Below are 56,733 nucleotides of genomic sequence, written 5' to 3'. Positions count from 1 at the left end.
GAAAGGGGGATGTCCCGCTGGCCCTGATATCGTTTTTGCGCGTTGTACTCCGTCTGGCCGTGACGCAGCAGATAAATGAGCATGATCGTTCTCCTTTTTGGTTTGTTCTGCACCATTATAGCCTATTTTGCAGTTATTTTCCAGCCATGCCCTTGCAATTCTTCCGCATTTCAGATATATTGAGTGGGTATGAAATTTCAGGGGAGAGAAGTGTCAATGGAGATCCGGGACCGGAAAGCAGCGCAGCGCCGGGCGGGCATCATGGCCCGCAGGGATCTGCCGCAGGCAGAGAGAGCGGCGGCCAATGCAGCCATCTGTGCCCGCCTTCTGGCCATGCCCTGCTTCCAAAAGGCAGAGAATCTGCTGCTCTACGCCGCTTTTGGCGGGGAGGTGGATCTTGCTGTGCTGGCAGAGCAGGCGGCCCGGCTGAGCAAAACGGTGGCCTATCCGGTCTGTGGGGAAAACTTTACCCTGACCGCCGCCGTGCCGGGGCCGGACGGCTGGGAGATGGGGGCTTACGGCATCCGTACGCCGGTTCTGGAGCGGGCGGCGCTCATCCGGCCGGAGGCGCTTGATCTGGTGCTGGTGCCCTGCACTGCCTTTGATGCGGTCTGCCGCAGAGTGGGCATGGGCAAGGGCTACTATGACCGCTACCTGCCCAGGTGCCGGAACGCCGTGGCGCTGGGCGTGGCCTTTGAGGCCCAGCGGGTGCCGGAAGCGGCTGCAGATGAACAGGACCGGCAGCTGGATGGATTTGTAACAGAGAGGAAAGTATATCGTGGAACTGATGAATTTGAGCTGTGAAGGTTTTCTGGAGGAGCTGGCCAGCAAGGCGGCGGCTCCGGGCGGCGGCGGCGCTTCGGCGCTGGTGGGCGCGGCCGGTGTGGCGCTGGGCAGCATGGTGGGCAGCCTGACCGTGGGCAAAAAGAAATATGCTGCCGTAGAAGCGGACATCGCTGCCCTGAATGTCCGGGCCGAGGCCCTGCGCAAGCGGTTGGAAGCGCTGGTACAGGCCGACGCGGAGGCCTTTCTGCCCGTGGCGGCGGCCTACAAGCTGCCGAAGGAGACCCCGGAACAGCAGGCCCACAAGGCCGCGGTGCTGGAAAAGGCACTGGACAGGGCCTGCGCCGTGCCGCTGGAGGTGATGACTGCCTGCGGTGAGGGCATCGCACTGGCCGCAGAGTACGCCGAAAAGGGCAGCGTGCTGGCCCGTTCCGATGCCGGATGCGCGGCGCTGTTCTGCAAGGCAGCCATGCAGGCGGCGGGGCTGAACGTGAAGGTCAACACCCGCCTGATGGCAGACAAAGCCCATGCGGATGCGCTGGAGGCCAGAGCGGAACAGCTGCTGGCCGAGTTTGTGCCGCAGGCTGACAGGGTCTATCAGACTGTATCAAATGAGTGAGGGGAGAAGAAAATGGCTCAGATCCTGAAGGGCGCGCCCGTGGTGGCCGCCATGAACGAAGCAAACGCCGCGCGCTGTGCCGCGCTGAAGGAAAAGGGCATCGTGCCCACGCTGGCTGTGGTGCGGGTCGGCGCGCGGGAGGATGACATTTCTTATGAAAAGGGGATCGTCACCCGGTGCGGTAAGGTTGGCGTGGAGGTGCGGCAGTTCCATCTGGCGGAAGATGTTACGCAGGAGGAACTGCTGGATGTGATCCGGCAGATCAATGGGGATGCATCGGTTCACGGGTGCCTGATCTTCCGGCCCCTGCCAAAGCGGTTCGATGACCGCAGGGTCCAGGAGGCGCTTGCCCCGGAAAAGGACGTGGACGGCATCACGGACGGCTCGATGGCTGGTGTGTTCACCAATATGCCCATCGGTTATCCGCCCTGCACGGCGCAGGCCTGCCTTGAGATCCTGAAATACTACAACGTGCCGCTTTCCGGCAAACGGGCCGTGGTCGTGGGCCGCAGCCTGGTGGTGGGCAAGCCCGCCGCCATGATGCTGGACCGGGAAAACGCCACCGTGACCATCTGCAATTCCCGCACCCGGGACCTGCCCGCCCTCTGCCGGGAGGCCGATGTGCTGGTGGTCGCCATGGGCAGGCGGGGAGCCATCGGGGCCGATTGCCTGCGGGAAGGCCAGGTCGTGGTGGATGTGGGCATCCACGTCAATGAAGAGGGCAAGCTCTGCGGCGATGTCCGCTTTGATGAGGCAGAACCCATCGTGGAGGCTGTCACCCCGGTGCCCGGCGGTGTGGGCACAGTGACCACCTCTGTGCTGGTGGGCCATGTGGTGGATGCCGCATCCGCACAGTAAAACAGAAAACAACAGACGGTGCCGGAGATTTTCGGCACCGCCTGTTGTTCTTATCATACGGTTGCAAGCACGGCAAGGATGCTCTGCCAGCGGGGGTTCTGCACCTGCTGCGCGGCACGGCGGGGCGCGGAAGGCGAAACCGTGCGGGCAGGACGCTGGACGCAGTCAGCCGGCTGCGCAAAGGGGGAGGCGAGTTCGGCCTGCCAACGGGCAGCCAGTGCCATGGCCTCAGGGCTGGATTGCAGGGTGCGCCGCTCCGTTCCGGCCAGAAAATCGCCCAGCCAGCAGAGAATGGCCGCAATGGGCAGGCAGTCGGCGGCACGGGTGGACCAGTAGTTCCACTCGCCGCCCCGGCCCACAAAGCTCTCCACGGTGATCATGGCACCTTCCCGGGCAGATTGAGGCAGGCAGGAGCGGGAGGTGCCTGCCGCGCGGCGCAGCTCCCGCAGAATGATCTCAGTACGGCCCGCGTCCAGGGTGTCATCCCGGATGCAGGCGGAAAAGTCCGCGCTGTCCAGCAGGTTTTCGGCCCGGGTGGGGAATTGCCCTGTCATCTCGCCGGATGCGTTGTGGCAGAGCTGCCAGCCCTTGCGGAACAGCTGGAAGTTCAGGTTGCGGCGGCCCATGGTGGAGTAAAACACCCGGGCGCGGCCGTTGGGAGACTGCCGCAGCTCCAGATAGGCATCAGCGCCGCCCAGGTCCTGTACCTTGACGGTCAGGAGCAGGGAAGAATTGTTTTTTTGTGCGGACATGGCACGGTGCATCTCTTCAAAATAGCGGCTGGCATCCATAGCGGGTCTCCTCTCTGGTTTTGGATGATGTGTCGGAAACCATCCATCGGTTGTTCTCTGCCTGCATTATAACATATACGACAACAAAATACAACTATAAGTTTGACAAAAACCAAAATATTTTGGAAATTCGTGGATGCGGACAAACGGATTGGTTGTAAATGGAAAAGGCTTCTCCCGTCGGAGAAGCCTTTTGTGGTGGCAGGATTCAATCGCCCAGCTCCCGGATCTCATTCTGGATGAGCCGCCCGGCGGCGCGTGCCAGCTGATCCATGCCCCGGATGCGGGCGAGATTTTTGCCGTAGATGCGTTCTGCATCGTGGCTGGAGCTGTCCTCGCCCATGAACACGGCAGAAACACGCAGACCCCTGCGCTGCAGGTCGCGTACCTCAGCAGCGGCATCGTCCACGCCGTAGGAGCCGCCGTAATCACAACCCAGCGGTTGTTCCGGGCTGGGCGGTACGCGGCGGCTGTCGTTGGGGGAAGCATCCGTCAGCAGGATGAGCAGATGCCGGGGTGCGGGGCCGGGGTCAAAGCTGACCAGATCACCTGCCGCCCGCAGGGCAAGGCCGTCGCGGTTCCAGCCCGATGCAAAATACTGGCCGATCCCCTGCAGGCTTTTGTCCGCGAAGCCCTTGAGCACCCGCAGAACCGTATAGCCCCGCAGGCTGCAGAAGCTGCTGACCCGCACCGGGATGCCGCAGGCGGCAAGGCTTTGGGCCAGGATCGTGCCCTGCGCCGCAATGACCTCCTGACAGTGGAGCCGGGAAGCCGAAGCGTCCAGCAGCAGGTCCACGGTGAAGGAGGGCTGATTCTCCTCCTCGGCACAGCGGAACACCCGGCTGTCGTTCAGAAGGGGAGCGCGCCAGACCCGCTCCGGGTCCAGAGCGCCGCTGCGGGCGATCCGGGCATTGGGCTGCTGGTGGACCAGAATGCAGTTGCGGATCTGCTCGGTGAGCCGGAGCACCACGCTGCGGTGAAGCGCCCGGTTTTTGGCGTAGTAGGCGCGGTTGCGGTCGGCCTGCAGCTGAGCCTGCTCGGCCAGGTGCTTTGCCTCCGGTGTGGGGGCCTGTTCCGGGCTGGGCACGCCGGAGGCAAACCAGAGGCGGCACCCGAGGTGCGCCCCGGTGCAGAGTGCCTGCTCGGCCTTGCGCAGGCGCTCGGGCGGATAGAGGGAACGGCCAAAGCAGCTTTCAATGTAGGCGCGGTCCTCGGCGGCATTCTGCCGCAGGGTGATGTGGGCCAGCCGCTTGTCTGCCGTGGGGCCGGAGCCGCCCGCTTCCACGGAACCGGAGTGCTCCACGGTCAGCCGGTCGGTCTTGATCATCTGGGTGGGCAGCGTTTTGGTGGCAAGAGAGGCCAGCAGCCCCTCCAGATGCAGATGAAGCCCCACTTTGTGCCGGATCCTGCCGTCAAACAGGGCAAACCTTGCAAACAGGCCCAGCAGCTCACCCTTGAGCTGGCCGGGCTGGGGCGGTTGGGAGGGAGAAAGTGCCTCTGCCAGCCGGCTCTCGTAGGGGGTCATCACAGGCGGATGCCTGCCCTGTACGGTGCGCCAGCGGTCAGCCTGCATGGTGTAGACCAGCTGATTTTTTGCCATCCACTCCTGCCGCGAAAGCTTGTACTGGATGCCGAAGAAATAGTCCGCGTGGGCCCGGCGCAGCTCGGAAAGGACCGGGCGGCGGGGCAGCTCCAGCAGATAGACCGCGCTTTCGAGGTAGAGCCATGTCAGATCGTCCAGCTGGCTCTCCCGGAGATCGCCGTCCCATGTGGCAAAAAGGTCGCGGAGCAGGTCGTCGCCATAGTATTTGTGCACCAGCCCCACGACACAGTTCATATAAAAATCGATCGTGCCGTCGGTGTTGCGCGCCAGGAAAAGCGGCTCAAAGCCGTAGGCTCCCGCCGCCGCCCACACCTGATTGGCGGCCCGCCGCTCCTCGGCGGTATAACTCCGGGCATCCATCAGCGGAACAGCTTTTCAGCCGTCAGGCTGGCCGGGATGCGGGCGGCGATCACGTCCCGGATCAGCCCCTGCTCGTAGGAATCAAAGGCCTTGTTGGTGATGCCCATGTCCAGCGCAGGCCCCGCAGCCACGCCCCGGCGCATCAGGCGCAGAGCGTCCAGCATTCCGCGCAGATCCAGCGCTTTGGTGGAAATTTCGGCGCTGTCACATTTCTTTTGCAGGTCGAGGAAGAGCAGAGCAAACTGGTGCACATATTTGTCCGTCAGGTCGGCAAACTGGGCCCGCAGCAGCTTTTCAAGGTTTTCCTCCGTGATGGTGGGCATCTGGATGACTGCAAAGCGGGAAGTCAGGGCCTCGTTCAGCTCACGGGTGCCCGCATAGCCATAGTTCATGGTGGCGATGAAGCGGGTCTCTTCGGCCAGCGGGATGCGCTCGTAGCCGGGCACATCAATGGCGCGGCGGAAGTCCAGCACGGCGTGGAGGACGGCCAGGGCCTCGTTTTTGGCCATGTTGATCTCGTCCAGCACGCCGAAGCCGCCGCACTGGGCACAGCGGTAGACCGGCCCGGGCCGGAAGGTGACCGCCCCATCCACAAAGGTGTCCATGCCGATGAGGGAGGCTGCATCCATGTTCACATGGAACGAGATGTCCCATGCGGGGCGGCCAAAAGCGGCGGCCAGATTCTCGGCCAGCACATTTTTGCCGGTGGCCTTGCCGCCGGCCAGCAGCAGGTTCTCGCCGCAGAGCAGGGCCGCCAGTGCCTGCTCCCAGACCTCACGGCCATAATAGGTAAAGCCGGAAACGGGGATACGGGGGCGCAGGGCCTCGGGCAGAGCGTGGGCGGCGCGGTATTCTTCCACAGCGTGCAGCAGGTCGGGGCTGATGCCCTCCTGCCGTAATGTTTCCATCAGATCAGACATCCAAGACATCTCCTTGCGGTTGGCTTTGCCAAACCGATTTTTCAGCCTTATCATAGCACAACCGCTCCGGTTTGTGTAGGGGGCGCGGGGGCATTTTTTGCCGGATTTTTGCCCGGGAAATGCCGCAGGGTGGAACGGATCTGTGTGCTGCCGTGCGGACGAAGGAGTTTTTCGTGCCCGGGGATCGTGCGGTAGCGGATATTTTGTGGAAAGCTGTCGAAATGGCAGGTGTTCCGCGTTGTGTGTATCCACTTTTGGCTCAGAATGGTAAAAATTCCGGAAATTCGATTGACAAATCCGAATATTTATCGTATAACCTATATATGGGAACAATTCCGGAGGGAATGCGGAACTCGTGCCCCTGCCCGTTCCTGTCGGAGGAACCACGGTCTGGTTCTGGTGCCGGTGTACTTGGTTTGGTGCAGACGGTAAGTATAGATTGATTTGAAAGAGAGGAATCCCCGTTATGATGAACAATGAGATCAAAATGCCCGCTAACTTTGCTGCGATCGATGAGAACGAAATGGTGTACCTGCAGGGTGGCGCAACCACCGAGGCTACCGCTTGGGACGTGTTCCTGAACGTTGGCAAGCTGTTCAACTACATCGCCCGCGTGTTCTCCGCAGGCAGCTCCATCGTCAACAACATCAATGTTATCGTGACCACCTTCCAGACCCTGAGCACCTTCAGCCTGACCGCTAAGAACTAAGGTTTGGGCCAAAACCGAATCAGCATTTACAGGGCATCCGCTCCGGTAGGCGCGGGTGCTCTTTTTTGCTGCACAGGGCGGGAAGGCATTCGCCCCCAAATGCAGGAAAGCAGCCGTTTTTCTGCAAAGCGGGCGGATTGTCCATTGACAAGGCTCAAGAGGGTGTCGTATACTAACGGTGCCTTGCAAGAAACCCCGCATCCGCGGAATAAAAGAGGAGAGAGAATATGAAAAATAACAACAGCAGCATCAAGCCCGTTGTCGCTGTCGGTATCGGCGCGGCATTGTTCTTTGTTCTGGGACGTTTTGTGGCCATTCCCAGCCCGGTGCCCAACACCAACATCAGCCTGCAGTACGCCGTTCTGGCCCTGCTGGCTGCCATGTACGGCCCCGTGGTCGGCGGCCTGATCGGCTTTATCGGCCACACCCTCATCGACCTGTCCTGGGGCGGCAGCCCCTGGTGGAGCTGGGTCATCGCCTCCGCCTTTGTGGGCGTTGTGGTGGGCCTGTTCTCCAAGAAGCTGAACCTGCAGGAAGGCGAGTTCAGCAAGAAGCAGGTGGCTTTCTTTGCGCTGGCCAATATCGTGGCCCATCTGCTGGCCTGGATCCTGGTGGCCCCCGTGCTGGATATTGCCATCTACGCCGAGCCCGTCAAGAAGGTGTTTGCACAGGGTGCATTTGCCGCCGTGTCCAACAGTATCACCGCTGTGGTGGTGGGCGGCCTGCTGGTGCTGGCTTACACCAGAACCATCGCCAAGAAGGGCTCTCTGGATCAGGAGTGATCCCCGCATGAAACCCGGCCTTTCCATCTGCGCCGTCCGGCCCGTTGGAAAGGCTTTTTTGATGAACAGCTGAGGTACCATACCCATGGCAGAACGTAAACCCATCATCTCATTCCGCAACTTTTCCTTCCAGTACCGCGCCCAGAAGCGCCCCACCCTGACCGATATCAATCTGGAGATCTACCCGGGTGAGCGGGTGCTCATTGCGGGCCCCTCCGGCAGCGGCAAGAGCACGCTGGCGGGGTGCATCAACGGGCTGAACCCGTTTTCCAACCCCGGCGAGTGCACCGGCACCCTGACCGTAGACGGTGTGGATGCGCCCCACAGCAGCCTCTTTGAGCTTTCGGCCCATGTGGGCACGGTGCTGCAGGACCCGGATGGCCAGTTCATCGGGCTGACCGTGGGCGAGGACATTGCCTTTGCACTGGAAAACAGCTGCACCCCGCAGGATGAGATGCATGCCATCACCCGCCATGCCGCTGAGCTGGTGGGCATCGAGAACCATCTCGGCTATGCACCGCACGAGCTTTCGGGCGGGCAGAAGCAGCGGGTGAGCCTGGCAGGCGTGATGGTGGATCAGGTCAAGATCCTGCTCTTCGATGAGCCGCTGGCCAACCTCGACCCCGCCACCGGCAAGCAGGCCATTGAGCTGATCGACGAGATCCAGAAAAAGACGGATACCACGGTGCTCATCATCGAGCACCGGCTGGAGGATGTGCTCTGGCGGAACGTGGACCGCATCGTGCTGGTGAACGGCGGCACCATTCTGGCAGACCTGCGCCCGGACGAGCTGCTCTCGGGCAGCCTGCTGGCGGAAAACGGCATCCGGGAGCCGCTGTATGTCACGGCTCTGCGCTATGCCGGGGTGGATATCACTCCGGACAAGCACCCCGCCCATGTGGACAGCCTTGTGCTGGACGATACCGACACCCAAAAGCTCCGGGACTGGTTCACGGCCCGGCCCCGGCCCGCCGCGCAGCCGGAACGGGAGCCGCTGCTGGAGGTAAAGGGCCTGAGCTTTGGTTATCAGAAGGGCCAGCGGACCCTGCGGGATGTCAGCTTCTCGATCGGCAAGGGGGAGATGGTGAGCATCGTGGGCCGGAACGGCGCAGGCAAATCCACCCTCTCCAAGCTCATCTGCGGCTTCGAGACCCCGGATGCGGGCGAGATCTCCCTGAACGGCAAGCCGCTGGCTGAGGAGAACATCCGCCGCCGCGCCCAGCACATCGGCTATGTGATGCAGAACCCCAACCAGATGATCTCCAAGACCATGATCTACGAGGAGGTGGCTCTGGGTCTGCAGCGCTCCGGCCTGACCGAGGAACAGATCCGGGAAAAGGTGGAAGCGACCCTCAGGGTCTGCGGCCTGTATCCTTTCCGGAACTGGCCCATCTCGGCACTGAGCTTCGGCCAGAAAAAGCGGGTGACCATTGCCAGCGTGCTGGTGCTCGACCCGGAGCTCATCCTTCTGGATGAGCCCACCGCCGGGCAGGATTTCCGGCACTATACCGATATCATGGAGTTCCTGCGGGGCCTGAACGCCCGGGGTGTGACGGTGGTGATGATCACCCATGACATGCACCTGATGCTGGAATACACCCGCCGCGCACTGGTGTTCTGCGACGGACGGCTCATTGCCGACCGCACCGCGGCCGCCGTTCTGTGTGACCCTGCGCTGGTGGAACAGGCGGCCCTGAAGGAGACCAGCCTGTACACGCTGGCCAACCGCTGCGGCATTGCGCCCGCACAGGAATTTGTAGAGAGATTTATTGAGCAGGACCGGGAGGTGAGAGAGGGTGGCCGCTAAGACTGTTTTGAATTATCTCCCCCGGGAGAGCGTCGTCCACAAGATGACCGGAACCACCAAGCTGGCGTTCTTCCTGCTGTTTACCTTTGCCAGCATGATCACCTACAACACCTGGGTGCTGCTAGGCCTGTTGGTGGTCAGCCTGCTGGCCTTCAGGCTGAGCCGGATCAGGTTCCGGGAAGTCCGGTTTATGATGACCTTCATGCTGGTGTTCCTGCTGCTGAACAACCTGTTCATCTTCCTGTTCGATCCCAATCAGGGGACCACCCTGTACGGCACCCGCACGGTGCTCTGCCACCTGTTCTGGCGGTATGACCTGACAGCGGAACAGCTGTTCTACATGGTCAACATCAGCCTGAAATATTTTGTGGCCCTGCCGGTGGCCATCCTCTTCATCTCTGCCACCGACCCCAGCGAGTTTGCTGCCAGCCTGAACAGCATCGGCATCTCGTATAAGGTCGGCTATTCGGTGGCCATTGCCCTGCGCTACATCCCCGATATCCAGCGCGACTACCACAGCATCAGCCAGGCCCAGCAGGCCCGCGGCGTGGAGCTGGGCAAAAAGGAGCCCTTCTTCAAGCGGATGAAGAACTCTGTCAATATCCTGCTGCCGCTCATCCTGACCAGTCTGAACCGCATCGACACCATCTCCAACGCGATGGAGCTGCGCGGCTTCGGCAAGAACAGCAAGCGCACCTGGTATACCCAGCGCCCCTTTGCCCGGCGGGACTTCATTGCCCTGGGCGTGGGCGCGGTTCTGCTGCTCATCAGCCTGACCGTGACCATCCGCTTTGGAAGGTTCTATAACCCATTCCTCTGAACAAAAAGGCATCCCCGCACGGCCTGTCGAAACAGGAAGTGCGGGGATGTTTTACTTTTACAGACCGTTGGATCAATGATGCCGCAAGAAAGAGGGGGCTGTGTCACGCCGCGTCCACGAACTCCTCCGGGTCTTCCACGGCATCGGTGATGGTCTCCTCCGCGTCATCGGAGAAGTCGGCAGGCTGCTCCGGGTGGAGCAGAGCGTTGAGCAGGTCACGGAAGTCGATCAGGCTGTCGTCCACCTGCTGATTCCGGGCCAGCAGGTCCTGCACCATGTCGGGCTTGTCGGTGATGAGGTCATCCACGCCCAGCTCCAGCATGTGGGTAGCGACCTTTTCGCGGTCGATGGTCCAGGCAGACACAGTCTTGCCCCGCAGATGGACGGCGTTGACCATGCCGGAGGTGATAAAGGTGGTCTCCACGCTGAAAAAGTCGGCATCAGGCAGGTCGTAGTAGTTGCCTACGCCCAGAGCCAGAATGTAGCCGGTGGGGTACTCAGGGGCCAGCGCCTTGACCTTGTGCAGGGTCTCGTAGCTCTGGGAGGTGATGACGCAGTTGGAGCTGTCGAAGCCGTATTCCCGCAGCAGGCGTACGGTCTCAGCCTCCAGAGCAGGGGTGGCGGCGCTGGGCTTGATCTCCACGTTCAGGCCGATGCGGCCCCGGCAGAGCTGCAGCACCTGTTCCAGGGTGGGGATCCGGGTGTCGGCAAAGCGGCTGCTGAACCAGCAGCCTGCGTCCAGCTGTGCCACCTCGGCATAGGTCAGATCATAGACTTTTGCGTTTTTGCCGGTGCAGCGTTTCAGGTTTGAATCGTGGGTCACCACGACCACGCCGTCGCTGGTCATCTGCACATCCAGCTCGATGCGGTCGCCGCCCTTGAGGATGGCCGACCGGAAGGCGGGAAGGGTGTTTTCGGGAGCCACGGTGCAGTCGCCCCGGTGGAAGGTGACCAGCGGGGTCACGCCGCCCACGGCGGTGAGCAGGGCATCGTCCTGGGGCAGGGCATAGAGGTAGACTGCCATCAGCCCGGTGGCCAGCGTGACACCGGCCACCGCAGCGGTGAGCAGGGGCCAGCCGCCAAAGCGGTGCGGTTTGCCCTCCGGCAGCGCTTCCGGCGGGCAGTCACAGCAGCAATCGTAGAGGAATGCGATGATGGTGCACTGGGCCGTGGTGACCTTGCAGTCCAGCAAAAAGCCGAAGAAGGGGATCTCCAACAGATACAGCGCACGGGCGAGCAGCAGCATGGCGCGGGTGCTCCGTAGGCCGATCAGCGCCGCCACACTGTAAACCAGCAGGGAAGCTCCGAAAAAGACCAGAACAGACCGGATCAGCGCACTGAGGTTCCACCGCAGCAGCACACCGGCCAGCCGGGGCAGCTGTGTTTTGACATGGGCTGCGCTCTCCTGAACGGCTTCCCACAGGCTTTTGCGTTCCAGCGTAAAGAAGGGGAGCACCAGAACCCAGAACAGGGTGAACAGGAACGCCGCACCCAGAATGAGAAGAAAAAGCACCAGATAGAGCGGCTTTGCCCGGACAAGCCCAAGGATGTACTCCGGCACAGCCAGCTGAGAGATATAGTTGTAAGTCACGAATACATCTGTAAAGGGGATGAGCAGGGCGCAGTAAAGCAGGATGGGCCAGTTCTTGGGGAGCAGGACGTGGCGGATATCCCCCAGCGACCGGACGAACAGGGAAACAGGACGCAGTGTTTCACCCCGGCGGGCCAGCGCAAACCCATGCAGGAGGATGGAAAAGCCGTACAGGTTCCAGAACGCCGCCAGAAGGACGATGAGCACGATCCCGCCTAAAATGGTCGGTGAAGTAAAGATCTGATGCGCGTTGTTGTTGGTCAGGTAGTTCACCGGCGAACAGCGCAGTGTCAGCGACCAGATGCCATTCATGGCGGGCAGAAACAAAAGATAGGTCAGGGCTTTGTACACCAGCACGGCTGTCAGAACGGCAGCGGAGGCCCGGTGCAGCAGGGTCAGGGCATGGTTCCGGGTGTCCTTGTAGGCCCGGTGTGCCCGTGTGAGGGAGCGGAAGAGATGCTTCAATTTGGATTCCACCTCGGTACTGGGATATGGTTCTGTCATTTTACAGTAGTATATCACAAAGCCGGGAAAAATGGAAACGACACGGATCGACAGTTTGTTCCAGAGGGCACAGGCGCTTTTCAGCGGAGCAAAAGCGTGTTACAATAGGGGCAGAGTAAAACAGACAGGGGAGGAACACCCAATGCAGATCATGGATCAATTCGGTGCAGCGCCGGGGGCAGAGAGCGTCCGGATGCCCGATGGCACCGAGCGGACACTGGCGGCAGAGCACGCCGCGGCCATTCTGGTCAACGAACAGCCAGCCTTCCGGGTGGTCTGCACGCCGGAGCTGCTGCCGCAGCTGGCGCTGGGCCGCCTGCTGACCGAGGGCTGGATCAACTCTGCTGACGAGGTGGAGCGGGTGGCCGTCTGCGCACAGGGCCTCAAGATAAGCGTTCAGCTGCGCCACCCGCTGGCGGCAGCGGAACAGGCCGGGCAGGAGGTGCCCAGCTGCTGCACCGATAACCTGACGCTGGCCAGCCCGGTGCGGCTGCCGCCGCTGGCCCCGGTGTCCCAGCGGGAGATCCCCGCCGCATGGGTGGATGCGCTGGCCGATGCCATGGGGCAGGGCCTGCCGCTCTACCGTGCCACCCATGCCGTGCACAGCTGCCTGCTGCTGCGCGAGGGCAGGATCTTGTACCGGTGCGAGGATCTGGGCCGCCACAACGCGCTGGATAAGGCCGTGGGCTGCGCCCTGACAGAGGGTGTGCCGCTGGCGGAGTGTGTGCTCTTTACCAGCGGCCGGGTGCCGGTGGATATGGTGCGCAAAACCATCCGGGCCGGTGTGCCCGCGCTGGTGAGCAAGAGTATGCCCACGGTACAGTCGCTGGAGCTGGCAGAGGAATATGGATTGAAACTGTTCATCCGGCAAAAGAAATGATTTCACCGAGAGGCAAGAACTTTTGAGAGAAATTGTAGGGCTTTGTTTGTGCGTATACGTTGACTAACCGGTGGAAAAGATGTTATTCTTATAACGAAGAAACCGTTCCGCACTGTTGCAGCAGGTGGAACGGCTGTTTTCGTGCCCGGGAGTTCCGGGCACAGCTGAATCAAACAGGCAGGTGATACAATTGAAGCAGGCAAATCATGCGCCGCAGTCCTTGTGGCGCAGGCGGCTGCCCGGCTATGCGGCCATGGGTGCGGCAACGCTTGCCATGGCGCTTGGCCTTGGCGGGCTGATGCACAGCCGCACCACGGTGGCCGGAACGGCCCTGCCGCTGGCAGATGCCGATGCTGCCACCTATGGTGTGAGCGCGGTGTACCAGCTGGATGACACCACGTATTATGTGGTGGGCAGCAAGCAGGGCTTCCAGAGCGAGGTGCAGGCCGGTGTGACGCTGGACCGCGACGGCAATGTGCTGGATGTGAAGATCCTGGCACAGGCCGAGACCGACAGCCTGGGTGCCCAGTGTGAGAACCCGGAGTTCACGGCCCAGTACCAGGGCGCAGCTCCCTTCACGCTGGCAGGCAAGCGCTACACTGTGACCGACCCGGCCACCGGCACGGCCTTTGCCGCCGCAGGCAGCGCCGAGACCGATGCTGCTCCCGCTGAGGACTTCGACCCCGCCGCATGGCGTGCGGGTGATACCTCCCCGGAGGCCGAGGCTACCCGGAAGATGTATGAAGCCGGGCTGACCCTCTCGGCACTGAACGGCCAGCCGATGGACGACGCGCTCATCCCCCCGATGGACAACAGTGCTGAGGCTGTGGCACGGCGCAAGCTGTACGCGGCGTGCCTGAGCAAGAGCGCGCAGGACGGCGAGGAACAGGCAGTGCCTTATGCAGACTGGTCCGCTGAAAAGCAGGCCGAGTACAAGCTGCAGGCCGCTGATCTGACCACCCAGGGCAGTGCGGCCGACACGGTCAGCGCTGACATGACCCAGGTGGATGCGCTTTCCGGTGCAACCATTACGTCCACGGCGGTCACGGACATCGTCAACAATTCTTATTTCTATGTAACCGAGGTGCTCTGCGCAGAGTGACCTCACGGAGGAATGGAAACCTATGGCAAAAACTGATTTTCTGACGGCTGACATGACCCGCCGTCAATTTATGAAGATCTCGGGCAAGAGCCTTGCAGGACTCACCCTTTCCGCATCTATGCTGTCCCTCTTCGGCTGCTCTCAGAAGCAGGTGGACGCCGGTGCTGTGGCGACCTGGGCACTGCCCCAGGGTCTGCTGGTGGTCAATGCTGACCTGTGCACCGGCTGCCAGCGGTGCGAGATCAACTGCACCCTGACCAACGACGGCGTGTGCTCTTCCTACATCAGCCGCGTCAAGATCCAGCGCCGCCTGAATCTGGACGGCGACGGCAACGGTCTGCTGTCCGGCACCGACAACTGCTTTGTCTACTTCCCGGATACCTGCCGCCAGTGTGAGGATCCCGCCTGCGGCAACGCATGCCCCCAGAAGGCCATTATCACCAATGAGCAGGGCATCCGCGTGGTCGATACCGACAAGTGCATCGGCTGCGGTGCCTGCGTGGAGGCCTGCCCCTGGCACATGCCCACCGTCAACCCCGAGACCGGCAAGTCCTCCAAGTGCATCGCCTGCGGTGCCTGCGTGGCGGGCTGCCCGTCCGGCGCTCTGTCCATTGTGGACTGGGATGCCGTTACCAGCGCAGCACAGGCTGCTTACAAGGACCTGTAAGGAGGAACAACAATGGCTGAAACCTATGGCTGGGCAGGCAAGATCCTGCGCGTCAACCTGACCACCGGTGAGATCACCACCCAGGACGACGCAAAATACCATAAATATATCGGCGGTATGGGCATGGCCTACCGCATCATGTACGAGGAAGCTCCCATGGAGCTGGACCCTTATGACGAGAAGGCACTGGTCATCTTTGGTGTCGGCCCCCTGACCGGTGCCGGCGTGCCCTGCTCCGGCCGTATGAACGTGACCTTCCGTTCTACCTGGTCCAAGGGCCACTCCATCATCGATGCACACATGGGCGGCCACATCGGCTCTATGCTGAAGTATGCCGGTTATGACGGCATCGTTGTCAGCGGCATCTCCGAAAAGCCCGTTTACCTGCGCATCGAGGACGGCGAAGTCTCTCTGGAGGACGCAAGCGAGATCTGGGGCAAGGGTACCTTTGCTGCCAACAAGTGGATGGTGGAGCAGAACGGCCGTGAGTTCGAGACTGCTTCCATCGGCCCTGCCGGTGAGAACCTGGTGGATTACTCCACCCTGAACACCAGCTTCGGCAACTCCGGCGGTGCCGGTCTGGGCGCTGCCATGGGCAACAAGAAGCTGAAGGGCCTGGCCATCCGCGGCACCGGCAGCGTCAAGGTGGCTGACCCCAAGAAGGTGCTGGAGCTCTCCAACTACATGATGGGCAACCTGATCGGCGGCAACAACAACCACAACGTGCCTGCACAGCCCCAGAGCTGGGCAGAGTACAGCGCCACCTCCGGCAAGAACCGCTGGTCCGGCGCTCCCGGCCGTATGTGGAAGAAGGCTCCCGGCGGCCCCGTGGATACCGGCGAGCAGCCCTACAACGATATCAACAAGGTGGCTCTGCGCTGCTTCAAGGGTTACTTCGACTTCGGCGCTCCGGCTGCGGAGTACACCGTGAAGAACGGCGGCTGCTCCTCCTGCCCCATCCGCTGCTACACTGAGTACGATGTGGATCCGCTGGCCGATTACGACCTGCCCACCCACAACTCCAACACCTGTATGCCCGTGCTGTACGGCACCCGCGTCTATCCGGACGGCGTGCACGATTTCAAGTACGAGGGCGACGGCACCATGGTCATCAACCTGGCATGGTCTCATGCTGTGGATGATATGGGCCTGTGGGACAACTACGGCAACCTGAACCGCGACCTGCTGTGGATCCTGCGGATGCCCCGCGAAGAGGCCACCAAGTACATCAGCGAGGCTGAGTACGACTCCCTGCCCTGGGAGTGGGAGAAGGCCGGCGATCCCCGCTGGGAGGTTGAGCTGATCCGCCGCATGGCTTACGGTGAGGGCGACCTGTCCGTGATCGCCAAGGGCACCCTGGCCATGATGGAGAAGTTCGGCCTGCCCAAGAGCTGGCTGGACCGCGACGATGGTGCCACCAACTCCAACCTGATCTACAACGGCTTCCCCAACCACCACGGCCCTGCTGAGGCATGGCAGGTGGGCATGCTGTACAACCTCGTCTACAACCGCGACTGCATGATCCACGAGATCGTCTGCGAGACCGGCTCCGGTGCTCCCTATGAGGTGACCAAGAAGGTCATGGAAGACTTCTTCGGCGAGGGCTGCTACGATAAGGCCAAGGCCTACACTCCCATCAACGAGAACAAGGCAAAGCTGGCTGCATACTGCGTCAACGACAAGAACTTCCACGACTCCGCCACCCTGTGCAACTGGATGTGGCCCATGACCCAGTCTCCCTCCAAGGAGCGCGAGTACCACGGCGACCTGGATCTGCAGGCAGACTTTATGACGGCTGTTACCGGCGAGACCTATACCCAGGCCGATCTGCAGGAGGACGGTGCCCGCATTACCCAGATGCTGCGCGCGATGACCGCCATCAGCTTCCAGCAGAACTGCGGCAGCGCAAACCTGCGTCAGGAGCACGATGCCATCTGCGATTGGGTGTTCGATAAGGACCCCGACTTCAAGGCATTTGAGGAAGGCACCACCAAGCTGGACCGTGCCGACATGGAAAAGGCAAAGGATCTGTTCTACGACATCTTCGGCTGGGACCGCACCACCGGTGTGCCCACCCGCGAGACGCTGGAGAAGTATGATCTGGCTGACATGGCTGATGATCTGGAAAAGCGCGGCATCTACGCCCAGAACACCGCAGCAGCTGAATAAATCCCATAGAAAGAGGAACGATCGTCATGTTGTTTGGCAGACGTAAACCCGGCTACACCACCACTGTGGACAGCAGCGTGGACCCGGAGCAGGCCGTTCTGGACCTGCAGAAGGCAGAGCTGGCCGCCAAGAAAAAGCCCAAGGCAGAGGTGTTCGACATCAATGCCGCCAGCGAGACGGCCCGCCGCTTGAAGGAAACGGGCAGCAGCTTTGACGGCAGCGCCGCTAAGACCGGCGAGGATGTGATCGCCGCCGTGGAGCGGGAGACCGCAGAGCTTGCAGCAATGCAGGCTGCCGGGGCCGCACCCGAAGCCGCCGAAACTGTGCAGGACGAGGCCGCAAAGCCTCAGCTGCTGGATTTTCTGGCCGGCGAGCCAGAGGCTGAAAACGATCCCTTTGCGGATCAGCCCACCAAGACCGCGCCGGAGCTGCCGGAGCTGACCCCCGCGCAGGAGCTGGCCGGTTACATCCGTTCCCGCAGTGCCGCCGCGCTTATCACGCCCCACGCACTGCTGGTCAGTGAGGTGGAGAACGCCGATGAGCTGCTGGCTCAGATGCCGCAGGATCCCCAGTGTGAGGATATCGTTGTCCGTGCAGGCGCAAAGGATACCTACTATTACTCCAACGCCAACATGAGCGATAACTACGCCATGATCGCCCAGCTCATTGAGGACAAAGACCTCTGTGTCATGTTTGCTGAGATGGTGCGCTTCAATGCACGGGTCTACCCCAGTGCCACCCCGCTGAAGTACTTCCAGCGCTCCCCCTACGGCCTTGCGCCGGAGGAGATCGAGCAGACCTGGAAGACCATGCAGGGCAGGCCGGAGTTTGCCGACATCGAAGAGCTGACCAACAATCAGAACGAGCGGTTCCTCTTCTCCACCCAGCATCTCACCCGCCGCTATGCAAAAGCCATCAGCGACGTGGATGATTTCTGCGACTAAAAGATCATACACAATTGAATAGGGTACAAGAGCTTCTTTGAGCAAGGCTGTCTAAACCCCGCAGGGGGCAGGACACCGCGCCGCAATGCTAAGGGCCAACGCCGGCATTCAAGGGTGGCAGGGGAAACCCGGCCGCCTTCCCGCAGAAGAAACGCTGCAATTTGAAAAAAAGAACTCCTCCCATCCACCGTTCCGGAGCGTTGCCTCCTTCCCGTTGCTGCAACAGCGGAAAAGGAAGCGGCTCCCTCGGCGTGGCGGCCTGCAGGCTGCCGCTCCGGGCCATGTTCGGTTTTTTGCGGGGGCGTTTTGATTTTCGGTCAGAACGTCTCCGCTTTTTTTCACCTGCCGATCGAAAAGAGATCTCCCCGGGAGTTTGTCCGGGCCATAGCGGGCAAACTGTGCCCCGGGGAGCGATGGAGGATTTTTGCAATGAAACAGCCTTTTTGCACGCCAGCCCAGGCCCTGCGCCGGGTGCTGGATGCTGCTGCGGCTCTCCCGGTGCCTGCCACGGAGCGGGTGCCGCTGGATGATGCCTGTGGGCGGATCGCAGCCCGGGATCTGTGTGCCCGGATGGATCAGCCCCCTTTTGACCGGAGCCCTCTGGATGGCTATGCCCTTCACAGTGCCGACACGGCCGGGGCGGGGGAAAAGACCCCTGTCACCCTGCCGGTGGTGATGAAGCTCTACGCCGGGGATGCCCCCGCCGCTGTCCTGCCTGCCGGGTGTGCCGCCCGCATTATGACCGGTGCACCCCTGCCCCCGGGCGCGGACTGCGTTCTGATGCAGGAGCTGACCGACAGCGGGGAGGAGCAGGTGCGCATTTACGCCCAGCTCCAGCCCAACGCCAATGTGGTGTTCCGGGGTGAGGACATCGCCGCCGGTGCCCCCATTGCCGCTGCCGGAACTGTGCTGACCCCGGCGCACATCGGTGTGCTGGCCGGGCAGGGCATCCCGGATGCCGAGGTCTTCCGCCCCCTGACCGTGGGCGTGCTTGCTACCGGCAGTGAACTGCTGGAAGCGGGTGAGGCCTGGGCTCCCGGCAAGATCTACGATGCCAACGGGATCCAGAATGCCGCCCGCCTGCGGCAGCTGGGCTTTGCCGTGGAGCGCACCCACTGCTCGGATGACCCGGAGGAGATCGTCGCCCGGATGCAGGATCTGCTCACCCGGTGTGATGCGGTGATCACCAGCGGCGGTGTTTCGGTGGGGCAGAAGGATTACCTGCCCACAGTGCTGGAAATGCTGCACGCGGAGCCTGTTTTTGCCGGGGTGGCCCAGAAGCCCGGCAGCCCCATGATCGCTGCACAGGTGGGAGAAAAGCTGGTGTTCTGCCTGTCCGGCAATCCCTTTGCCGCGGCGGCCACGCTGGAGCAGTATGCCGTTCCGGCCCTGCTGCGGGCTGCAGGGCGGCGGGAAGAGGACTGTATCCCGGTGCACACCCGGGGCAGGCTGACCACCGGCTTTTCCAAGCCCAGCAAGGGAACCCGCTTCTTGCGGGCCAGAGCGCTGGGCGGCCTGGTGGAGATCCCCGGCGAGGGCAACGCGGAGGCGCATTCCTCGGGCAGTCTGTCGGCCATGATGGGCTGCAACTGCCTGGTGGAGCTGCCTGCGGGCAGCGGCCCGGTGGCTCCGGGCGAAGAAGTGGAGGTACTGAACTTTGTACAGTGAAAAGAAACAGGCGCTTGCTGCCGAGCTGAGCCTGAAGCGCCCGGCTGTGCTGGCCGTGAGCGGTGCGCACAACAGCGGCAAAACGACTTTGTTGGAAAAACTCATCCCCCTGCTGCGGGCACGGGGCCTGAAGGTGGGGGTCATCAAGCATGACGGCCACGATTTTACCCCCGACGTGCCGGGCACCGACAGCTTCCGCCTGCGGGAGGCCGGGGCCGAGGGCGTGGCGGTCTTTTCAGGCAGCCGTTACCTGCTGACGGAGGAACTCCGCCTGAACGAGCAGGATCTGCTGGCCCTGTTTGAGCGCCACGGCTATGATCTGGTGCTGATGGAGGGCTTCAAGGAGAGCGGCTGGCCCAAGATCGAGGTGGTGCGCAAGGCTGTCTCGGAGGAGCCTGTCTCCTTTGAGCCGCTGGCCATCGTGGGGGATGTTCCGGGCGCGGATTTTGCACTGGACGAGCCCGCAGCGCTGGCCGACTGGATCGCTGCACAGATGCCTGCATTGTAACAGGGGGAGGAAGAAACCATGAAACTGATCCGTACCGAAGACGCGGCAGGGCAGGTGCTCTGCCACGATATTACCCAGATCATCCCGGGCGAGTTCAAGGGGGCCCGCTTCAAAAAGGGCCACATCATTCAGCCCGAGGATATTCCGGTGCTGCTGAGCATCGGCAAGGAAAACCTCTATGTCTGGGAGAAAAAGCCCGGCATCCTCCACGAGGACGAAGCTGCCGCCCTGCTTTACAAGGCCGCTGCCGGTCAGAATATCCACGGCACCGAGCCCCGGGAGGGCAAGATCGAACTGATCGCCGACTGCGACGGTCTGCTCAAGATCGACCGCAGGGCCCTGCTGGCAGTGAACAGCACCCCCCAGATGATGATCGCCACGATCCACGGCGATCTGCCTGTGAAAAAGGGAGCCAAGCTGGCTGGTACCCGCATCATCCCGCTGGTCATTGAGCAGGAGAAGATGGAGGCCATGCAGGCTGCTGCCGGGCCGAAGCCCATCCTGAACGTGCTGCCCTTCCACCAGAAGAAGTTTGCCGTTATCACCACCGGCAGCGAGGTGTTCAAGGGCCGTATTGAGGACAAGTTTACTCCCATCCTCGAGCAAAAGCTGGCGGTGTATGGCTGTGAGATGGCCTTCCACAAGGTCTGCGACGATGACCCGGCGGGCATCACGGCCGCCATTCTGGAAGCAAAGGCCGCAGGCTGTGAGCTGATCTTTACCACCGGCGGCATGAGCGTGGACCCGGACGACCGCACCCCGCTGGCCATCAGGAACACCGGAGCCGAGATCGTTACCTACGGTGCGCCGGTGCTGCCCGGTGCCATGTTCCTGGTCAGTTATCTGGACGGTGTGCCGGTCTGCGGTCTGCCCGGCTGTGTGATGTACGCCAAGCGCACCATTTTTGACCTGCTGCTGCCCCGCCTGCTGGCCGATGACCCCATCACCGCCGAGGATATCGCCCGTCTGGGCGAGGGCGGCCTCTGCCTGGGCTGCGCCGAGTGCCACTGGCCCAACTGCGGCTTCGGACACTGCTGAACCCCTCTCAGTCAAAGCCTTTCGGCTTTGCCAGCTCCCCCGAAGGGGGAGCTTAACTAAGGTGAAAAAATATGAGTGAAAATAATCTGACACATTTTGATGCCGCCGGAAACGCCGTGATGGTGGACGTGAGCGAAAAGCCCGTCACGGCCCGGGAGGCCACGGCCCACGGCATCATTACCATGAATGCGGATGCCTTTGCCGCTGTGGAAAGCGGTACCGTGAAAAAAGGCGATGTGCTGGGCGTGGCCCGGGTGGCCGGCATCATGGCCACCAAGCGCACCAGCGAGCTGATCCCTCTGTGCCACCCGCTGCCGCTGACCAAGGCGCAGATCGAGTTTGACCTGCTGCCCGAGCGCCGGGCTGTGGAAGCGCGCTGCACGGTCAAGACCAGCGGCGTGACCGGCGTGGAGATGGAGGCCCTGACCGGCGTTTCCACCGCCCTGCTCACCATCTATGACATGTGCAAGGCCGTGGATAAGGGTATGGAGCTGGGCGAGATCCATCTGGTGGAAAAGACCGGCGGCAAGAGCGGACATTATATCCGGGCGGAGGGCGGCTATGTTTGATTCCAAGGGCCGCAATATCCATTATCTCCGCCTTTCCGTGACCGACCTGTGCAACCTGCGCTGCCGCTACTGTATGCCGGACGGTGTGGACAAGCTGGAACGGGAGGATATCCTGACCTACGAAGAATTCCTGCGCCTTGCCGCCCTGTTTGCCCAGTGCGGGGTGGATACCGTGCGGGTCACCGGCGGCGAACCGCTGGTGCGCAAGGGCGTGGAGCAGCTGGTCAAGGGGTTGAAAGCCATCCCCGGCATCCGGAAGGTCACCATGACCACCAATGCCGTCCTGTTGGAACAGCAGCTGCCCGCTCTGCTGGAGGCCGGGCTGGACAGCGTGAACATCAGTCTGGATACGCTGGACCCCGCTCTGTTTGCAAAGATCACGGCCCGGGATGAATTTGCCGCCGTGCAGGCGGGCATCCATGCCGCGCTGGAAAGCGGCATTCCGGTCAAGCTGAACTGCGTGCCCCAGGTGGGCGTGAACGAGGGCGAGCTGGAAGCGCTGGCCGCTCTGGCACAGGACAAGCCCCTGCAGGTGCGGTTCATCGAGATGATGCCCATCGGCTACGGGGCGGCCATGCCCTGTATCTCCGGCCCGGAGCTGCTGGCCCGCTTCCGCAGGCGCTGGCCGGAGCTGGCCCCGCTGCCCGGGGCCGCGTGTGCCGCGCTGGGCGACGGCCCGGCGGTCTATTACACCGTGCCGGGCTGGAAAGGGGATATCGGCTTCATTGCCGCTGTCCACGGCAAGTTCTGCGCCTCCTGCAACCGGGTGCGGCTGACCAGTCAGGGCTTTCTGCGCCCCTGCCTTGCCAGTGAGGCCGGATGTGACCTGAAAGCCCTGCTGCGCAGTGGCGCGTCTGACGAAGAGCTGCTGACTGCCATCCGTACCACCATCTGGGAAAAGCCCCAGGAACATCATTTTGAATTGAAACAGTACATCCCCGCGACCCGGGGTATGTACCGAATTGGAGGATAAATCTATGGGAAAACTTCTGGCGATCTGCACCAGCCCCCAGCGGGGCACGGTCAAGACCGAAGTGGAAGGTGCACGCCTGACCCCGGAATGGGGCATTGAGACCGATGCCCACGGCGGGAACTGGCACCGTCAGGTCAGCCTGCTGAGTGCCGAAAAGATCGAGAACTTCCGCAAGAAGATCTGGGTGGACTATGGTGCCTTTGGCGAGAATCTGGTGGTGGAGGGCTACGATTTCCGCAATCTGCCCGTGACAAGCCGCTTCGCCATCGGGGACGTGGTGCTGGAAATGACCCAGATCGGCAAAGAGTGCCACAACGACTGCGTCATCAAGCAGAAGACCGGCGAGTGCATCATGCCCCGGGAGGGTGTGTTTGCCCGGGTGCTGCAGGGCGGCGAGATCCACGTGGGGGACGAGGTGACCCTGCTGCCCCCGCCGGAAAACCCGCCCCTGCGCGCTGCTGTCATCACCCTTTCCGACAAGGGCAGCCGGGGCGAGCGGGAGGACAAGAGCGGCCCCCTGATCGTGGAGATGCTCACCGCTGCAGGCTATCAGGTGGAGGAGACCATGATCCTGCCCGATGAGGCAAAGGCCCTGAAAGCACAGCTCATCCGACTGGCCGATGGCCGTCAGGTCAACCTGATCCTGACCACCGGCGGCACCGGCTTTGCCCCCCGGGATATCACCCCGGAAGCCACCTATGCCGTAGCGGACCGCAACGCCCCCGGCATTGCTGAGGCCATGCGTTACCACAGCCTGAGCATCACCCCGCGCGGGATGCTCAGCCGTGCCGCCAGCGTGCTGCGGGGCAAGACCCTCATCGTCAACCTGCCCGGCAGCCCCAAGGCCGTGAAGGAGAATCTGGAGTACATCCTGCCCAGCCTGGAGCACGGGGTACGCATTGCCGCCGGGCTGGACGGCGAGTGCGCCCGCAAATAAGTCTGTTTCACCGCCGCGGCATTGCTTTTGGTGCCGGGCGTAAAAATAAAAGTACAACAAAAGCATACCCACTGTAAGGAGCAAGACTATGAAAACTATGATCTCCCGCCGCAGCTTCCTGTGCGCTGCCGGCATCGCATCCGCATCTGCTGTTCTGACCGCCTGCGGCGGCTCCTCCAGCAGCACTGCATCTTCCACCGCATCCTCCGCTGCCGCCTCCTCTGAGACTGCCTCCGGCGAGAGCGTGGAGCTGATCGTTTTTGCTGCCGCCTCCCTGACCGAGACCCTGAACGCCATTGCCGAGACCTACTCTGCAGAGAACCCCGGCGTGACCTTCAGCTTCAACTTTGACTCTTCCGGAACCCTCAAGACCCAGATCCAGGAGGGTGCGGACTGCGACCTGTTCATCTCCGCCGGTCAGAAGCAGATGAACCAGCTGGACAGCACCGCTTCCGCTGAGGTGAACACCGAGGGCCTGGACTTTGTGGATGCCGAAAGCCGTGTGGATCTGCTGGAGAACAAGGTCGTGCTCTGTGTACCCGAGGGCAGCGACAAGGGGATTGACAGCTTCGACAGCCTGGCTGAGCACCTGAAGGCAGAGGATATCCTGTTCTGCATGGGCAACAGTGATGTGCCTGTGGGTCAGTACACCCAGAAGATCCTGGCCTACTATGATCTGGATGAGGCAGCTCTGGCTGCTGCCGGTGTCATCACCTACGGTTCCAACGTCAAGGAAGTCACCACCCAGGTCAGCGAGGCCAGCGTGGATGCCGGTGTCGTTTACTGCACCGATGCGTACAGCGCCGGTCTGACCCCCGTGGACGAGGCCACCAAGGAAATGTGCGGCCAGGTCATCTACCCCGCCGCTGTGATGAAGAACGCCCTCCATGCCGAGGCTGCCAAGGAGTTCCTGGCTTACCTGCGCACCGACAAGGCTGCGACCGTGTTCGAGAGCGTCGGCTTCACCGCACTGTAAGCATCCGCTGGGGAGATGGTATGGACTGGTATCCCTTATGGAACAGCCTGCGCATTGCGCTGATCAGCTGCGCGGCGGTGTTCTTTTTAGGCATCTTTGCGGCCTACTACATTGCAAAGCTCCCGCGCGTGCTCAAGGGCGTGCTGGATGTGGTGCTCACCCTGCCCATGGTGCTGCCGCCCACAGTCGTGGGATATTTCCTGCTGCTGCTGTTCGGCGCAAAAAGGCCGCTGGGCATCTTTTTCATGGAACATTTCGGTGTGAAGCTGGTGATGAACTGGTACAGCGCCATCTTTGCTTCCATCGTGGTGGCGTTTCCGCTGATGTACCGTACGGCCCGCGGTGCCTTTGAGAGTTTTGACGAAACGCTGGCCTGGTCGGCACAGACGCTGGGACTTTCCAACACCTGGATCTTCTGGCGGGTGCGGATGCCCTGCTGCCGTCAGGGCATTCTGGCCGGTGCGGTGCTGGCCTTTGCCCGTGCGCTGGGCGAATATGGTGCCACCAGCATGATCGCAGGCTACACGCCGGGCAAGACGGCCACCATTGCAACCACGGTCTACCAGCTCTGGCGCACCAACGATGAAGCCGGGGCCATGCAGTGGGTGCTGGTGGATATCGTTATTTCGGCGGTGGTGCTGCTGGCAGTGAACCTGCTGGAACGCAGGCAGAAGCAGGGAGGAAAGCACACATGAGCCTGGAAGTAAATGTGACCAAGCGGTTTGATGGCTTTACCCTCCACGCTGCGTTCACGGCGGGGGATACTGCCACCGCCCTTCTGGGTGCGTCCGGCTGCGGCAAAAGCATGACCCTGCGCTGCATTGCAGGCATCGTCCGGCCGGACGAGGGACGCATCGTGCTGGATGGCCGGGTGCTGTTCGACAGCGCTCAGGGCATCGACCTGCCGCCCCAGCAGCGCAATGTGGGTCTGCTGTTCCAGAACTACGCCCTGTTCCCCAACATGACCGTGGAGCAGAATATCCTCTGTGCCCTGAAAAAGGAAAAGGACCCTGCCGCCCGCAGGGCCGCCTGTGCCGAGGCATTGCGGGCCATGCGGCTGGAGGAACTGGCCAAGCGCCTGCCCGGCGCGCTTTCGGGCGGGCAGCAGCAGCGTGCCGCCCTGGCCCGCATCCTGTCGGCCAAACCCCGCATCCTGATGCTGGACGAGCCGTTCAGTGCGCTGGACAGCTACCTGCGCGAGGAGGTGGAGGGGGAAGTGGGCAGCCTGCTGGCCGGGTTTGCGGGCACGGCCCTGCTGGTGACTCACAACCGGGACGAGGCCTACCGCCTGTGCAGGGAGATGATCGTGATGGACAGCGGCGAGGTGCTCCGGGCAGGCACGACCAAGGAGGTCTTTGCCGACCCCCGCACCCGTGCCGCCGCCCGCCTGACCGGCTGCAAGAACATTCTGCCCTGCACCCGGGTGGGGGAGCATACCGTTCATCTGGCGGGCTGGGAACAGCCGCTGACCGTGGCTCTGCCGGTGCCCGAGGGCTGCCGTGCCGTGGGCATCCGCGCCCATGACTTTGCGCCCTGCGCTCCCGGCACCCCCAACAGCCTGCCGGTGCAGGCTGTCTCCACCAGTGAGAATCCCTTTGACTGGAATATGATCTTCACCCTGCCCGACGGTGAGGCCCGCCTGTGGTGGAAGGTGTCCAAGGAGACGCTGGCGGCCCCGCCGCCAAAAGCACCCGCCTGCCTTGCTGCCGCCCCGGAAAATATCATGCCGCTGGTCTGAGGCAAAAAATCGTTTTCTCCCTGCTCCAGAAACAGAAATACGGAGCAGGGAGAAATTTTTTGAAAAAAGTACTTGACTTTATCAAGTAATGTGATTATACTAGACCTTGTCAAGTAAAGGAGATGCAAAGAGTGATCCAATCGACCATATCCTTCTACGTGATGGAGTTTTACAAGCAGTTCGCAGCCTACACCACCCAGCAGCTGCAGGAGTTTGGCCTGAGCTTTGGTATGATGTATTTTGTGATCTACGTGGGCAAACATCCCGGCTGCACCCCGGCTGAGATGACCAAAAACCTGCACCTGGACTGGGGCCACTGCCAGCGCAGCGTGATCAAGCTGGTGGAAGATGGCTTTATGACCCGGGAAAAGCAGGGCCGCAGTTATCATTTGGGGCTGACCCCGGCGGGTGAGAGAGCATTCCGGACCTGCCACCAGGTATTTTTCGATTGGGATGCACAAAATTTGAGCGGGCTGACCGAAGAGGAACAGCACCAGCTCCTGAGCCTGCTGCAAAAGGCAGCACGGACGAGGAAAGAGAGTGTGTAACATGTACGACACCATCCTGAGCCCCATTGATTACGGTGGATTGCAGCTGAAGAACCGCATCATCTTTGCCCCCACCACCTTCGGCCTTTCGGACGAGGAATATCTGGCAGAGATGGAGCGGCTGGCCAAGGGCGGCTGCGCCATGATCATCATCGGCGACGTGCCGGTGGCCAAGAGCCGGTTTGAGAAGTCCCTGTTTGACAAAAAGGGCTTTGCCTTCTATCAGCAGATCTGCGAGACTGCCCACAAATATGGCTGCAAGGTCTGCGCCCAGCTCCACCAGACCGATACCGACATGATGTCCATCATCAAGTGCATCCCGGGGATGCTGATGAAAAAGATCACCCCCGACCAGCTGCGGGAGCGGATGAACGATGCCGTGGGTCCCTACATCACCAAGATGTCCCAGAAAAAGATCCATCAGATCATCGCGGGCTTTGGCAAGGCCGCTGTGCTGGCAAAGCAGGCTGGCTTTGACATGGTGCAGGTGCACGGCGACCGGATGTGCGGCAGCTTCTCTTCCGCCATCTTCAACCACCGCACCGATGAATACGGCGGCAGTGCCGAGCGCCGCGCCCGCTTTGCCGTGGAGGCTGTCAAGGCAGTGCACGCCGCTGTGCCCGGCATGGCCATTGACTACAAGCTGGCTGTCCGGCAGGAGAACCCCCATTACGGCAACGCCGGTGTGGTGGAGGAGGAACTGGCCGTGTTCGTGCCCCTGCTGGTGCAGGCAGGCGTGACCAGCTTCCATGTGACACTGGCCAACCACTCTGCGCTGGAAAACACCATCCCGCCGGCCAACCACCCCGAGTTCAAGGAGACCGGCTGCTTCCTCAAGTTCTGCGATGAGGTGCGCCGGTATACCAGCGTGCCGCTCTGCGGTGTGGGCGGCCTGAACGACCCCGATTTTGTGGAGCAGCAGCTTGCCAGCGGCCGCATCCAGTGCGCGGCAATGTGCCGCCAGCTGCTGGCCGACCCCAACTGGGTCAACAAACTGCAGAGCGGCAATGCGGCAAAGATCCACCGCTGTGTCCGCTGCAACAAAAAGTGCCTGGGCGGCCTGATCGCCCATCAGGGCACCCGCTGTGTCTATGATGCCCTGAACGCAAAAGAACAGGGCAGCATCTGATATCAAAGAGAATAAAGGAGAATGACCATGAGCTACGCCATCGTTTTCAGCAGCAAGACCGGCAACACCCGCCTGCTGGCCGACACCCTTCGCGCAAGCTTGCCCCAGAATGAGTGCACCTACTTCGGAGCACCGGCTCCGGAAGCACTGGAGGCTGAGACCCTTTACATCGGCTTCTGGACGGACAAGGGCCATGCCGATGACACCCTCACCGCCTTTTTGCAGACCCTGAAGGGGAAGCGGGTCTTTTTGTTCGGTACCGCAGGCTTTGGCGGCAGTGCGGAATATTTCGAGCAGATCCTGGCAGCGGTGCAGAAATCGCTGGATGAGAGCAACACGGTCATTGGAACCTATATGTGCCAGGGCAAGATGCCCATGACTGTGCGCCAGCAGTACGAAAAGATGCTGCAGCAGCCCAACCATGCGCCCAATCTCGAAATGCTGATCGAGAATTTTGACAAGGCGCTGGCTCACCCGGATGCCGCAGACCTCGACCAGCTGCGCAAAAAGGCAGCAGAGGTGCAGGCATAACGGAAGAACTCTTCAAAAAGCAGATTTTTTGAGAAAGCTGCTCCAAAACAATTGACAGGTTCTGTCCGATGTGGTAGGATAGTGTCGAGGAAATGGAAACGGCTCCTCAAGGTGAATTGAATATTCTCGGCAAAACAGTCGAAAGGCTGTGACGCAAAGCTACAGGGCCTGTAAAATGGCAGCCAGCTGCTTCTCAAAGAAATCTTTCTTTGGGCGACCTGCTTAGAATTTCTAGGTGTTGTTTTGCTGAGTGTATTGCAGAACAACACCTTTTTTCGTTCTCAAATTTCTTCCCAAAAGAAGAAAGGCACGCAAAACTGAATATCCTCGGCAAAGCAGTCGAAAGGCTGTGACGCAAAGCTATAGGGCCTGTAAAATGGCAGCCAGTTGCTTCTCATCACCTGAGGGTCTCCACAGCGGAGATTGGGTGTTGAGTGACCTTCATCTGAAGCATCAGGTGTCGATTGCCGAGTATACCAGCAATCGACACCTTTTTTCATGGGGTAACACAAAAGAGGTTCAACACCATGCGTAACGCTTCGATGAAAGTCCTGAAGAATCTGGTCTGCTGCGCCGCATTCATCTGCCTGATGTTTGTTCTGGCAATGCCCGCACACGCAGCTTCCAAGGCCGATGAGCTGCTGCAGCTCGTCAACGCAGAGCGTGCACAGGCTGGTGTGGCTCCTCTGAGCATGGGCAGCAGCGCACTGAATGCTGCCGCACAGGCCCGTGCAAAAGAACTTACCGTCAATTACTCCTACAACCGCCCCAATGGCAGCCGCGAGTTCACCATCCTGCCGGAGTACGGTGTGGACGATGTTTCTGTGGGTGAGAACTACTGGGCAGCTGCTGAGAATGCTTCGGATGTGGTCGCCGCCTGGAATCGCTACGATTTCTTCAAGGAGCGGATGCTGGACAAGGATGCCACCTCCGTTGGCATTGGCTACTACGAGGGCGGCGAGTACGGCAATTACTGGGTGATGATCTTCACCTACGCCCGCGGCACCAGTGAGAACGGTTTCGCACAGGAAGTGCTGGCGCTGGTCAACGCTGAGCGTGCAAAGGAAAATCTGGCACCTCTGGCCATGGGCGATGCCAAGCTGCAGGCCGCCGCCGATGAGCGCGCAAAGGAAGTGGCAAAGGTCGCTTCCCACACCCGCCCCGATGGCACCAACTGCTTCACCGTGCTGAAGGAGTACGGTGTGTCTGATACCGCCACCGGCGAGAATGCCGCCTGGGGCGAGACTACGCCCGAAAAGGTCGTTGCAGACTGGATGGCTTCGGAAGGCCACCGTGTCAATATCATGGACCCCGCCGCCAAGTATATGTGCCTTGGCTACAACTACGATGCCAATTCTCAGTGGGGCCACAACTGGATCCAGATCTTCGCAAAGTAAGCGGATGACTTCCATTGAGCGTTGTACGATGAAATAAAACAGAGCAAAAAGAGATGCACCCCGCTCCCTGAACCTGAATCAGGAAGGCGGGGTGCATCTCTTTTGTTTTTTTATTCTGCTGCCATCTCAGCCACATCCTCGGGGCTGAAATCGCCCAAGGGCAGGATGAGTCGGCCCAGCGTCTCCTGCGGCAGGGCGGCAAGCCGGGCACTCTCGTCCGCAATTTCGGCAGGGCAGAGGACGTGCACGCCGTCCGCACCGGTCTCTACCCGGGCGCGGTGGCCAGTGGCAATGTACTGGATGCCCAGCCGGTCAGCCGCCGCCAGCAGGGCGGGGAAGCGCAGATCGGCCGGGGCAGCGGTCTCCTCGGCCAGCTGGCTGGCCAGTTCGCTGGCATTCAGGGTGATGCACTCGATGCCCAGAGCCTTGGCGGCTTCCTTGGCGGCATCCACAACGGGGTCATCGGTGCACAGACGCACCACAGCGCCCATCACCGCAAAGCCCTGCTGCTGTAAAATGCGGACAGCTGCTTTGCAGCCCGTGCCGCCGCACAGGCCCACCAGCACCTTGTCCTGCTGTTCATAGGTATCGAACCCGCTGCCGGGCAGAAATGTATCGCTCATCGTCCCTGTCTCCCTCCGTGTGCCTGACTTTGTGCCACGGCCAACTGGTCGCAGCGCTCATTTTCCGGGTGGCCTGCATGGCCCTTGACCCAGACATAGGTGATCTTGTGCCGGGCTTCCTGCTCCAATGCCTGTTCCCACAGGTCGGGGTTCAGGGCAGGGGAGCCGTCGGACTTTTTCCAGCCCCGGCGCTTCCAGCCCCTGGCCCAGCCCTTTTCCAGCCCGTTGATGACGTACTGGCTGTCAGAGCACAGCCGCACCTCACAGGGCTCCTTGAGCTGGCGCAGGGCCTCGATAAATGCGGTCAGCTCCATCCGGTTGTTGGTGGTGGAAGCATCGCCGCCGCTGAGCTCCTTTTCATAGACCTTGCCGTTGAAGCGGTAGCGCAGCACTGCACCCCAGCCGCCCGGGCCGGGGTTGCCGCTGCATGCGCCATCGGTGTAAACTTCGACTTGTTTCATCTGTTTCTCCCGGAACTTGAATTTTTGGATACCTCTATTTAGAGCTATTTTTCCGGTTCTGTCAAGAGGAAAACGTATCATCCCCGGCTTTTCCGGCAAAGCTTTGAATTGACAAAGTGGACAAGAAATACTATACTGTTTGTAACAAAATGCGTATAGGGGCGCACCGGTGCGGTGTGTCCGGCTGGAACGGGGCAGTGCCGCGGTCGCATCGAACAGATGGACTGATAGGGCAGAAATTACTCCGTTCCGGCCATCCCAGTGCCGAAAACGGGCATGGAAGCGAAAAATTCTATACGATGGTTTCGATGGGAGCGGCGGTGTGTTTGCTGCTCCTTCACAGCAGACAGGCCGCTCGCAAAGGGGTGTGCCTGCGTTTTGTAATTGATTTTGGAGGTACCGCATGGCACAGGTCAAAGAACAGAACCCGGCTCAGGCTCAGAACAATCCGAACAGAAACAGTGAATCCGGCGGGGAAAAGCGTACCCGCACCCGCCGCCCTTATTATAACCGGCGGCCCCGCCGTACTCAGCAGTCCAAGGAGGCCGCTGTGCCCATCCACATCTACCCGCTGGGCGGTCTGGGTGAAGTGGGCAAGAACATGACCGTGTATGAGTGCAACGGGGATATGATCATTGTGGACTGCGGCCTTGTATTCCCGGACAGTGAGATGTACGGCGTGGACATGGTCATCCCTGACTTTACCTTTGTGGTGCAGAATAGGGACAAGATCAAGGGCCTGCTCATCACCCACGGCCACGAAGACCACATCGGCAGCATTCCCTACCTGCTGCAGAAGTTTGATCTGCCCATCTACGGCACCCGGCTGACCTGCGGCCTCATCCGGAACAAGCTGGAGGAGTTTGGTCTGGCGGGCAAGACCAAGTTCGTGGAGATCACCCCCAAACAGAAGATCAAGCTGGGCTGCTTTACCGTGGAGCCCATCCATGTCAACCACTCCATCCCCGACTCCGTGGCCTTTGCCATTGACAGCCCTGCCGGAACGATCATCCAGACCGGCGACTTCAAGATCGATTACACCCCGCTGGCCTGCGGCGTGACCGACCTGACCACCCTTTCAGAGTATGGTCAGAAGGGTGTGCTGGCTCTGCTGAGCGATTCCACCAACGCCGAGCGCCCGGGCTTTACCGCCACGGAGCAGAAGGTGGCCGCCGGTGTCCGCAACCTGTTTGCCCGTGCCCGGAACAAGCGCATCATCATTGCGACCTTTGCGTCCAATATCTACCGCGTCCAGCAGATCATCGACCTAGCCGTGGAGGATGGCCGCAAGGTGGCGTTCAGCGGCCGCAGCATGGTCAATAACACTGCCATGGCGCAGGAGCTGGGTTATATGCACATCCCCGAGGGCACCCTCATCAGTGTGGATGAGCTGAACCAGTACCCGCCGGAGCAGGTGGTGCTGATCACCACCGGCAGCCAGGGTGAGCCCCTGAGCGCCCTTTCCCGCATGGCCTCCTGCAGCCACCGCCAGGTGCGGGTGGGCCCCGGCGACTTCATCATCATCTCCGCCAACCCCATTCCCGGCAACGAGAAGAGCGTGACCAAGATCGTCAACGGTCTGCTCCTGCTGGGCGCGGAGGTCATTTACGAGAGCATGTATGATGTCCATGTTTCCGGCCACGCCTGCCAGGAAGAGCAGAAGCTGATGCTCACCCTGACCAGACCCAAGTATTTCCTGCCCGTGCACGGCGAGTACAAGCAGCTGAAAAAGCATGCCCTGACCGCCGCGTCTCTGGGCATTCCCACCAGCAACATCCTCATTGCCGAGAACGGCTCCAACGTGATCCTGAGCCGGGACGAGATCAAACTGGGCGAGCCTGTCACCGCCGGTGCTGTGATGGTGGACGGCCTGGGCGTGGGCGATGTGGGCAATGTGGTCCTGCGTGACCGCAAGCATCTCTCTGAGGACGGTCTGGTCATCATTGTGGCTACCGTGGACAGCAAGACCGGCAAGGTGCTGGCGGGGCCTGACCTTGTGAGCCGCGGCTTTGTCTATGTGCGCGAGAACGAGAGCCTGATGGACGGGGCACAGAGCATTGTGGAAAACGCGCTGGATCGCTGCGTGGAAGAGCATGTGCGCGACTGGAACAGCGTCAAGACCCGGGTGCGTGAGGCGCTGAGCAGCTATATCTACCGCCGCACCAAGCGCAGCCCGATGATCCTCCCCATTCTGATGGAGGTATAAGCCGGAAGCCGCCCCGCCGGGGCAGGCAGACCAGGAGGCAGAAGATCCCATGAAACAAAAACCGAGATGGACGTTGGAAATGCTGATCGCCGCGCTGGCAGTGCTGTGTGCACTGCTGACACTGGCGCTTCTGGTGCAGCGGCCCGCGGGCTGGCCTGCGCTGGCAGTGCTGGTGGTGCTGTGGGGCATCGGCATCTGCGTTTTCCGGTATCAGCTGCGGCGCTGGACCGCCAAGTGGGTGGCTGGCGGCAGCTTTGAAAATTCCAGGACCCAATACAGCCTGGAATCCCTCTCTCAGCCGGCGGCTCTGCTTTCTGGCGAGACGGTGCTGTGGTACAACAGCCGCTTCCGCACGGCGCTGCTGGGCGGCGAGGACCGGCTTGCAGGCAGGGCACAGAAGCTGCTGCCCGGCCTGGACACCGCACAGGCCCGCACCCCGGAGGGGCAGCAGCTCAATCTGGCCGATGGTGTGTGGAATGTGCACAGCAGTACCGTGCCGGGCGGCAGCGAGAGTATGACGCTGCTTGTGTTCAATGAGGAGACCGCCCTGCGCAGGATCGAAACGGAGTACAAGGCCAGCCGCCCGGGTTACATGGTGTTCCTGGTGGACGGCTACGACGATGTGTTCAGCGATATGCTGGACAGTGAGCGCGCCCGCCTGCTGGAGGGCATCAACCGGGTGCTGGAGGATATGATCGGCCGGGGCACGGGCTTTTTGCGCCGCGTTGCCAGCGGCCGCTATATCGCCGTGGTGGAAGAGCGCCATCTGGAGCAGTACGCCCAGCGCGGCTACGATGTGCTGGATAAGATCCGTGCGCTGGACCCCAGCGTGAACCTGTCCATCTCCATTGGCATCGGGCGCGGAGCCAAGACCCTGCGGGAAGCCCAGGATATGGCCGTGCAGGCGCTGGATATGGCGCAGGGCCGCGGCGGCGATCAGGCCGCTGAGATGACCCCGGACGGCTTTACCTTTTACGGCGGCGTGAGCCACGGCGTGGAAAAGCGCAGCAAGGTGCGCAGCCGCATCGTGGCCGACCAGCTGGTCAGGCTCGTCAAGGAGGCGGACCATGTGGTCATCATGGGCCACCGGATGAGCGATCTGGATGCCATCGGCGCTGCCGAGGGCGTGCTGCGCATCTGCAAGATCTGCGATGTCCCGGCGGTGATCGCCGTCAGGCGGGATGCCACGCTGGCGGGCAGCCTGATCGATGCCCTGTGCCGGGCCGGGCAGGCGGATGATTTCATCGACCCCAAGGCGGCGCTGCCCATTATCTCCAAGAAAACGCTCTGCGTGGTGGTGGATACATACCAGCTGGGCCTTGTGGAAAGTAAGGAGATCCTGGAAAGGTGCGGCAAGGTGGCCGTTATCGACCACCACCGCAAGGGCGTGGGCTTCATCGAGCACGCAGACCTTGTCTGCCACGAGCCCTACTCCTCCTCGGCCAGTGAGCTGGTCACGGAGCTTTTGCAGTATGTGGGCGACCGGGACGACAAGCCCAGCCGGGTAGAGGCAGAGGGCCTGCTCTCGGGCATTATGCTGGATACCCGGGACTTCACCCTGCACACCGGTGTGCGCACGTTTGAAGCCGCCGCCGCTCTGCGCCGCTACGGCGCGGAGACGGAGCGGGTGCGCCAGCTCTTTGATGTGACCATGGTGGAGTACAACGCCAAGGCAGACCTTGTGGAGGCTGCCCAGATGTACCGCAGCTGTGCCATCTCGGTGAGCGGCGAGGTACCCCCCGAGGCCCGTGTTGCCATTGCGCAGGCTGCCAACGACCTGCTGACCATCCAGAATGTGGAGGCCAGCTTTGTGGCTGTGCAGGTGGGGAACGGCGTGAATATTTCCGCCCGCAGTCTGGGAGCGGTCAATGTTCAGGTCATCATGGAAAGTCTGGGCGGCGGCGGCCACCAGACCATGGCGGCGGCTCAGCTCAAGCATATTACCCCCGAGGCAGCCCGAGCACGCATCCAGACCGCCATCGACCAGTACCGTGAGAGCCAGAAGAAGCCGCTCTCCAAAAATGAACCTGAATCCAGAAAAAAGGAGAAGCAGGGATGAACCATTACGATTATCTCATCGTAGGCGCAGGCCTTTACGGTGCGGTGTTTGCCCAGCAAGCAAAAAAGGCGGGCAAAACGTGCCTTGTGATTGATAAGCGCAGCCACATTGCCGGGAATATCTACACCGAGGAAGTGGAGGGCATACAGGTCCACCGCTATGGGGCCCACATCTTCCACACCAGCAGCAAGGCAGTGTGGCAGTATGTGAACCAGTTTGCGGAGTTCAACCGCTACACCAACAGCCCCGTTGCCAACTATCACGGCGAGGTCTACAATCTGCCCTTCAATATGAACACCTTCAATAAGATGTGGGGGGTGGTGACCCCCGCCGAGGCCAAGGCAAAGATCGAGGAGCAGAAGCGGGAAGCGGGCATCACCGACCCGAAAAATCTTGAGGAGCAGGCCATCAGTCTGGTGGGCACGGACATTTACGAAAAGCTCATCAAAGGCTACACCGGCAAGCAGTGGGGCCGCCCCTGCACCGAACTGCCGGCTTTCATCATCAAACGCCTGCCGGTCCGCTTTACCTACGACAACAACTATTTCAACGCGCTGTATCAGGGCATCCCCGATGGCGGCTATACCGCTATGGTGGAAAAGATGCTGGAGGGCATCGAGGTGCGGCTGAATGTGGATTATCTGGCCGACCGGGAGAACCTGAACGCACTGGCCGACAAGGTGGTTTACACCGGCCCGGTGGATGCCTACTTTGGCTACCGGCTGGGGGCCCTGCAGTACCGCAGCGTCCGCTTTGAGACTGAGGTGCTGGATACCGACAACTATCAGGGCAACGCGGTGGTGAACTATACCGATGCGGAAACGCCCTATACCCGGATCATTGAGCACAAGCATTTTGCGTTCGGCACCCAGCCCAAAACGGTGATCAGCCGGGAGTACAGCACCGAGTGGAAGCCGGGTGACGAGCCCTATTACCCCGTCAACGACGAGAAGAACGGTGCCCTGTACGCCCGCTACAAGCAGTTGGCCGATGTCGAGCCGAACGTCATTTTCGGCGGCCGGTTGGGCGAGTACAAGTATTATGATATGGATAAGGTGATTGAAGCTGCGCTGGACGTGGCAGGGAAAGAGTTGGCGTGAACTGCTGATCGCCGCACGAGGGGAGTTTCTCCGGCAAGTGTCCGCTGGGGTGGGACCCTGTTGCCGCGCAGCGGCAATAGGGCGGGCGATGGAATGGCCCGTTTCACTTGCGGGAGAAAGCTCCCGGAGATGCGGCAGCCCCCGACCGTTGACGGAAACGCGCAATTGCTGTATACTAGCCATAGAAATCCACCGGTTCCCCGGTGAGAAGTGAGGGATAACACCATGAAAGTGATTCTGAAGCAGGACGTAAAGGGTATTGGCAAGAAGGATGAGATCCATGAGGTCTCCGACGGCTACGCCCGCAACTTTCTGTTCCCGCGCAAGCTGGCCGCTGTGGCCGATGCTTCTGCGGTGAATATCGCACGCGGCAAGGAGGCCGCTGCGGATTTCCACGAGGCTGAAACTGTGGCCGCCGCACAGGCTGTGGCTGCAAAGATCGAGGGCAAGACCGTGACCATCAAGGCCAAGGGCGGCGCATCCGGCCGCCTGCACGGCAAGGTCACCGGCAAGGAAGTTGCCGAGGCTCTGGCCCAGCTGGCCGGTTCTCCCATTGATAAAAAGAAGATCGAGCTGGAGACCAAGGACATCAAGGATGCCGGTGTGTTCAACGCAAAGGTGCGCCTGTATGTCGGTGTCGTGGCTTCCTTCAAGATCATGGTGGAAGTAGAACAGGCCTGATTGAAACGCCATCTGCGCCCCCTGCCTTCAGGGGGCGTTTTTGGCGTTTTGGGAAGCTGGCCCAGTATGGAGGGGGATGAACCATGCCCAACGAACAACGACATTATTCCAATGAACTGAATCTGGAGAGTGTGGGCATCAATCTGCCCTACAATATGCAGGCCGAGCAGAGCGTGCTGGGCGCGGTGCTGCTCAAGCCTGAGACATTGACCGATCTGGTGGAGATCATCCGGCCGGAAATGTTCTACACCCGGCAGAACGCCCAGATCTACTCCGAGATGCTGCGCCTGTTTACGGCGGACCAGACCATCGACTTTGTCACCCTGCTGGATGCCGTCATCTCCGATGGCGTGTTCCCCAGTGCGGACGAGGCAAAAGTCTATCTGACCGGTCTGGCCGAGACGGTGCCCAGCATCTCCAATGTGAAGGCTTATGCCCAGATCGTGCAGGAAAAGTATCTGGTGCGCCAGCTGATGGGCGTTGCCAAGGACATTCTGCAGGACGCGGGCGATGAGCCGGACGCTGACCTGCTGCTGGAAAACGCCGAGCAGCGCATCTACGAGATCCGCTCCGGGCGGGATTCCAGCGTGTTGACCCCGCTTTCCTCCAGTATGGTGGAGACGCTGACCAACCTGCAGAAGATCAGCGGCCCGGATGCCGACAAGTACAAGGGCATCCCCACCGGCTTCCGTCTGCTGGATACCGTCCTGACCGGCCTGGGCCGCGGCGACCTCATCATTCTGGCCGCCCGCCCCGGTATGGGCAAGACCAGTTTTGCGCTGAACATTGCCACCCGCGTTGCCATGCAGCAAAAGGTGCCGGTGGCCATTTTCAGCCTGGAAATGACCAAGGAGCAGCTGACCAACCGCATCCTTTCGGCGGAAGCAGGCATCGACAGCCAGGCTTTCCGTACCGGCGCTCTTCGCAGTGAGGACTGGGAGTATCTGGCACTGGCAACGGAAAAGCTCCACGATGCCCCCATCTATATGGACGACACCTCAGGCATCACCATCACCGAGATGAAGGCGAAGATCCGCCGGGTCAATCAGGACCCCACCCGCCCCAATGTGGGCCTGATCGTTATCGACTATCTGCAGCTGATGACCACCGGCCAGCGCAGCGAGAACCGTGTGCAGGAGATCAGCTCCATCACCCGAAACCTGAAGATCATGGCTAAGGAAATGAATGTGCCCATCATCGCACTTTCTCAGCTGTCCCGCGCGGTGGAGAAGCAGGGCAACAACTCTTCTCACCGGCCCCAGCTGTCTGACCTGCGTGACTCCGGTTCCATCGAGCAGGATGCCGACTGCGTCCTCTTCCTTTACCGTGATTCCTACTACGCCAGCCAGAACCCCGATGGGGCAGAGGTGGATGCGGATACCGCGGAGTGCATCGTGGCAAAGAACCGCCACGGCGAGACCAGCACGGTGCCGCTGGGCTGGGATGGCGCACACACCCGCTTTATGGATGTGGACTTCAAACGCTGATGAACGATGAAACATCAAAATTGATTGCAAAAGTAGAACGCTTTGCCCGACAGGAGCAGCTGTTTGCGCCTGCGGAGCCGGGCCGGGCTCTGCACCTGTGCGCCGCCGTTTCGGGTGGAGCCGACAGCATGGCGCTGCTGCAGGTGCTGCTGGAGCTGCGGGAAGCTTTTGAGTATACCCTTTCTGCCTGCCACGTCAACCACGGCCTGCGGGGCGAGACTGCGGACCGGGACGAAGCTTTTGTCCGGGCCGAGTGTGCCCGGCTGGGGGTGTCGCTGACAGTTTTCCGCCCGGCAGATGTGGGAATGGCTGTACCGCCCCATGCCGGGGAGGACTGGGCCCGCAGACTCCGCTATGCCTGCTTTGCCCAACTGCTGGCAGGCGGGATAGACTGCATTGCAACGGCCCATACTGCTACTGACCAGGCCGAGACCCTGCTGTTCCGGCTGGCCCGGGGCACCGGGCTGCACGGGGCAGGGGGCATCCGGCCCAGGCGGCCCGGCTACTGCCGCCCGCTGTTGGGCCTGACCCGGGCCGAGACCGAAGCGCTCTGCGCCGCCTTTGAGCAGGGCTGGGTGACGGACGAGACGAACGAGTCCGATGCTTACGCCCGCAACCGCCTGCGCCATGGGGCCGTTCCGGCCTTGCGCAGCGTCAACGATGCGGCAGAGGAAAATCTGGCCCGCTTCTGTGAAAAGGCGGCCCGCGCGGATGCCTACTTTGCCAGGCAGGCAGAACAGCTGCTTTCCATCGCACGTCTGGATGCAGCCCAGACTGCCCGCAAGGCCCCGGAAACCAAGGCAGTGTGGCGGCTGGAGCCGCTGCAGGGCGCTGACCCACTCATTTTGGAAGCAGCGCTCCACAGCCTTGTTGCCCCGGTGCGGGATGCCGAGGAAAAATACATCCGTCTGCTGGCAGAGCTGGTGGAGCAGGGGAGCGGGGCGGTGCAATTGACCGATACGGTCCGCTTTTGCGCAGGCAGCGGGATGCTCTGGCAGGAAAAGGGCCGCCCGGAAGCTGCTGCGGCCCTTGCGTTTTCGCTGCCGTTTGCCCCTGCCGATGGGGCGGAATTTGCTCTGCCCGGGGGGCAAACCCTGAAAACACGGCTTTTTGTAAGCGGTTTTCGAGAAAAAACACAGGGTGTTCATAAAAAAGACTTAAAAAATCGGGCGGATTATGCTAGAATAACCTTGTTATATTCTGCCCTTACACTGCGCACCCGTCAACCGGGAGACCGGTTCCGGCCTGCGGGGCGGGGGCTGAGCAAGCCCCTGCGCAAATGGATGAATGAGGCAGGCATTCCTGCCGGAATACGAGAGGGCCTGCCGCTGCTGGCGGCGGGCAGCGAGATCCTGTGGGTCTGTGGGGAGGGCTTTGCCGAGGGGCTGGCCCCGGACGAGGAGACCGAACAGGTCTTGCAGTTGGAATTGGAAAATGGAGGAACAACCCATGAGCATGAATGACGATATCAAGAACATCCTGGTCAGTGAGGAAGCATTGAAAGCCAAGGTTGCCGAGCTGGGTGCACAGATCAGCAGGGATTACGAGGGCAGAAACCTTGTCCTTGTCTCCATCCTCAAGGGTTCGGTGGTTTTCATGGCCGACCTGATGCGGGCCGTGACCATCCCCTGCAGCATTGATTTTATGGTCGTGTCCAGCTACGGCGGCAGCAATACCACCACCAGCGGTCTGGTCAAGATCATCAAGGATCTGGACGGCGACCTGTCCGGCAAGGACGTGCTGATCGTGGAGGACATTCTGGATACCGGTGTCACCCTTTCCAAGCTGGTGCCCATGCTCAAGATGCGCAACCCGAATTCCGTGAAGATCTGCACCATTCTGGACAAGCCCAGCCGCCGCAAGGCCGACATCCAGCCCGATTACGAGGGCTTCCAGGTGCCGGACGAGTTTGTGGTGGGCTATGGTCTGGACTACGATGAGAAATACCGCAACCTGCCCTATGTGGGTGTGCTGAAACCGGAAATCTACGCATAATAAAAACGAATTAGAACTGGAGTTGATCCCTTTTGCAACCGAAACGACCTCGCTTTAATCCCCTGATCCTGGCGCTGGCACTGGCCGGTGTTCTGATGATCTGGTCGGTGCTGGGCACCAGCGACAGCAGTACCGGTGGCTCCACCATGAGCTACTCGACTGTGGTGCACTACTTTGAGAACAATCAGGTCACAGCCTTTACGCTGGACCGCAACACCAGCATCATCACCCTGACGCTGAAGGAGGGCAAGCAGGAGCTGCCCGAAACCACAGGTGCCACCGCTGCCACACAGGCCTCCGGCGGTCTGCTGAGCAATATGTTCTCCTCCTCCACCTCTTCCGTGGGGGCGACCAGAAACGATGACGGCACGGTGACGGTGCGCTACAAGCTGCCCTACGCCTATGTGTTCATCGAGAATGTCCAGCAGTATATCGATTCCTACGACGCAGCCAACCCGACCGCGCCCATGGAGTACGATTACACCACCCTGAAGGAGTCCATCCCCTGGATGGAGATCCTGTTCTACCTGGGAATGCTGGGCTGCACCGGCTTCCTGCTCTTCTCCATGATGCGCGGCGGCGCTGGCGGCGGCGGTATTATGAACGTGGGCAAGGCCAAGGTGAAGGACGAGCATGAGAACAAAAAGACCGCGACCTTTGCCGACGTTGCCGGTGAGGACGAGGAAAAGGAAGAGCTGAAGGAGGTCGTGGAGTTCCTCAAGAGCCCCGACAAGTTCAACACGCTGGGTGCCCGCATCCCCCACGGCGTTCTGCTGGTGGGCCCTCCGGGTACCGGTAAGACCCTGCTGGCCCGTGCCTGCGCCGGTGAGGCGGGGGTGCCCTTCTACTCCATTTCCGGTTCCGACTTCGTGGAAATGTATGTCGGTGTCGGCGCGTCCCGTGTGCGTGACCTGTTTGATAAGGCCAAAAAGACCATGCCCTGCATCATCTTCATCGATGAGATCGATGCCGTGGGCCGTCAGCGCGGCGCAGGTCTGGGCGGCGGCCACGACGAGCGGGAGCAGACCCTGAACCAGCTGCTGGTTGAGATGGACGGCTTTGAGGCCAACGATGGTGTCATCGTGATGGCAGCCACCAACCGTGCCGACATTCTGGATAAGGCACTGCTCCGTCCGGGCCGCTTTGACCGTCAGGTCTATGTGGGCCTGCCCGATGTCAAGGGCCGCGAGGAGATCCTCAAGGTCCACACCAAGAATAAGCCTCTGGCTCCCGATGTCTCCCTCAGAGTCATCGCACAGCGCACCGCAGGTTTTGCGGGTGCTGACCTGGAGAACCTGGTCAATGAGGCCGCTCTGCTGGCTGCCCGCCGCAGCCGCAAGGCTATCACCATGGAGGACATCGAGGAAGCTTCCATGAAGGTCATGGCAGGCCCTGAGAAGAAGAGCCGTGTTGTGACTGCCGAGGAAAAGAAGCTGACCGCCTACCATGAGGCGGGCCACGCCGTGGCAGGCTTCTATTGCAAGCACCATCCCCGCGTGCACGAGATCACCATCATTCCCCGCGGCCAGGCTGGCGGCTACACCATGTATCTGCCTGAAAAGGATCGCAGCTACGTGACAAAGGGTGAGATGTTCGAGGATATCGTTTCCAGCCTGGGCGGCCGTGTGGCCGAGCAGCTGATCCTGGAGGATATCTCCACCGGTGCCTCCAACGACCTGCAGCAGGCAACCAACATTGCCCGCCAGATGATCACCAAGTACGGCTTTTCCGAGCGCCTGGGCCCTGTGGTCTACGGCACCTCGCAGGAGGAGACCTTCCTGGGCCGTGATTTCACCCAGGGCAAGGGCTACAGCGAGAGCACCGCTGCCGAGATCGACGGCGAGATGCGGGATATCATCGATGAGGCTTACGAGACCTGCCGCCGCACCCTGACGGAGCACATCGACCAGCTCCATGCGCTGGCACAGGCTCTGATGGAACGCGAAAAGCTCAACGAGAAGGAGTTCAACACCGTGATGGCCGGCGGAAAGCTGCCCCCGCGTGACGGTGACGAGCCTGCACAGGAACCCGCCGCACCGGCGGCCCATGTGGAGACCGCAGAACCTGCCGAGAGCGCAGAGCCCGCTGAACAGGCGGAGCAGGCCGTGCTGGGCGAGGAAATGCCCGACCCGGCGCAGGATGCCCCGCAGGAAAACGAATGATCGAAGGGAGCGAGTGTCGTGGAGGAAAATTTTAACCCGGTCGCACGCACCCGGGCCAACTATTATACCCCGGGCAGCCCGGTGCAGTTCGTCTGTGTGGAACTGCTCAAGGGCGAACTCAGCGGCGAGAACGCAGTCTGCCTGACCTTCAAGAACATCTCCAAGGTCACCCTGACTGCGCTGGAGATCCACTTCAAGTGTAAGGGTGTGGACGGTATCATCCTGTGTGAGGATGCCTTTGAATACCGCGAGATCGAGGTCAAGCCCGGTGAGAGCTTTGGCATGGACGATGCCGTGTTCGTGACCCAGAAGGCCATCACCAGCGTGGATGTGGTCCTGAAGAACGTATACAGCGGCAAAAAGGTCGTGCATCTGGATGCCATCAAGCGCGTCCGCCTGCCTGCCCCGCGCCGCCTGAGTCCGGAGCTGGAAAAGGCACTGGAAAGCCGGATGAACCGCACCGGCCTCAAGTATATGCCGCAGGTGTTCGAGAACGGCTGGTACTGTGCCTGCGGTTCCTTCCACCCGAAGGAAGAGGACACGGTCTACTGCACCGAGTGCGGCTGTGACCGCATCCTGCTGCAGAACGCCCTGAACACCCTGCTGCAGCCCGGCCAGAAGGCCGCTCCTGCAGAGCAGGCCCCGGCGGCGGAGGCCACCCGCGTGGTGAGCGCCGCTCCGCAGGAAGAGCCGACCCGCATCGTGGCCAGCGCGCCGGTGCAGGCAGAGCCCACCCGGGTCATCCCGACGGCCCGCCCGGCAGAGCCTGTCAGCGCTCCGACCAGCTTTGCACCGCCGGTGGAACACACCCCTGCTCCGGAAGCAGAGCCTACCCGGGTGCTGGATGCCGCCACCCGCGCGGCGTTCCCCGGCAGCGGTGCAGCGGCTGTGGATGACGAGGGCACCCGTGTGATGCCTGCTGCTGTCCGCCGTGCCGCCCCGGCCCGCCAGCCGGAACCCGAGGTGGAGCAGTACGATGAGGAGGACGATGCGGAAGAGAGCCGTGACGGCATTGCCGAGACCCTCGTCCGCTGGGTCCCGCCCATCACCGCCATCGTCTGCGCAGGCATTGCGCTGTGGGGCTTCGTTTATTATCAGTTTATGATGTAAATGAATGACGGAGGAGGCTGCGCTTCCTCCGTTTTTTTGGTTGTACGAAGGAGAAACGTTATGCCCGACGAAGCACTGCAAACCGCTTTTGAGATCAAAACTACCTGCGATGAGATCAGCCGCAAGCTGCTGCGCTGGCACTGGGAGAACAAGCCCGGGGAGCACAGCCTGGGAGCCCTGCTGGATCACATCCGTACCCGCCAGCAGGAGAGCCCCGAATATTATGACCGTCTGCCCGATCTGGCGGGCCGAAACAGCTGGCAGCAGCTGGATACCACCCTGTGCATGCGGGTGCTGCTGGACCTTGAAAAGGATGCTGCCCGCCCGCTGGATCTGCTGGGCAATACGGAGCACCCTGCTGCTGCCCGCCGGGCCTGCAACGCGGTGCGCACCGCCCGCAATGAAGCGGCCCATGCTTCTGACCGCACGGCGGCTGCGCAGGCGGCGATCCTCTTCAACGAGGCCGTGGAAGCACTGGAAGAGGGCTATGCAGGCGCGCCCCTGCGCACCAGTGAGCTGGGCCAGTATTACCGGCTGGCTGAGGATTATCTGAGCCGCTGCGGGGCCAAAAAGCCCATTGCGTCGGCGGCCCCGGAAGAGAAAGCCCCTCGCGCGGCAAAGTCCGGCCAGAGCACTGCGGGCAGGAAGAAAGAGGGGGCTTCCGGTAACGCATCACGCCGCAGCAGCACAAAGCAGAACACGAGCGGCCGTAGCTCCGGCGGCAGATCCCAGAACCGGAAGCAGGGCGGCAGCCGGAACAGCCGTGCCCGGGCCAGGCAGAAGCAGAAACAGGCCAACCGCACCGTTCTGCTGGTACTGCTGGCGATCCTGGCCGTGGGTCTGCTGATTCGCGGCTTTACCATGAACTGGCAGTGAAAGAGTGAGGAAACTATGAAGCAAAAACTGATTTTTCTGGATATTGACGGTACTTTGCTGCCGCCTGGTGAGATGACCGTTCCGGCCAGTGCCGTGGAGGCCATCCGGCAGGCCCGGGCCAACGGCCACAAGGTGTTTCTGTGCACCGGGCGCAACCTGCGCATGACGAAACCGCTGCTTGCCTACGGTTTCGATGGCTTTGTCTGCTCTGCAGGCGGCTATGTAGGCTGTGATGGGAAAATTCTCGTGGATCTTCCCATGGAGCCTGCGCAGGTCGAGGGCCTGCGGGAGGTGCTGGAGCGTGCCGGTGCCGAGTGCACACTGGAAGCCCGGGACGATACTTACGGCGGCATCAAGATGATCGAGCGGTTCGCCCATTTGTTCCCCCGCAAGCCGGGGCAGCTGAACAGTGAGGCCGAGCGCTGGCGCAAAACAATGGAGTATGGCATGACCATCCGGCCCATTGAGGAATACCACGGAGAGCCGGTTTACAAGGTGGTGTTCATCGCCCCCAACGAGGCCTGCCTTGCCGAGGCAAAGCAACTGTACGAGGATCAGTTCATCTTCTGCGAGTCCCGGCTGGGGGATACCCCGTCAGCCATCGTCAACGGGGAGCTCATCAACCGCAAGTTCAACAAGGGCACCGGCATCAAGGCCATCTGTGATGAGCTGGGGTGTTCGCTGGCCGATACCATCGGCTTTGGCGACAGCGACAATGACCTGCAGATGACCGATGTGGTAGGCATCAGCGTCTGCATGGCCAATGGCTCTGACAACCTGAAAAAGCTCTGCGACCGCATCTGCCCGGCTGTGACGGAGGACGGCGTGGCAAGGGAGCTCAAAACCCTGGGCCTGATCTGAGAGCAGCCCTCCACAAAAGAAGAGATGATAACAAAAAATTCCCGCTCCATCGAGCGGGAATTTTTGTTAGAGAGGGTTATTTCTGATGGACTGCCTTGTGATATACCGCGTAGGCGATCACGGCAGAGAGGGCCTCTGTGATCCAGAAGGCGTGCCAGACACCGGTAGGGCCTATGCGGCCGCACAGCACCCACGCAATGGGCATGATGAAGATGATATAGCGGCAGAGGGAGATGACCAGCGAGGGCACGCCCTTGCCCAGACCCTCCAGCGCGCCGGAGGAAGTGGTAGACACTGCCGAAACGATGAACCCCAGGCAGATGACCCGCAGGGCGGTCTGGCCGATGGCGATGGTCTCGGGGTTAGAGGTGAACAGACCCATCAGCGGGCCTGCAATGGTCAGGCAGAGCAGGGTGCCAATGGCCATGATCCCGGCGCTCAGGCCCAGTGTCAGGTTGTAGAGCCTGGACACACGGCCATGCTCCCGGGCACCGTAGTTGTAGCCCACCAGCGGGCGCATCCCCTGCACGATGCCGTTGGCCGGCAGGTAAAGGAAGGTCTGGAGTTTGTAGTAGATGCCCAGCACCGTCACATAGCTCTGGGAGTAGACCGCCAGCAGGCCGTTCAGGAAGGTGACCAGCAGGCTGGGCAGGGCCAGATTCAGGATGGCCGGTACACCGATGGCATAGAGCTTGCCGTCAAGGGCGGCATCGAACCGCAGGCAGCGGCGGGAGAAGCGGACGGCGACTTCGGTGGTGCAGTAGACATAGAGGTAGACCACAAGGGAAACGGCCTGCCCGATGCCGGTGGCAAGGGCCGCACCGGCAATGCCCAGGGCGGGCACCGGCCCAAGGCCGAAGATGAGGACCGGGTCGAGGGCGATGTTGGTCACACAGCCGGTGATCAGCGCCACCATGGCAACATTCATCCGGCCCACGGACTGGAAGATCTTCTCAAAGGCGAGGTCTGCCATGTTGACCAGCGAGAAGAGGAACACGGTGCTGGAGTAGGTCACGCCCATGTCCACCAGAGTTGGATCGGTAGTGAAGCGGCGCAGGAAGCCGGGCATGATGGCAATGCAGAGGACCATGCCCAGCACGCCGTGCAGCAGGGAGAACATCATGCCATGGGTGGCGGCCCGGTTGGCGTTCTCGTGGTCGCCTGCGCCGAGGTAGAGCGCGATCTGGGCGTTGATGCCGATGCCAAAGCCGATGGCCACTGCATTGACAAAGTTCTGGATGGGAAACACCAGCGAAAGCGCCGTCATGGCCTGCTCGCTGATCTGGGCCACAAAGAGGCTGTCCACGATGTTGTACAGGCTGTTCACCAGCATCGAGATGACGTTGGGCAGGGCCATGGAGAGCAGCAGCGGGAACACCGGTCTGGTTTTCATAAAAGTATCGTTCATTTTCATTGCTCCTGAGGGTCAGATTTGGATTTGAAGGCAAAGCAAAAGCCACACAATGGCTTTTGTACCATTGTGTGGCGAAAAGTTGCAGAATGCTGTAAAAATCCACACGATATTTTATTGACTCAAAGATACCACATTACAGGGATACTTGTCAAGGACTTTTTAAAATAAAAGTATGACTTTTTACAGCGGGCCCTTGCCCTTGACAAGGGGCGCGGCGGCGGTAAAATAAGAACAGAACGCACAAAAGGAGGATCTGCCATGAAATGGATGATCGCGTCAGACCTGCACGGGTCGGCTTACTACTGCCGCAAAATGCTGGAGGCCTTTGAGTGGGAGGGAGCCGACCGGCTGTTCCTGCTGGGCGACCTGCTCTACCACGGCCCCCGCAACGACCTGCCCCGGGAGTACGCCCCCAAGGAGGTCATCCCCCTGCTGAACGGGAAAAAGGAGAAGCTGCTCTGCGTGCGGGGCAACTGTGATGCCGAGGTGGACCAGATGGTGCTGGAATTCCCCGTGCTGGCCGATTATGCGGTGCTTCCGGTGGGGCGGCGGCTCATTTATGCGACCCACGGGCATATCTATCATGTGAACAATCTGCCGCCGCTGGCCCCGGGAGATGTGCTGCTGCATGGGCACACCCATGTTCCGGCCTGGACAGAGTTCGGGCAGGGAAATCTTTACCTGAATCCGGGTTCTGTGAGCATCCCCAAGGAGAACAGCCCCCACAGCTACATGACCCTGGAAGGAAACACGATGCAATGGAAAGAGCTGGAAAGCAGCGCTGTTTTCCATGAACTGACCCTTTGATAAAGTCCCCCGGCCGGTTTTGCGGGCAGCTTGAAATTTGCCCACCGGTATGGTATGATAAAACTGAAAACAGATCGGCAAAGTTCCGCAGAGCAGTGCTGTGCGGGGCAGAAGCCTTTTTGTTTCTGCAATGAGTTAGCTAAAACTAACAAAATGACGAAAACAGCGGGCTGGACTTGTGCAGTTTGACAGGGGTGCCCGCAGATACAGTATGGAGGGGACAACAATGGTAGAAACGATCCTGAGGGTCGATGGTATGATGTGCGGTATGTGCGAGAGCCACATCAATGATGTGGTGCGCAAGACCGCCCGGGTGAACAAGGTGACTTCTTCCCACACCAAGGGCGAGACGGTCATCGTCTCGGAGCAGCCGGTGGATGTGGAGGCGCTGAAGGCTGCCATTGCCGAAACGGGCTACACCGTGACAGGCGTGCAGACCCGACCCTATGAGAAAAAGGGATTCTTCTCGTTCCTGAAAAAGTAACAGCCCGGTGTTTCTGGCCGGGCTGATCATGCAAAACAGGAGGTATCTCGTTATGAGGATCTTGGTGTACGGCGCAGGCGTTCAGGGCTGTCAGCTGGCCCACAGTCTGGCACAGAACAAGAAAAATGTGGTCACCCTGCTGGCCCGGGGCGAGTGGAAGGAGGTCATTGACCAGAAGGGCCTGACCATCCGCCACATGCTCCAGCGGAAAACAACGGTGGATCGGATGCAGACGACAGATGTGCTGGCCCCCGAGGATGTGTATGACCTTGTGTTTGTCACGGTGCAGGCCGGGCAGCTGGCCGATGTGCTGCCCATCCTCAAGGCAAACCGGAGCCAGTACTTCATCTTTGTGGGCAATGATCCCTATGCGCAGGAGATGCTGCAGGCCATGCAGCGCCCGGTGGATAAAATCGCCTTTGGCTTCCAGAACAATGCGGGCCGCCGGGAGCATGACCGGCTGGTCAGTGTGCACATGGGGATGGGAATGACCGTTGGCGGCGCAACCGCACCCTTGTCCGGCGCGTTCCGCCTGCGGCTGCAGGCTGCCTTTGAGGGCACCCACTACAAGCTGACCTATTACAGCGATATGGACGAGTGGCTCAAGAGCCACATCGCCTTTATCCTGCCCTGCGCCTATGCCTGCTATGCGGTGGATGGGGAACTTTCCCGCACCACAGTGGAACAGCGCAGGATGATCGTGGATGCCGCCTGGGAGTGCTGTGAGATGCTGAAAGCGGCAGGTGTACCCGTGAACGATGCGGAGAACACCGACCGCTACCGCGAGGGCACCAAACAGCGGAAAAAGACCGAGCGGATGGTCTACTGGATGGCGCAGACAGTCGTTGGGAAGTGGTGCATTTCGGATCACGCCATGCGTGCGGTGAGCGAGATGCAGTATTTGGATGAAGCGTTTGCCGCCCTGCGCGCCACCACATTGGTGGAGATGACTGCTTGGGATGAACTGCGCAGATCCCTGCCCAGAAAGAAGTAAGAGCCGGAAAATGTCCGGAGCATGAGAAAAAGCCTGTCGGTTTTTGCGCTGACAGGCTTTTTTTATTGGTTCCGTGCCCAGAAGACGGCAAGCTGCTGCTCCAGCTCTGTGGTGCTGCGCAGGTATTGGAGCTGGTGCCAGTGGCGGGGGAACAGGCGGGTGTATTCGGCGCGGGCAAAGCGGTCATCCAGTAGAAGCACCACGCCCCTGTCCTCCTGTGTGCGGATGACCCGGCCCGCCGCCTGCAGCACCTTGTTCATGCCTGGGAAGCGGTAGGCGTAGTCGAAACCGGTGCCGCCCGCCTCGTCATAGTAGCGGCGCAGAATCTCCTGCCGGGGGTTTACCTGAGGCAGGCCCACCCCCACGATGGCACACCCGATGAGCCGGTCGCCCACCAGATCCACGCCCTCGCCAAAGATGCCGCCCATGACCCCGAAGCCCAGCAGCGTTTTTGCGGGGCTTGGACCGAACTGTTCCAGAAAGGCTGCCCGGGCCGCGTCGTCCAGACCACTCTCCTGGGCCAGCGTCCCGATGTTCGGGTAACGGGCGGTGAAGTCCTCGTGCACCTGCCGCAGATAGGCGTAGCTGGGAAAAAAGGCCAGATAGTTGCCCACCTTGGCCCGGGCCAGTGCGGCCAGCGCATCCGAGACGGCCTGAACGCTGGCCTCCCGGTCCCGGTAGCGGGTGGAGATGCCGGGCAGGCAGTAGAGCCCCAGATGTTCGGGCGGAAACGGGCTTTCCAGAGCCACGGCCCGGGCATCGGGACAGCCCAGCACGGAGCGGTAGTAGCCCGGCGGGGTGAGCGTTGCGCTGAACAGTGCCGCGGCCCGCCCGGCGGCAAGGCTGGCATCCACAAAGGGGGCGGGGTCAAGGCAGAGCAGCTCCCATTCCAGCTCGCTGCCCCGGGCTGTCAGTTGGGTGACAAAATGCGCGTCGTACCGTTCTGCCGCCCGGGTGATATCCTGCAACGCAAAGTAGAGCTCGAGCAGCTGGGCGTGGGCATCGGCCTCCGGGTTGGCCTCCAGCCAGTCCTGCAGGGGAGGCTGCAGGCTGAACAGCAGTCGGAGCAGTTCCTTCGGCAGCTCTTGCAAAAAGACCGTGCCATCCTGCGCCAGCAAAGGCTCCGGCAGCGGGAAGGCGGCTTCTGCCGGTTCGGTGTCCAGAAGGCTGGTCTGTTGGGTGAGATCCTCTGTCGGCGGTTCAGTGAGCGCTGAACCCCGGCGGGGGGCCAGCTTCGTTACCGCCCGGCGCGCTTCCAGAAAGCCTTTGTCTGCCTTTGTCAACGCGGTTTTCAGTGCGCTTTTTCCTTTGCCGATGGCCCGTCTGGCATCGGTCAGGCTGCTCTTGCAGAACCGCGCCGAGTACATGGCTCTGGCCCGGTCCGGCAGGTTGTGGGCTTCGTCGATGAGAAAAATGTAGTCGCCCGCCGCATCGAAAAAGCGCCGCAGGTGCACGGTGGGGTCGAACAGATAGTTGTAGTCTCCGATGACCACATCACACCACTCGCTCAGGTCCAGTCCCAGCTCAAAAGGGCAGACCCTGTGCCGCCGGGCAGTCTCAGTCAGGGCGGCCCGGTCATAGGGGACGGCGCTGTCCAGCAGGTCGGCCAGCGCATCCTTCAGTCGCTCGTAGTAGCCGTTGGCGTAGGGACAGGCTTCCGGCAGGCAGGCGGGGTGACCCTCAGCATCCTTGCACAGGCAGGCCTTCTCTTTGGCCGAAAGGGTCACGCTGCGCAGGGAAAGCGCCGGGTCTGCCGCCCGCAGACGGGCCAGTGCATCCTCAGCAGCGGCCTGTGTCGTGTTGCGGGCGGTCAGGTAGAAGATCTTTTCCCCCTTGCCCCCGCCCATGGCTTTCAGGGCAGGGAAGAGGGCGCTCATCGTTTTGCCGATGCCGGTGGGTGCCTGGCAGAACAGCCGGGTACCGCCCTTCTGCTCTGCCTTGCCCGCAGCACAGGCGCGATAGACCTCCCCGGCAAGGGCGCGCTGCCCGGGACGGTAGGCCGGAAACGGAAATTGCAGAGCCCCAAGGCTCCGGTTCCGGGCTTCCACCCAGTCCAGCTGCCGCCGTGCCCAGGGAAGATACTGCCGCAGTAAGTTGTTGAGAAACGCATCCAGCTCAGCGGCAGAGAAGTGCCGGGTATAGCGGATGATCTCATCGGTGTCGATCTGGTAATAGGTCAGCCGGACATCCAGTGTTTCCAGCTCCCGCTGTTCGGCGCAGATGGCCCCATAGACCATGCCCTGCGCCCAGTGGCAGGGGTTCATGTCCTCCGTGATGGCATCGGTGGGCGCGGCAGTGGTCTTGATCTCGTCGATGACCACCGTGCCGTCCTCATCGGTAAAAATGCCGTCGGCACGGCCCTCGATGGTGAACCCGATTCCCTCCATCGTCCGCTCTGCCGTGAGGAACACCTCGGCGGCGTAGCCTTCCCCCGCCGCCTTCTGGAGCCTGCGGTGGATGCGTGCGCCCTCGTTGGCCCGGTCAAAGCCGGTAAAGCGGCTGTCGATACTGCCGGTGCGGAGCAGGAACTCCACCAGCTCCCGGACAGAGAGACGGATGGTTGGCATGGGGTTCACTTCCTTTCAGGTTGTGCACAGTATGTTGGGAAACTAAACCCCTCAGTCTCGCTATCGCTCGCCAGCCCCCCTAATAGTGGGGCCTCTGGCGTTACGTAAAGTTTTTTGGGGTTCCCCTTTACGCACAAACTACATCGCTTTGCCAAGGCCGCCCCTACTAGGGGCGGTGGCAGCCCAAAGGGCTGACGGTGGGGTTTAACAGCAGGGCCTACCCGAGACCCAGGATCTTTTGACAATTTGCTGCAACAGCATTCACCTGGTCAAAATCCACGGCGGCCCGGTAATAAGTCTCCAGCTCATCATGGCAGTTCTTGGCCTGAGCCATCAGGGCTACAGCCTGGTCGATGAGCTCAGAGGCGGCACGGTCGTTGAAGCGCAGGCGGGCGCGGAAGCCGGACAGGTTCTCCCGGTCCACAAAGCGGGTGCAGCGCACGGCCTGTACGCCGGGCAGCTGGATGGGATGCCAGAGGTTGTCGGTCAAAAAAGCCAGCCGCAGGGCCGGGATGAAGATGTGGTCGATCTGATCTTCAGGGTGCATGGCACAGGGGCAGGTGATGATGTGGTAGCCCCGGGCCAGCGCTTCGGCCCGGATGAGTTCCAGCAGCAGGCGGGAGACCGCCCCGTAATCATCCCGGAATACCACATACCGGTCGGCCAGCGCTTCTACCGTGCCCCGGTAGAATACCATCCCCTTGGGGGTGATGGCTGAGAGCAGCCGCAGCTCCTCGCTGGCGGTGCCCTCGGTGCGGGGAAGCAGCCGAGTGCAGAGCCGCTTGACGTAGCGGCGCACCTTTTCAAAGTTGGCGCTGCAGGCCTCGGCCCGGCGGCTGTCCAGCATCAGGCTGCCCGCCGATGCGATATACCGGGCTGCCCGGCCCCGCAGGGCGGCATTCCGGGCAAACAGGGCCTTGACCTCGTCCCGGTGGGGAGCCAGCTTTCCGGCATCGATGGTGTGGTACAGGCTCACCACCAGCTCATCAGCCCCGGGCGCGTCCGGTTCCACCACATGGGGCGCGGTGGCATCGATGATGGCGCGCCTCTGGTCGAGGAAGATGACCCCGTCCAGACTGTCCGGGTCGCTGGCGCAGTGGATCTTTTCGATGCGCTGGCCCTGCTGCTCGGCGGCCTGGGCCAGATGCTTCATCAAGGTGGATTTGCCGCATCCCGGCCCGCTTTTGATGAGAAGCATCTGCATCCCTGGCTCCCGGCGCAGCGGCTCAAAATAACCCTTGAAGCCCGCCGGTGTGGTGGCCCCCAGAAAGAAATCGGGGGAACGGCTTTGGATCGTTTTCATATCAGAACACCTCACTTTTGCTTTAGGGTATGCAAAAATGAAGGAAGATGATACTTGGAAACGGCCTTGCCCTCTCAGTCTCGCTCCGCTCGCCAGCTCCCCCAAAGTGGGAGCCCTTGGCAGTTTTTGTGAGCTTCATCTTTCTGCCAAGGCCTCTCCCTTCGGGAGAGGTGGCATTGCGACAGCAATGACGGAGAGGGTGAGCTTGTTAATATGTGTGCCCACACACCTCGTGGATCTTCTCCCGCAGGGCCACAAAATCCGCAAAGGCGGCGGGTTTGTTCTGCGCCTGCCGGAGCAGGGCAGCGGGGTGGAAGGTGCCCATAAACCATACGCCGTTCTTTTGCACAAAGGTGCCGTGCTCCTTGGTCACAGAGAAATCGGTGCGAATCATCCGCTGGGAGGCGATGCGGCCCAGGCAGACCACGATCTTTGGCTGCAGCAGCTTGAACTGTTCCCGGAGCCAGGGCATACAGGCCTCACTCTCGGTGGGCAGCGGGTCACGGTTGTGGGGCGGGCGGCACTTGACGATGTTGGCAATGTAGCAGTTTTTGCTCCGGTCCAGATCAATGGCAAACAGGTATTTGTCCAGCAGCTGGCCGCTGCGGCCCACAAAGGGCAGGCCCTGCTCGTCCTCGCTCTGACCCGGGCCTTCGCCCACGAACAGCACCTCGGCAGTCTGGACACCCTGCCCGAACACCACATGGGCGCGGTCAGTGCACAGCTCACATCTGCGGCAGGCAAGGCACTCGGCCTTTAATGTATCCCAATTCATAGCAGTTTGATCTCCTTGCAGCTGAATGATAATTTATTCACAAATAAAAAATGGTTTTCTCCTAAAATAATAGCACAAAAAGCCAATTTTGTCTTGAACTTTTTGCCGGGTGTGCTAGAATAAAAGAGAAAGGCATCCTTGTGTCCAACAGACACCCGGATGTGAATATTGGATAGTTAATTCGGAGGTAATCAACAATGGCTGATATGTTCGCACCGCTGGTAGCACAGCTGAAGGCAAACCCCAAGACGATCGTTTTTACCGAGGGCAATGACCCCCGCATCCTGGAGGCAGCCAGCAAGCTGCTGGCCGAGGGCGTTCTGAAGGTTGTCATGGTGGGCAACGAGGCTGAGTGCAAGGCCGCTGCTGCCGCAGGCAATTTTGATATTTCCGCTGCTGAGATCATTGACCCTGAGAACTACGCAGGTTTCGACGAGATGGTGAACACCATGGTCGAGCTGCGCAAGGGCAAGCAGACCGCTGAAGAGTGTACCGCAATGCTGAAGAAGTCCAACTACTTCGGCACCATGCTGGTCAAGATGGGCAAGGCTGACTGCCTGCTGGGCGGCGCTACTTACTCCACCGCCGATACCATCCGCCCCGCTCTGCAGCTGGTCAAGACCAAGAAGGGCGCACACCTGGTGAGCTCCTGCTTCATTCTGGACCGTGACTTTGGCGAAGAGGGCCTGAAGCGCATTGCCATGGGCGACTGCGCTGTCAACATTGATTACACCGATACCGTTGATAAGGCTACCGGCGAGGTCAAGATCGCTGCATCCGCAAAGCTGGCTGAGGTGGCCGTTGAGACTGCCAAGACCGCAAAGCTGTTCGGCATCGATCCGAAGGTCGCAGTTCTGAGCTTCTCCACCAAGGGTTCCGGCAAGGGCGGCACTGTTGCTCTGAGCCATGACGCTACCATCAAGGCTCAGGAGATGGACCCCGAGCTGGCTGTGGATGGCGAGCTGCAGTTTGACGCTGCCGTTGCTCCCGAAGTTGCACAGGTCAAGTGCAAGGGCAGCAAGGTCGCTGGCCAGGCCAACACCTTCATCTTCCCCTGCATCGAGGCCGGAAACATCGGCTATAAGATCGCTCAGCGTCTGGGCGGCTACGCTGCCTACGGCCCCATCCTGCAGGGCCTGAACGCACCCATCAACGACCTGTCCCGTGGCTGCAACGCTGACGAGGTCTACAAGATGAGCCTGATCACTGCCTGCCAGTCCTAACTTTTATTCAGCACTCTGCCCCTTCTGGTGTAATGCCGGAAGGGGCTTTTGTTTTGCATGTTGTTTGATGGTTTTGCCAAAGGCTCCCCCTTTGGGGGAGCTGGCGCAAAGCGCCTGAGAGGGTGAGCCCGCTGCCGGGGCTTGCATTCTCCTCCGAAACATGCTATAATAATCAAGCACAAAATGTGCCATGCCGGACAGCGCCTGCTGCGTGGTTCGGCATACGGATGCGGGCCCTGTACGATGGGGCCGCTGTGAACCAGGTCAGGTGGGGAACCAAGCAGCCTTAAGCGGTGTGTCCCGTGCGTTTCAGTCAGCCTGCATCCGTATGCCGAGTTACGCAAGGCGGGGGTCAAACCCCGTCAGCGCTGCCCGGCTTTTTTGTTGAAAGGGGAGAAGCAGATGTATCGAGCCCTGTACCGCAAGTGGCGGCCCCAGCGGTTTGAGGACGTGGTGGCCCAGCGCGGCATCGTGACCGCACTGCGCAACCAGATCGCCACAGGCCGTGTGGGCCACGCTTATCTGTTTACCGGCGTGCGCGGCACCGGCAAGACCACCTGTGCCAAGATCTTTGCCAAGGCAGTCAACTGCCTGCATCCCCAGAACGGTGACCCCTGCGGTGAGTGCGAGATCTGCAGGGGCATCGACAATGGCAGCATTCTGGACGTGGTGGAGATGGACGCGGCCTCCAACAACGGCGTGGACGATATCCGCGACCTGCGTGATGAAACGGCCTACACCCCCAGCGCCTGTCATTATAAGGTATATATCATCGACGAGGTGCACATGCTCTCCACGGCAGCGTTCAATGCCCTGCTGAAAACGCTGGAGGAGCCGCCCGCCCACGTCATCTTTATTCTGGCGACCACGGAGATCCAAAAGGTTCCCGCCACCATCCTTTCCAGGTGCCAGCGGTACGATTTTACCCGCATCGGCCCCGAGGATATCGCCCAGCGTGTGGAGTACATCGCCGGGCAGGAGGGACTGGAGCTGTCCGGCGAGGGGGCGGAGCTTATCTCCCGCCTTGCCGATGGTGCCATGCGAGACGCGCTGTCCATTCTGGATACCTGTGCCGGTGTCACGGCAAAGATCGATGCGGATGTTGTCCGCCGGATGGCAGGTGTGACCGACCGGAGCTATCTGTTCCATATTTCGGATGCGCTGGAAGCGCAGGATGCCGCCGCGGCACTGGTACAGCTGGCTCAGCTGCGTCAGCAGTCGGTGGATGTGAAGCGGCTGACCGAGGAGCTCATTGCCCATTACCGTGCGCTGATGCTGGCGGCCCTGCCCGGCGGGCAGGCACTGCTCTCGGGTGTATCTCCGGAAGAGGAAAAGCTCTATCTGGAAAAAGGCCCCCGGATGGGGCAGCGGGAGGCGATCCGGGCCATCCGGGCTCTGGGCAACGCTCTGGAGCACATGACCCGTGGCAGTGACCAGCGGATAGAGCTGGAACTGGCCCTGTTCAGCCTTTCGGAGCCGCCCCAGCAGGTGACGGTACAGGCTGTGCCCGCCGCTCGGCCTGCGGTCCCTGCACAGGAGGCCCCCAGACCGTTTGCGTCGGCACCGGTCAAACCTTTTGTATGTGCACCGGCGGCATCGGCTCCCGTGCAGGAACCCTCTGTGG

General features: G+C 61.1%; 52 protein-coding genes, 1 other RNA gene and 2 riboswitches (1 of these 55 only partly in view). Of the genes, 42 read left to right on the top strand and 11 right to left on the bottom strand.

Annotation, left to right across the window (positions count from 1 at the left end):
- Positions 1-83: the beginning of a histidine phosphatase family protein gene (locus tag J3353_RS02860; RefSeq protein ID WP_207684101.1), read on the bottom strand. The gene continues 514 nt to the left of window position 1, outside the view; the window shows 83 of its 597 coding nt (coding positions 1-83); the start codon lies at positions 81-83; the stop codon falls past the left edge of the window.
- A 133-nt stretch (positions 84-216) separates the two neighbouring features.
- Here J3353_RS02860 and J3353_RS02855 point away from each other — a divergent pair, with 133 nt between their 5' ends.
- The 3 genes from J3353_RS02855 to J3353_RS02845 are packed head-to-tail and all read left to right on the top strand — an operon-like array spanning position 217 to position 2,260.
- Entirely contained in the window at positions 217-804 is a 588-nt protein-coding gene (locus J3353_RS02855) for a 5-formyltetrahydrofolate cyclo-ligase (protein ID WP_207684100.1), read from the top strand.
- Positions 788-1,402, top strand: coding sequence for a cyclodeaminase/cyclohydrolase family protein (locus J3353_RS02850; RefSeq protein WP_117504935.1), 615 nt, complete (start codon positions 788-790; stop codon positions 1,400-1,402). Before J3353_RS02855 ends, J3353_RS02850 begins: the two co-directional genes overlap by 17 nt.
- A 12-nt stretch (positions 1,403-1,414) precedes the next feature.
- Positions 1,415-2,260, top strand: coding sequence for a bifunctional 5,10-methylenetetrahydrofolate dehydrogenase/5,10-methenyltetrahydrofolate cyclohydrolase (locus J3353_RS02845; RefSeq protein WP_207684099.1), 846 nt, complete (start codon positions 1,415-1,417; stop codon positions 2,258-2,260).
- A gap of 53 nt (positions 2,261-2,313) precedes the next feature.
- Here the strand turns inward: J3353_RS02845 and J3353_RS02840 are convergent, their stop codons facing one another.
- The 3 genes from J3353_RS02840 to J3353_RS02830 all read right to left on the bottom strand — a co-directional run bounded on the left by J3353_RS02840 (position 2,314) and on the right by J3353_RS02830 (position 5,934).
- The gene (locus J3353_RS02840) at positions 2,314-3,051 is read right to left on the bottom strand and encodes a hypothetical protein (RefSeq protein ID WP_097770550.1); all 738 of its coding nucleotides are present in this window, start codon (positions 3,049-3,051) and stop codon (positions 2,314-2,316) included.
- 208 nt (positions 3,052-3,259) lie between these two features.
- The gene (locus tag J3353_RS02835; RefSeq protein WP_207684098.1) at positions 3,260-5,014 is read right to left on the bottom strand and encodes a hypothetical protein; all 1,755 of its coding nucleotides are present in this window, start codon (positions 5,012-5,014) and stop codon (positions 3,260-3,262) included.
- The gene (locus J3353_RS02830) at positions 5,014-5,934 is read right to left on the bottom strand and encodes an AAA family ATPase (protein ID WP_207684097.1); all 921 of its coding nucleotides are present in this window, start codon (positions 5,932-5,934) and stop codon (positions 5,014-5,016) included. Before J3353_RS02830 ends, J3353_RS02835 begins: the two co-directional genes overlap by 1 nt.
- A gap of 466 nt (positions 5,935-6,400) precedes the next feature.
- Here J3353_RS02830 and J3353_RS02825 point away from each other — a divergent pair, with 466 nt between their 5' ends.
- From J3353_RS02825 to J3353_RS02810, 4 genes are all read left to right on the top strand, one after another.
- Positions 6,401-6,643, top strand: a complete 243-nt coding sequence (locus tag J3353_RS02825) for a hypothetical protein (RefSeq protein ID WP_005931949.1) — start codon at positions 6,401-6,403, stop codon at positions 6,641-6,643.
- 227 nt (positions 6,644-6,870) lie between these two features.
- Complete coding sequence (locus tag J3353_RS02820; RefSeq protein WP_097773722.1) at positions 6,871-7,425, top strand: ECF-type riboflavin transporter substrate-binding protein; 555 nt, start codon at positions 6,871-6,873, stop codon at positions 7,423-7,425.
- Positions 7,426-7,510: 85 nt separating this feature from the next.
- Entirely contained in the window at positions 7,511-9,232 is a 1,722-nt protein-coding gene (locus J3353_RS02815) for an ABC transporter ATP-binding protein (protein WP_207684096.1), read from the top strand.
- Positions 9,222-10,052: an energy-coupling factor transporter transmembrane protein EcfT gene (locus J3353_RS02810; protein ID WP_117533210.1), complete on the top strand. Its 831-nt coding sequence runs from the start codon at positions 9,222-9,224 to the stop codon at positions 10,050-10,052. The genes J3353_RS02815 and J3353_RS02810 overlap by 11 nt, the downstream gene beginning before the upstream one ends.
- Positions 10,053-10,155: 103 nt before the next feature.
- Here J3353_RS02810 and J3353_RS02805 read toward each other — a convergent pair whose 3' ends face one another.
- Positions 10,156-12,108, bottom strand: a complete 1,953-nt coding sequence (locus tag J3353_RS02805; protein WP_242700831.1) for a glycerophosphodiester phosphodiesterase family protein — start codon at positions 12,106-12,108, stop codon at positions 10,156-10,158.
- A gap of 181 nt (positions 12,109-12,289) precedes the next feature.
- On the opposite strand from J3353_RS02805, the gene J3353_RS02800 reads away from it, so the two are divergent.
- From J3353_RS02800 to J3353_RS02715, 18 genes are all read left to right on the top strand, one after another.
- A complete protein-coding gene (locus tag J3353_RS02800) occupies positions 12,290-13,027 on the top strand; it encodes a formate dehydrogenase accessory sulfurtransferase FdhD (RefSeq protein ID WP_156059863.1) in 738 nt (245 codons plus the stop codon).
- 190 nt (positions 13,028-13,217) lie between these two features.
- Complete coding sequence (locus tag J3353_RS02795; RefSeq protein ID WP_156059862.1) at positions 13,218-14,129, top strand: FMN-binding protein; 912 nt, start codon at positions 13,218-13,220, stop codon at positions 14,127-14,129.
- 22 nt (positions 14,130-14,151) lie between these two features.
- Positions 14,152-14,796, top strand: coding sequence for a ferredoxin-like protein (locus tag J3353_RS02790; protein ID WP_097770542.1), 645 nt, complete (start codon positions 14,152-14,154; stop codon positions 14,794-14,796).
- 12 nt (positions 14,797-14,808) lie between these two features.
- Complete coding sequence (locus J3353_RS02785) at positions 14,809-16,965, top strand: aldehyde ferredoxin oxidoreductase N-terminal domain-containing protein (protein WP_156059861.1); 2,157 nt, start codon at positions 14,809-14,811, stop codon at positions 16,963-16,965.
- A gap of 26 nt (positions 16,966-16,991) precedes the next feature.
- Positions 16,992-17,909, top strand: coding sequence for a hypothetical protein (locus tag J3353_RS02780; RefSeq protein WP_207684095.1), 918 nt, complete (start codon positions 16,992-16,994; stop codon positions 17,907-17,909).
- A 429-nt stretch (positions 17,910-18,338) separates the two neighbouring features.
- The gene (glp, locus tag J3353_RS02775) at positions 18,339-19,577 is read left to right on the top strand and encodes a gephyrin-like molybdotransferase Glp (RefSeq protein WP_207684094.1); all 1,239 of its coding nucleotides are present in this window, start codon (positions 18,339-18,341) and stop codon (positions 19,575-19,577) included.
- Positions 19,567-20,085, top strand: a complete 519-nt coding sequence (gene mobB, locus J3353_RS02770) for a molybdopterin-guanine dinucleotide biosynthesis protein B (RefSeq protein ID WP_207684093.1) — start codon at positions 19,567-19,569, stop codon at positions 20,083-20,085. The genes glp and mobB overlap by 11 nt, the downstream gene beginning before the upstream one ends.
- Positions 20,086-20,103: 18 nt before the next feature.
- The gene (locus J3353_RS02765) at positions 20,104-21,123 is read left to right on the top strand and encodes a molybdopterin-binding protein (protein ID WP_097773731.1); all 1,020 of its coding nucleotides are present in this window, start codon (positions 20,104-20,106) and stop codon (positions 21,121-21,123) included.
- A gap of 71 nt (positions 21,124-21,194) precedes the next feature.
- Positions 21,195-21,692, top strand: coding sequence for a cyclic pyranopterin monophosphate synthase MoaC (moaC, locus tag J3353_RS02760; RefSeq protein ID WP_207684092.1), 498 nt, complete (start codon positions 21,195-21,197; stop codon positions 21,690-21,692).
- Positions 21,685-22,665: a GTP 3',8-cyclase MoaA gene (gene moaA / locus J3353_RS02755; protein WP_207684091.1), complete on the top strand. Its 981-nt coding sequence runs from the start codon at positions 21,685-21,687 to the stop codon at positions 22,663-22,665. The genes moaC and moaA overlap by 8 nt, the downstream gene beginning before the upstream one ends.
- Positions 22,666-22,669: 4 nt before the next feature.
- Positions 22,670-23,602, top strand: a complete 933-nt coding sequence (locus J3353_RS02750; protein ID WP_207684090.1) for an MOSC domain-containing protein — start codon at positions 22,670-22,672, stop codon at positions 23,600-23,602.
- Positions 23,603-23,690: 88 nt separating this feature from the next.
- A complete protein-coding gene (gene modA / locus J3353_RS02745) occupies positions 23,691-24,578 on the top strand; it encodes a molybdate ABC transporter substrate-binding protein (protein ID WP_207684089.1) in 888 nt (295 codons plus the stop codon).
- 20 nt (positions 24,579-24,598) lie between these two features.
- Complete coding sequence (modB, locus tag J3353_RS02740) at positions 24,599-25,273, top strand: molybdate ABC transporter permease subunit (RefSeq protein ID WP_156060889.1); 675 nt, start codon at positions 24,599-24,601, stop codon at positions 25,271-25,273.
- On the top strand, positions 25,270-26,316 hold the full coding sequence (locus tag J3353_RS02735; protein WP_207684088.1) for a sulfate/molybdate ABC transporter ATP-binding protein: 1,047 nt from the start codon (positions 25,270-25,272) through the stop codon (positions 26,314-26,316). The genes modB and J3353_RS02735 overlap by 4 nt, the downstream gene beginning before the upstream one ends.
- Before the next feature lie 122 nt (positions 26,317-26,438).
- Positions 26,439-26,864: a bilirubin utilization transcriptional regulator BilQ gene (bilQ, locus tag J3353_RS02730; RefSeq protein ID WP_097770531.1), complete on the top strand. Its 426-nt coding sequence runs from the start codon at positions 26,439-26,441 to the stop codon at positions 26,862-26,864.
- A 1-nt stretch (position 26,865) separates the two neighbouring features.
- Positions 26,866-27,993 carry a bilirubin reductase gene (gene bilR / locus J3353_RS02725; protein WP_207684087.1) on the top strand — a complete coding sequence of 376 codons (1,128 nt, stop codon included), beginning with the start codon at positions 26,866-26,868 and terminating at the stop codon, positions 27,991-27,993.
- Between the two features lie 27 nt (positions 27,994-28,020).
- Positions 28,021-28,524, top strand: a complete 504-nt coding sequence (gene bilS, locus J3353_RS02720; RefSeq protein WP_097770529.1) for a flavodoxin family protein BilS — start codon at positions 28,021-28,023, stop codon at positions 28,522-28,524.
- 118 nt (positions 28,525-28,642) lie between these two features.
- A riboswitch (cyclic di-GMP riboswitch) is annotated at positions 28,643-28,718 on the top strand.
- A gap of 125 nt (positions 28,719-28,843) precedes the next feature.
- Positions 28,844-28,919, top strand: a riboswitch (cyclic di-GMP riboswitch).
- 132 nt (positions 28,920-29,051) lie between these two features.
- On the top strand, positions 29,052-29,921 hold the full coding sequence (locus J3353_RS02715) for a CAP domain-containing protein (protein WP_227623010.1): 870 nt from the start codon (positions 29,052-29,054) through the stop codon (positions 29,919-29,921).
- 110 nt (positions 29,922-30,031) lie between these two features.
- Here J3353_RS02715 and J3353_RS02710 read toward each other — a convergent pair whose 3' ends face one another.
- Together J3353_RS02710 and rnhA are read right to left on the bottom strand one after the other, a co-directional pair.
- Positions 30,032-30,544 carry a hypothetical protein gene (locus J3353_RS02710; protein WP_005931873.1) on the bottom strand — a complete coding sequence of 171 codons (513 nt, stop codon included), beginning with the start codon at positions 30,542-30,544 and terminating at the stop codon, positions 30,032-30,034.
- Positions 30,541-31,005 carry a ribonuclease HI gene (gene rnhA, locus J3353_RS02705; RefSeq protein ID WP_035393761.1) on the bottom strand — a complete coding sequence of 155 codons (465 nt, stop codon included), beginning with the start codon at positions 31,003-31,005 and terminating at the stop codon, positions 30,541-30,543. The genes J3353_RS02710 and rnhA overlap by 4 nt, the downstream gene beginning before the upstream one ends.
- Positions 31,006-31,408: 403 nt before the next feature.
- On the opposite strand from rnhA, the gene J3353_RS02700 reads away from it, so the two are divergent.
- The 11 genes from J3353_RS02700 to J3353_RS02650 all read left to right on the top strand — a co-directional run bounded on the left by J3353_RS02700 (position 31,409) and on the right by J3353_RS02650 (position 45,542).
- Positions 31,409-33,211, top strand: a complete 1,803-nt coding sequence (locus J3353_RS02700) for a ribonuclease J (RefSeq protein WP_207684086.1) — start codon at positions 31,409-31,411, stop codon at positions 33,209-33,211.
- Positions 33,212-33,260: 49 nt separating this feature from the next.
- Positions 33,261-35,270, top strand: coding sequence for a DHH family phosphoesterase (locus tag J3353_RS02695; RefSeq protein WP_242700830.1), 2,010 nt, complete (start codon positions 33,261-33,263; stop codon positions 35,268-35,270).
- Positions 35,267-36,370 carry a UDP-galactopyranose mutase gene (gene glf, locus J3353_RS02690; protein WP_207684085.1) on the top strand — a complete coding sequence of 368 codons (1,104 nt, stop codon included), beginning with the start codon at positions 35,267-35,269 and terminating at the stop codon, positions 36,368-36,370. The genes J3353_RS02695 and glf overlap by 4 nt, the downstream gene beginning before the upstream one ends.
- Positions 36,371-36,595: 225 nt before the next feature.
- The gene (rplI, locus tag J3353_RS02685) at positions 36,596-37,051 is read left to right on the top strand and encodes a 50S ribosomal protein L9 (RefSeq protein WP_005931857.1); all 456 of its coding nucleotides are present in this window, start codon (positions 36,596-36,598) and stop codon (positions 37,049-37,051) included.
- An 83-nt stretch (positions 37,052-37,134) separates the two neighbouring features.
- A complete protein-coding gene (gene dnaB / locus J3353_RS02680) occupies positions 37,135-38,538 on the top strand; it encodes a replicative DNA helicase (protein WP_207684084.1) in 1,404 nt (467 codons plus the stop codon).
- Positions 38,538-40,001 carry a tRNA lysidine(34) synthetase TilS gene (gene tilS, locus J3353_RS02675; protein ID WP_207684083.1) on the top strand — a complete coding sequence of 488 codons (1,464 nt, stop codon included), beginning with the start codon at positions 38,538-38,540 and terminating at the stop codon, positions 39,999-40,001. The genes dnaB and tilS overlap by 1 nt, the downstream gene beginning before the upstream one ends.
- The gene (gene hpt, locus J3353_RS02670; RefSeq protein WP_097770522.1) at positions 39,988-40,533 is read left to right on the top strand and encodes a hypoxanthine phosphoribosyltransferase; all 546 of its coding nucleotides are present in this window, start codon (positions 39,988-39,990) and stop codon (positions 40,531-40,533) included. The genes tilS and hpt overlap by 14 nt, the downstream gene beginning before the upstream one ends.
- 95 nt (positions 40,534-40,628) lie before the next feature.
- Positions 40,629-42,695 (top strand): ATP-dependent zinc metalloprotease FtsH, encoded by a 2,067-nt coding sequence (gene ftsH / locus J3353_RS02665; RefSeq protein ID WP_207684157.1) that lies wholly within the window; start codon positions 40,629-40,631, stop codon positions 42,693-42,695.
- A gap of 18 nt (positions 42,696-42,713) precedes the next feature.
- Positions 42,714-43,805, top strand: coding sequence for a hypothetical protein (locus J3353_RS02660; protein ID WP_207684082.1), 1,092 nt, complete (start codon positions 42,714-42,716; stop codon positions 43,803-43,805).
- Between the two features lie 60 nt (positions 43,806-43,865).
- The gene (locus tag J3353_RS02655) at positions 43,866-44,681 is read left to right on the top strand and encodes a hypothetical protein (protein ID WP_207684081.1); all 816 of its coding nucleotides are present in this window, start codon (positions 43,866-43,868) and stop codon (positions 44,679-44,681) included.
- A 15-nt stretch (positions 44,682-44,696) separates the two neighbouring features.
- Complete coding sequence (locus J3353_RS02650; protein ID WP_207684080.1) at positions 44,697-45,542, top strand: HAD family hydrolase; 846 nt, start codon at positions 44,697-44,699, stop codon at positions 45,540-45,542.
- A 76-nt stretch (positions 45,543-45,618) separates the two neighbouring features.
- Here J3353_RS02650 and J3353_RS02645 read toward each other — a convergent pair whose 3' ends face one another.
- Positions 45,619-46,950, bottom strand: a complete 1,332-nt coding sequence (locus tag J3353_RS02645; RefSeq protein ID WP_207684079.1) for an MATE family efflux transporter — start codon at positions 46,948-46,950, stop codon at positions 45,619-45,621.
- Between the two features lie 264 nt (positions 46,951-47,214).
- On the opposite strand from J3353_RS02645, the gene yfcE reads away from it, so the two are divergent.
- The 3 genes from yfcE (at position 47,215) to J3353_RS02630 (ending at position 49,241) form a co-directional block, all read left to right on the top strand.
- Positions 47,215-47,763: a phosphodiesterase gene (gene yfcE / locus J3353_RS02640; protein WP_207684078.1), complete on the top strand. Its 549-nt coding sequence runs from the start codon at positions 47,215-47,217 to the stop codon at positions 47,761-47,763.
- 226 nt (positions 47,764-47,989) lie between these two features.
- Positions 47,990-48,247, top strand: a complete 258-nt coding sequence (locus tag J3353_RS02635) for a heavy-metal-associated domain-containing protein (protein ID WP_154277343.1) — start codon at positions 47,990-47,992, stop codon at positions 48,245-48,247.
- A 52-nt stretch (positions 48,248-48,299) separates the two neighbouring features.
- Complete coding sequence (locus J3353_RS02630) at positions 48,300-49,241, top strand: ketopantoate reductase family protein (protein ID WP_197036478.1); 942 nt, start codon at positions 48,300-48,302, stop codon at positions 49,239-49,241.
- A 62-nt stretch (positions 49,242-49,303) separates the two neighbouring features.
- Here the strand turns inward: J3353_RS02630 and J3353_RS02625 are convergent, their stop codons facing one another.
- The 3 genes from J3353_RS02625 to J3353_RS02615 form a co-directional block, all read right to left on the bottom strand.
- The gene (locus J3353_RS02625; RefSeq protein WP_207684077.1) at positions 49,304-51,808 is read right to left on the bottom strand and encodes an ATP-dependent DNA helicase; all 2,505 of its coding nucleotides are present in this window, start codon (positions 51,806-51,808) and stop codon (positions 49,304-49,306) included.
- Between the two features lie 217 nt (positions 51,809-52,025).
- Complete coding sequence (locus J3353_RS02620) at positions 52,026-53,111, bottom strand: hypothetical protein (protein ID WP_207684076.1); 1,086 nt, start codon at positions 53,109-53,111, stop codon at positions 52,026-52,028.
- Positions 53,112-53,319: 208 nt separating this feature from the next.
- Positions 53,320-53,886: a uracil-DNA glycosylase family protein gene (locus J3353_RS02615; RefSeq protein ID WP_207684075.1), complete on the bottom strand. Its 567-nt coding sequence runs from the start codon at positions 53,884-53,886 to the stop codon at positions 53,320-53,322.
- A 197-nt stretch (positions 53,887-54,083) separates the two neighbouring features.
- On the opposite strand from J3353_RS02615, the gene pta reads away from it, so the two are divergent.
- The 3 genes from pta to dnaX all read left to right on the top strand — a co-directional run.
- Positions 54,084-55,109 (top strand): phosphate acetyltransferase, encoded by a 1,026-nt coding sequence (gene pta, locus J3353_RS02610; protein ID WP_005931805.1) that lies wholly within the window; start codon positions 54,084-54,086, stop codon positions 55,107-55,109.
- A gap of 227 nt (positions 55,110-55,336) precedes the next feature.
- Positions 55,337-55,436: signal recognition particle sRNA small type (gene ffs, locus J3353_RS02605), an RNA gene on the top strand.
- A gap of 75 nt (positions 55,437-55,511) precedes the next feature.
- Positions 55,512-56,733, top strand: a 1,222-nt coding sequence (gene dnaX / locus J3353_RS02600) for a DNA polymerase III subunit gamma/tau (RefSeq protein ID WP_207684074.1), incomplete at its 3' end; no start/stop codon positions are given.

Origin of the sequence: Faecalibacterium sp. Marseille-Q4137 (assembly GCF_017377535.1) — a bacterium.
Lineage (GTDB): Bacteria > Bacillota > Clostridia > Oscillospirales > Ruminococcaceae > Faecalibacterium > Faecalibacterium duncaniae.
Note: the sequence above shows the minus strand (reverse complement) of the source record. Positions and strands in the feature narration are given on the sequence as shown.

Bases quoted from the DNA above. Each gene is read 5' to 3' on its own strand.
- J3353_RS02855 (WP_207684100.1), top strand. From the start codon at position 217: ATGGAGATCCGGGACCGGAAAGCAGCGCAGCGCCGGGCGGGCATCATG.
- J3353_RS02850 (WP_117504935.1), top strand. From the start codon at position 788: ATGAATTTGAGCTGTGAAGGTTTTCTGGAGGAGCTGGCCAGCAAGGCG.
- J3353_RS02845 (WP_207684099.1), top strand. From the start codon at position 1,415: ATGGCTCAGATCCTGAAGGGCGCGCCCGTGGTGGCCGCCATGAACGAA.
- J3353_RS02840 (WP_097770550.1), bottom strand. From the start codon at position 3,051: ATGGATGCCAGCCGCTATTTTGAAGAGATGCACCGTGCCATGTCCGCA.
- J3353_RS02835 (WP_207684098.1), bottom strand. From the start codon at position 5,014: ATGGATGCCCGGAGTTATACCGCCGAGGAGCGGCGGGCCGCCAATCAG.
- J3353_RS02830 (WP_207684097.1), bottom strand. From the start codon at position 5,934: ATGTCTGATCTGATGGAAACATTACGGCAGGAGGGCATCAGCCCCGAC.
- J3353_RS02825 (WP_005931949.1), top strand. From the start codon at position 6,401: ATGATGAACAATGAGATCAAAATGCCCGCTAACTTTGCTGCGATCGAT.
- J3353_RS02820 (WP_097773722.1), top strand. From the start codon at position 6,871: ATGAAAAATAACAACAGCAGCATCAAGCCCGTTGTCGCTGTCGGTATC.
- J3353_RS02815 (WP_207684096.1), top strand. From the start codon at position 7,511: ATGGCAGAACGTAAACCCATCATCTCATTCCGCAACTTTTCCTTCCAG.
- J3353_RS02800 (WP_156059863.1), top strand. From the start codon at position 12,290: ATGCAGATCATGGATCAATTCGGTGCAGCGCCGGGGGCAGAGAGCGTC.
- J3353_RS02790 (WP_097770542.1), top strand. From the start codon at position 14,152: ATGGCAAAAACTGATTTTCTGACGGCTGACATGACCCGCCGTCAATTT.
- J3353_RS02785 (WP_156059861.1), top strand. From the start codon at position 14,809: ATGGCTGAAACCTATGGCTGGGCAGGCAAGATCCTGCGCGTCAACCTG.
- J3353_RS02780 (WP_207684095.1), top strand. From the start codon at position 16,992: ATGTTGTTTGGCAGACGTAAACCCGGCTACACCACCACTGTGGACAGC.
- glp (WP_207684094.1), top strand. From the start codon at position 18,339: ATGAAACAGCCTTTTTGCACGCCAGCCCAGGCCCTGCGCCGGGTGCTG.
- J3353_RS02765 (WP_097773731.1), top strand. From the start codon at position 20,104: ATGAAACTGATCCGTACCGAAGACGCGGCAGGGCAGGTGCTCTGCCAC.
- moaC (WP_207684092.1), top strand. From the start codon at position 21,195: ATGAGTGAAAATAATCTGACACATTTTGATGCCGCCGGAAACGCCGTG.
- moaA (WP_207684091.1), top strand. From the start codon at position 21,685: ATGTTTGATTCCAAGGGCCGCAATATCCATTATCTCCGCCTTTCCGTG.
- J3353_RS02750 (WP_207684090.1), top strand. From the start codon at position 22,670: ATGGGAAAACTTCTGGCGATCTGCACCAGCCCCCAGCGGGGCACGGTC.
- modA (WP_207684089.1), top strand. From the start codon at position 23,691: ATGAAAACTATGATCTCCCGCCGCAGCTTCCTGTGCGCTGCCGGCATC.
- modB (WP_156060889.1), top strand. From the start codon at position 24,599: ATGGACTGGTATCCCTTATGGAACAGCCTGCGCATTGCGCTGATCAGC.
- J3353_RS02735 (WP_207684088.1), top strand. From the start codon at position 25,270: ATGAGCCTGGAAGTAAATGTGACCAAGCGGTTTGATGGCTTTACCCTC.
- bilQ (WP_097770531.1), top strand. From the start codon at position 26,439: ATGCAAAGAGTGATCCAATCGACCATATCCTTCTACGTGATGGAGTTT.
- bilR (WP_207684087.1), top strand. From the start codon at position 26,866: ATGTACGACACCATCCTGAGCCCCATTGATTACGGTGGATTGCAGCTG.
- bilS (WP_097770529.1), top strand. From the start codon at position 28,021: ATGAGCTACGCCATCGTTTTCAGCAGCAAGACCGGCAACACCCGCCTG.
- J3353_RS02715 (WP_227623010.1), top strand. From the start codon at position 29,052: ATGCGTAACGCTTCGATGAAAGTCCTGAAGAATCTGGTCTGCTGCGCC.
- J3353_RS02710 (WP_005931873.1), bottom strand. From the start codon at position 30,544: ATGAGCGATACATTTCTGCCCGGCAGCGGGTTCGATACCTATGAACAG.
- rnhA (WP_035393761.1), bottom strand. From the start codon at position 31,005: ATGAAACAAGTCGAAGTTTACACCGATGGCGCATGCAGCGGCAACCCC.
- J3353_RS02700 (WP_207684086.1), top strand. From the start codon at position 31,409: ATGGCACAGGTCAAAGAACAGAACCCGGCTCAGGCTCAGAACAATCCG.
- J3353_RS02695 (WP_242700830.1), top strand. From the start codon at position 33,261: ATGAAACAAAAACCGAGATGGACGTTGGAAATGCTGATCGCCGCGCTG.
- glf (WP_207684085.1), top strand. From the start codon at position 35,267: ATGAACCATTACGATTATCTCATCGTAGGCGCAGGCCTTTACGGTGCG.
- rplI (WP_005931857.1), top strand. From the start codon at position 36,596: ATGAAAGTGATTCTGAAGCAGGACGTAAAGGGTATTGGCAAGAAGGAT.
- dnaB (WP_207684084.1), top strand. From the start codon at position 37,135: ATGCCCAACGAACAACGACATTATTCCAATGAACTGAATCTGGAGAGT.
- tilS (WP_207684083.1), top strand. From the start codon at position 38,538: ATGAACGATGAAACATCAAAATTGATTGCAAAAGTAGAACGCTTTGCC.
- hpt (WP_097770522.1), top strand. From the start codon at position 39,988: ATGAGCATGAATGACGATATCAAGAACATCCTGGTCAGTGAGGAAGCA.
- ftsH (WP_207684157.1), top strand. From the start codon at position 40,629: ATGATCTGGTCGGTGCTGGGCACCAGCGACAGCAGTACCGGTGGCTCC.
- J3353_RS02655 (WP_207684081.1), top strand. From the start codon at position 43,866: ATGCCCGACGAAGCACTGCAAACCGCTTTTGAGATCAAAACTACCTGC.
- J3353_RS02650 (WP_207684080.1), top strand. From the start codon at position 44,697: ATGAAGCAAAAACTGATTTTTCTGGATATTGACGGTACTTTGCTGCCG.
- J3353_RS02645 (WP_207684079.1), bottom strand. From the start codon at position 46,950: ATGAACGATACTTTTATGAAAACCAGACCGGTGTTCCCGCTGCTGCTC.
- yfcE (WP_207684078.1), top strand. From the start codon at position 47,215: ATGAAATGGATGATCGCGTCAGACCTGCACGGGTCGGCTTACTACTGC.
- J3353_RS02635 (WP_154277343.1), top strand. From the start codon at position 47,990: ATGGTAGAAACGATCCTGAGGGTCGATGGTATGATGTGCGGTATGTGC.
- J3353_RS02630 (WP_197036478.1), top strand. From the start codon at position 48,300: ATGAGGATCTTGGTGTACGGCGCAGGCGTTCAGGGCTGTCAGCTGGCC.
- J3353_RS02625 (WP_207684077.1), bottom strand. From the start codon at position 51,808: ATGCCAACCATCCGTCTCTCTGTCCGGGAGCTGGTGGAGTTCCTGCTC.
- J3353_RS02620 (WP_207684076.1), bottom strand. From the start codon at position 53,111: ATGAAAACGATCCAAAGCCGTTCCCCCGATTTCTTTCTGGGGGCCACC.
- J3353_RS02615 (WP_207684075.1), bottom strand. From the start codon at position 53,886: ATGAATTGGGATACATTAAAGGCCGAGTGCCTTGCCTGCCGCAGATGT.
- pta (WP_005931805.1), top strand. From the start codon at position 54,084: ATGGCTGATATGTTCGCACCGCTGGTAGCACAGCTGAAGGCAAACCCC.